This is a genomic window from Blautia hansenii DSM 20583, assembly GCF_002222595.2.
GTDB lineage: Bacteria > Bacillota > Clostridia > Lachnospirales > Lachnospiraceae > Blautia > Blautia hansenii.
Genome location: NZ_CP022413.2, coordinates 2905344 through 2963014 on the forward strand (window position 1 = coordinate 2905344; position 57671 = coordinate 2963014).

General features: G+C 39.3%; 48 protein-coding genes, 1 tRNA gene and 2 riboswitches (2 of these 51 cut by a window edge). Of the genes, 3 read left to right on the forward strand and 46 right to left on the reverse strand.

Annotated features, from left to right (window positions below):
* The 8 genes from CGC63_RS14575 to CGC63_RS14610 all read right to left on the reverse strand — a co-directional run.
* Nucleotides 1-463, reverse strand: partial view of a TatD family hydrolase gene (locus CGC63_RS14575; protein WP_003022167.1) — the 5' portion only. The gene continues 302 nt to the left of window position 1, outside the view; the window shows 463 of its 765 coding nt (coding positions 1-463); it begins with the start codon at nucleotides 461-463; its stop codon lies beyond the left edge, outside the window.
* Nucleotides 453-1592, reverse strand: a complete 1140-nt coding sequence (locus CGC63_RS14580; RefSeq protein WP_003022165.1) for an AI-2E family transporter — start codon at nucleotides 1590-1592, stop codon at nucleotides 453-455. The genes CGC63_RS14575 and CGC63_RS14580 overlap by 11 nt, the downstream gene beginning before the upstream one ends.
* A 20-nt stretch (nucleotides 1593-1612) precedes the next feature.
* Complete coding sequence (locus CGC63_RS14585; protein ID WP_003022163.1) at nucleotides 1613-4219, reverse strand: cation-translocating P-type ATPase; 2607 nt, start codon at nucleotides 4217-4219, stop codon at nucleotides 1613-1615.
* A gap of 240 nt (nucleotides 4220-4459) precedes the next feature.
* Nucleotides 4460-6445: a methionine--tRNA ligase gene (gene metG / locus CGC63_RS14590; protein WP_003022161.1), complete on the reverse strand. Its 1986-nt coding sequence runs from the start codon at nucleotides 6443-6445 to the stop codon at nucleotides 4460-4462.
* Between the two features lie 361 nt (nucleotides 6446-6806).
* Nucleotides 6807-8150, reverse strand: coding sequence for an alanine/glycine:cation symporter family protein (locus CGC63_RS14595; protein ID WP_052530458.1), 1344 nt, complete (start codon nucleotides 8148-8150; stop codon nucleotides 6807-6809).
* 160 nt (nucleotides 8151-8310) lie between these two features.
* Nucleotides 8311-8388, reverse strand: a riboswitch (glycine riboswitch).
* A gap of 2 nt (nucleotides 8389-8390) precedes the next feature.
* A riboswitch (glycine riboswitch) is annotated at nucleotides 8391-8477 on the reverse strand.
* Nucleotides 8478-8594: 117 nt separating this feature from the next.
* A complete protein-coding gene (locus tag CGC63_RS14600; RefSeq protein WP_003022152.1) occupies nucleotides 8595-10223 on the reverse strand; it encodes an Ig-like domain-containing protein in 1629 nt (542 codons plus the stop codon).
* 26 nt (nucleotides 10224-10249) lie between these two features.
* Nucleotides 10250-10936: a hypothetical protein gene (locus tag CGC63_RS14605; RefSeq protein ID WP_003022150.1), complete on the reverse strand. Its 687-nt coding sequence runs from the start codon at nucleotides 10934-10936 to the stop codon at nucleotides 10250-10252.
* On the reverse strand, nucleotides 10933-11712 hold the full coding sequence (locus tag CGC63_RS14610; RefSeq protein WP_003022148.1) for a histidine racemase CntK family protein: 780 nt from the start codon (nucleotides 11710-11712) through the stop codon (nucleotides 10933-10935). The genes CGC63_RS14605 and CGC63_RS14610 overlap by 4 nt, the downstream gene beginning before the upstream one ends.
* 149 nt (nucleotides 11713-11861) lie before the next feature.
* Between CGC63_RS14610 and CGC63_RS14615 the strand changes: the two genes are divergently transcribed.
* From CGC63_RS14615 to CGC63_RS14625, 3 genes are all read left to right on the forward strand, one after another.
* Nucleotides 11862-13226 (forward strand): MATE family efflux transporter, encoded by a 1365-nt coding sequence (locus CGC63_RS14615; protein ID WP_003022146.1) that lies wholly within the window; start codon nucleotides 11862-11864, stop codon nucleotides 13224-13226.
* A 23-nt stretch (nucleotides 13227-13249) separates the two neighbouring features.
* Complete coding sequence (locus tag CGC63_RS14620) at nucleotides 13250-15169, forward strand: beta-N-acetylhexosaminidase (protein WP_003022144.1); 1920 nt, start codon at nucleotides 13250-13252, stop codon at nucleotides 15167-15169.
* Between the two features lie 75 nt (nucleotides 15170-15244).
* Complete coding sequence (locus tag CGC63_RS14625; protein WP_003022142.1) at nucleotides 15245-15610, forward strand: ArsR/SmtB family transcription factor; 366 nt, start codon at nucleotides 15245-15247, stop codon at nucleotides 15608-15610.
* 163 nt (nucleotides 15611-15773) lie between these two features.
* Here the strand turns inward: CGC63_RS14625 and feoB are convergent, their stop codons facing one another.
* The 38 genes from feoB to CGC63_RS14810 all read right to left on the reverse strand — a co-directional run.
* Entirely contained in the window at nucleotides 15774-18104 is a 2331-nt protein-coding gene (gene feoB / locus CGC63_RS14630) for a ferrous iron transport protein B (RefSeq protein ID WP_003022140.1), read from the reverse strand.
* A 141-nt stretch (nucleotides 18105-18245) separates the two neighbouring features.
* Nucleotides 18246-20132, reverse strand: a complete 1887-nt coding sequence (locus tag CGC63_RS14635; protein ID WP_009246924.1) for a heavy metal translocating P-type ATPase — start codon at nucleotides 20130-20132, stop codon at nucleotides 18246-18248.
* 69 nt (nucleotides 20133-20201) lie between these two features.
* On the reverse strand, nucleotides 20202-20420 hold the full coding sequence (locus tag CGC63_RS14640) for a cation transporter (RefSeq protein ID WP_003022135.1): 219 nt from the start codon (nucleotides 20418-20420) through the stop codon (nucleotides 20202-20204).
* 219 nt (nucleotides 20421-20639) lie between these two features.
* Complete coding sequence (locus tag CGC63_RS14645) at nucleotides 20640-22832, reverse strand: YhgE/Pip domain-containing protein (protein WP_003022134.1); 2193 nt, start codon at nucleotides 22830-22832, stop codon at nucleotides 20640-20642.
* Nucleotides 22829-25372, reverse strand: coding sequence for a YhgE/Pip domain-containing protein (locus CGC63_RS14650; protein ID WP_003022132.1), 2544 nt, complete (start codon nucleotides 25370-25372; stop codon nucleotides 22829-22831). The genes CGC63_RS14645 and CGC63_RS14650 overlap by 4 nt, the downstream gene beginning before the upstream one ends.
* Before the next feature lie 218 nt (nucleotides 25373-25590).
* Nucleotides 25591-26955 carry an alpha-amylase family glycosyl hydrolase gene (locus CGC63_RS14655; RefSeq protein ID WP_089438716.1) on the reverse strand — a complete coding sequence of 455 codons (1365 nt, stop codon included), beginning with the start codon at nucleotides 26953-26955 and terminating at the stop codon, nucleotides 25591-25593.
* 58 nt (nucleotides 26956-27013) lie between these two features.
* The gene (locus CGC63_RS14660) at nucleotides 27014-27757 is read right to left on the reverse strand and encodes a M15 family metallopeptidase (protein ID WP_003022124.1); all 744 of its coding nucleotides are present in this window, start codon (nucleotides 27755-27757) and stop codon (nucleotides 27014-27016) included.
* A gap of 131 nt (nucleotides 27758-27888) precedes the next feature.
* The gene (locus CGC63_RS14665; RefSeq protein ID WP_003022121.1) at nucleotides 27889-28590 is read right to left on the reverse strand and encodes a hypothetical protein; all 702 of its coding nucleotides are present in this window, start codon (nucleotides 28588-28590) and stop codon (nucleotides 27889-27891) included.
* A complete protein-coding gene (locus CGC63_RS14670; protein WP_003022119.1) occupies nucleotides 28587-29984 on the reverse strand; it encodes a sensor histidine kinase in 1398 nt (465 codons plus the stop codon). The genes CGC63_RS14665 and CGC63_RS14670 overlap by 4 nt, the downstream gene beginning before the upstream one ends.
* Nucleotides 29981-30643, reverse strand: coding sequence for a response regulator transcription factor (locus tag CGC63_RS14675; RefSeq protein WP_003022116.1), 663 nt, complete (start codon nucleotides 30641-30643; stop codon nucleotides 29981-29983). The genes CGC63_RS14670 and CGC63_RS14675 overlap by 4 nt, the downstream gene beginning before the upstream one ends.
* 69 nt (nucleotides 30644-30712) lie before the next feature.
* A complete protein-coding gene (locus tag CGC63_RS14680) occupies nucleotides 30713-30994 on the reverse strand; it encodes an acylphosphatase (protein WP_003022115.1) in 282 nt (93 codons plus the stop codon).
* Between the two features lie 63 nt (nucleotides 30995-31057).
* Complete coding sequence (locus tag CGC63_RS14685) at nucleotides 31058-32143, reverse strand: SLC13 family permease (protein ID WP_003022113.1); 1086 nt, start codon at nucleotides 32141-32143, stop codon at nucleotides 31058-31060.
* A 23-nt stretch (nucleotides 32144-32166) separates the two neighbouring features.
* Nucleotides 32167-33297 carry a type II toxin-antitoxin system HipA family toxin gene (locus CGC63_RS14690; RefSeq protein ID WP_003022112.1) on the reverse strand — a complete coding sequence of 377 codons (1131 nt, stop codon included), beginning with the start codon at nucleotides 33295-33297 and terminating at the stop codon, nucleotides 32167-32169.
* Nucleotides 33284-33562, reverse strand: a complete 279-nt coding sequence (locus CGC63_RS14695) for a helix-turn-helix domain-containing protein (protein ID WP_003022110.1) — start codon at nucleotides 33560-33562, stop codon at nucleotides 33284-33286. Before CGC63_RS14695 ends, CGC63_RS14690 begins: the two co-directional genes overlap by 14 nt.
* A 321-nt stretch (nucleotides 33563-33883) precedes the next feature.
* Nucleotides 33884-35824, reverse strand: coding sequence for a lysine--tRNA ligase (gene lysS / locus CGC63_RS14700; protein WP_003022106.1), 1941 nt, complete (start codon nucleotides 35822-35824; stop codon nucleotides 33884-33886).
* Between the two features lie 20 nt (nucleotides 35825-35844).
* The gene (greA, locus tag CGC63_RS14705) at nucleotides 35845-36327 is read right to left on the reverse strand and encodes a transcription elongation factor GreA (protein ID WP_009246961.1); all 483 of its coding nucleotides are present in this window, start codon (nucleotides 36325-36327) and stop codon (nucleotides 35845-35847) included.
* Nucleotides 36328-36484: 157 nt separating this feature from the next.
* Nucleotides 36485-37441 (reverse strand): tRNA dihydrouridine synthase DusB, encoded by a 957-nt coding sequence (gene dusB, locus CGC63_RS14710; RefSeq protein WP_003022103.1) that lies wholly within the window; start codon nucleotides 37439-37441, stop codon nucleotides 36485-36487.
* Nucleotides 37431-37772, reverse strand: a complete 342-nt coding sequence (locus CGC63_RS14715; protein WP_003022100.1) for a DUF6145 family protein — start codon at nucleotides 37770-37772, stop codon at nucleotides 37431-37433. Before CGC63_RS14715 ends, dusB begins: the two co-directional genes overlap by 11 nt.
* 11 nt (nucleotides 37773-37783) lie before the next feature.
* Nucleotides 37784-38545 (reverse strand): biotin--[acetyl-CoA-carboxylase] ligase, encoded by a 762-nt coding sequence (locus tag CGC63_RS14720; RefSeq protein ID WP_003022098.1) that lies wholly within the window; start codon nucleotides 38543-38545, stop codon nucleotides 37784-37786.
* A gap of 1 nt (nucleotide 38546) precedes the next feature.
* Entirely contained in the window at nucleotides 38547-39545 is a 999-nt protein-coding gene (argF, locus tag CGC63_RS15760) for an ornithine carbamoyltransferase (RefSeq protein ID WP_003022096.1), read from the reverse strand.
* An 18-nt stretch (nucleotides 39546-39563) separates the two neighbouring features.
* Nucleotides 39564-40736 carry a patatin-like phospholipase family protein gene (locus CGC63_RS15765; protein WP_003022093.1) on the reverse strand — a complete coding sequence of 391 codons (1173 nt, stop codon included), beginning with the start codon at nucleotides 40734-40736 and terminating at the stop codon, nucleotides 39564-39566.
* A 63-nt stretch (nucleotides 40737-40799) separates the two neighbouring features.
* A complete protein-coding gene (locus CGC63_RS14730; RefSeq protein WP_003022091.1) occupies nucleotides 40800-41729 on the reverse strand; it encodes an SPFH domain-containing protein in 930 nt (309 codons plus the stop codon).
* A 1-nt stretch (nucleotide 41730) separates the two neighbouring features.
* A complete protein-coding gene (locus CGC63_RS14735) occupies nucleotides 41731-42204 on the reverse strand; it encodes an NfeD family protein (protein WP_003022088.1) in 474 nt (157 codons plus the stop codon).
* Nucleotides 42205-42390: 186 nt separating this feature from the next.
* Entirely contained in the window at nucleotides 42391-43140 is a 750-nt protein-coding gene (locus tag CGC63_RS14740) for a cell wall hydrolase (protein WP_003022084.1), read from the reverse strand.
* A gap of 199 nt (nucleotides 43141-43339) precedes the next feature.
* Nucleotides 43340-44149, reverse strand: coding sequence for a TrmH family RNA methyltransferase (locus CGC63_RS14745; RefSeq protein ID WP_003022080.1), 810 nt, complete (start codon nucleotides 44147-44149; stop codon nucleotides 43340-43342).
* A 4-nt stretch (nucleotides 44150-44153) separates the two neighbouring features.
* Nucleotides 44154-45155 carry a 6-phosphofructokinase gene (gene pfkA, locus CGC63_RS14750; RefSeq protein ID WP_022238974.1) on the reverse strand — a complete coding sequence of 334 codons (1002 nt, stop codon included), beginning with the start codon at nucleotides 45153-45155 and terminating at the stop codon, nucleotides 44154-44156.
* Nucleotides 45156-45231: 76 nt separating this feature from the next.
* A complete protein-coding gene (locus CGC63_RS14755; RefSeq protein ID WP_003022076.1) occupies nucleotides 45232-48702 on the reverse strand; it encodes a DNA polymerase III subunit alpha in 3471 nt (1156 codons plus the stop codon).
* A 12-nt stretch (nucleotides 48703-48714) separates the two neighbouring features.
* Nucleotides 48715-49308, reverse strand: coding sequence for a class I SAM-dependent methyltransferase (locus CGC63_RS14760; RefSeq protein ID WP_003022073.1), 594 nt, complete (start codon nucleotides 49306-49308; stop codon nucleotides 48715-48717).
* Between the two features lie 216 nt (nucleotides 49309-49524).
* Complete coding sequence (locus tag CGC63_RS14765; protein WP_003022070.1) at nucleotides 49525-50364, reverse strand: CvfB family protein; 840 nt, start codon at nucleotides 50362-50364, stop codon at nucleotides 49525-49527.
* 80 nt (nucleotides 50365-50444) lie between these two features.
* Nucleotides 50445-51155: an acyl-[acyl-carrier-protein] thioesterase gene (locus CGC63_RS14770; protein ID WP_009246969.1), complete on the reverse strand. Its 711-nt coding sequence runs from the start codon at nucleotides 51153-51155 to the stop codon at nucleotides 50445-50447.
* 69 nt (nucleotides 51156-51224) lie between these two features.
* Nucleotides 51225-51296 (reverse strand) — tRNA-Gln (locus CGC63_RS14775).
* A 252-nt stretch (nucleotides 51297-51548) separates the two neighbouring features.
* Nucleotides 51549-52115 (reverse strand): hypothetical protein, encoded by a 567-nt coding sequence (locus tag CGC63_RS14780; protein WP_003022065.1) that lies wholly within the window; start codon nucleotides 52113-52115, stop codon nucleotides 51549-51551.
* 615 nt (nucleotides 52116-52730) lie between these two features.
* The gene (locus CGC63_RS14785; protein WP_003022062.1) at nucleotides 52731-54086 is read right to left on the reverse strand and encodes an MATE family efflux transporter; all 1356 of its coding nucleotides are present in this window, start codon (nucleotides 54084-54086) and stop codon (nucleotides 52731-52733) included.
* Between the two features lie 254 nt (nucleotides 54087-54340).
* On the reverse strand, nucleotides 54341-55120 hold the full coding sequence (locus tag CGC63_RS14790; RefSeq protein ID WP_003022059.1) for an alpha-L-fucosidase: 780 nt from the start codon (nucleotides 55118-55120) through the stop codon (nucleotides 54341-54343).
* 78 nt (nucleotides 55121-55198) lie between these two features.
* Nucleotides 55199-56197, reverse strand: a complete 999-nt coding sequence (locus CGC63_RS14795) for a sensor histidine kinase (RefSeq protein WP_003022056.1) — start codon at nucleotides 56195-56197, stop codon at nucleotides 55199-55201.
* Nucleotides 56173-56700: a cache domain-containing protein gene (locus CGC63_RS14800; protein WP_003022050.1), complete on the reverse strand. Its 528-nt coding sequence runs from the start codon at nucleotides 56698-56700 to the stop codon at nucleotides 56173-56175. The genes CGC63_RS14795 and CGC63_RS14800 overlap by 25 nt, the downstream gene beginning before the upstream one ends.
* Nucleotides 56701-56741: 41 nt before the next feature.
* Nucleotides 56742-57059 carry a hypothetical protein gene (locus CGC63_RS14805; RefSeq protein WP_003022048.1) on the reverse strand — a complete coding sequence of 106 codons (318 nt, stop codon included), beginning with the start codon at nucleotides 57057-57059 and terminating at the stop codon, nucleotides 56742-56744.
* Nucleotides 57056-57671: the 3' portion of a helix-turn-helix domain-containing protein gene (locus CGC63_RS14810; protein ID WP_009246974.1), read on the reverse strand. The gene runs 149 nt beyond the window's last position; 616 of the gene's 765 nt are visible here — the last part of the coding sequence; its start codon lies off the right edge, out of view; the stop codon is at nucleotides 57056-57058. The genes CGC63_RS14805 and CGC63_RS14810 overlap by 4 nt, the downstream gene beginning before the upstream one ends.

The window sequence follows — 57671 nt, forward strand, 5'->3', positions numbered from 1 at the left end:
AGCAGTGAATAACTCCTGATAAATTCTCAGCCTTTTCTGCCTTCATAATATCTAAAGTATCTTTTGCAGCATCACGGCTGTGAACAATAATCGGCAGCTTTGTTTCCTTTGCCAAATCCATCTGCCTTACAAACCACTTTTTCTGTGTTTCATGGTCTTCCTTATTCCAATAATAGTCCAATCCGATTTCCCCTACGGCAACTGTTTTTTCTTCATCACACAGCTGTCTGAGTCTGCACATTTTTTCTTCATCCAGCTCGCCTACCTCATCCGGATGAATACCTACTGCCGCATAAACAAAAGGATATTTCTTTGCCAGTTCTACGGAGTCCTCTGCTCCTTTAAAAGAAGCGCCTACATTTATAATTTCGCTCACTCCGTTGGCATGTACATGCTCCAGCATTCGTCCTCTGTCTTTATCAAATGCCTTGTCGTCATAATGTGCATGGGTATCAAATATCATGAATTCCTCTCTCCTTTAATCTTTTATATACCATTTCCCGAAACAGCGCATACAGCACAGAACAAATCGGGATAAATACCAGCATACCTACAATTCCCATCAGACTTCCGCCCACTGTAACAGCAACCAGAACCCAGATAGACGGCAGTCCCACGGAACCTCCCACTACATGAGGATAAATCAAGTTTCCCTCAACCTGCTGCAATACCAGGAACAGAATAACAAAGGCAATCGCCTTCATAGGGTCTGCTACTAAAATCAGGAAAGTCCCTAAAAAGCATCCGATAAAAGCACCGAAAATCGGAATTAATGCAGTAAATGCAATTAAAACGCCTACTAAAAGTGCATAGGGAAATCTTAAAATACTCATGGAAATAAAAAACATTGTTCCTAAAATAACGGCTTCACAGCACTGTCCCGTAACAAAATTAGCAAAGGTCTTATAGCTTAAAGATGCAATGTCCAGCACCTTTGTTACTACCTTCTTAGAGAAAAAGGCATATAAAATCTTTCGGATTTGTACAGCAAGTTTCTCTTTTTGAAGGAGGATATAGCATGCAAACACAAAAGCAACACAAAAGTTCATAACAGAATTGATAACAGTCTTTGCCACAGTCATGGTGGAATTTAAAACATTTCCGGCTCCGTTTTTCAGAAATCCGAATGCGGTGTGAATAATTCCGTCCCAATCAAACTGCAAGCTGGCAATCCAAACTTCAATCTGCTTGTTATCTTCAAAAATGTCCATCGCCCATCTTTGAAGCTTTATAAGCGCCGCCTCTATATTTACACTTAAACTGGCAACCGTACTTGCTACCTCAGGAATAACCACCAAAAGTACAATCCATAAAATAGCAACTACAAATAAAATAGCCAGCACAAGGCAAATTGGTCGTTTCAGTTTTTTTGCCTTTCCCTTTGTTTTCGAAAATAGTCTTTTTTCCATAAAGCTCATGGGAACATTTAAAATAAATGCCATAGCTGCTCCCAGCAAAAACGGAAAAACAATACTAACCACAAAGGAAAATCCTGCCGCCACACTTTCTATCCGCTGTACTCCTACGTAGAATAAAACAGCAAATACAATCAGCAGCATAATATTTTTCATGTTTTTCTTGTTCAAATCCATACATATCCTCCAAAAATCTTTTATTTACCGATTTTTGTACGTATCCATTTAATAAACTGAATAATCGGAAGGTTTGCCAGTGACAGGCCAAACATAATCAGAAGCTGTGTCAGATTTAATGTCTGTACCTGGAAAATACTGTGCAGTGCAGGAATTAACATAACTGCTGTAATCAAAGCAAGCCCCAGTCCAAAAGCGCCGATTAAGTAGATATTGTTGAAAAATCTCTTAGTAAACAGTACCGGTTCAGAAGATTTACAGTTAAATCCATGTACCAGACGAGAAGTACATAAAGTTCCGAATGCCAGTGTAGAAGCTAAAAGCGGGCTTTCCTGATATCCAATATAGAAGGCAACCATTGTCATAATACCGATTACAAGACCTTCAATTCCAATTCTGGAAAGAAAATCTTTTGTTAAAATAGATTCGTTCATTGGTCTTGGCTTTTCGTTCATAACACTTTCTGTGTGTGGCTCAAGTCCAAGAGCAATGGCCGGCAAGCTGTCTGTAAGTAAGTTGATAAACAGAAGATGAACCGGTGCAAAAGGAACCGGAAGTCCTGCAATAGAAGCATACAATACTGCTAAAATTCCGGCAAAGTTACCTGATAACAGGAACTGGATTGCACTCTTAATGTTTCGATATACATTACGTCCATTTTCTACTGCTTTAACAATAGTCGCAAAATTATCATCTGTCAATATCATAGATGCAGCATCTTTGGATACTTCTGTTCCGGTAATACCCATAGCAACACCGATATCAGCCTGTTTTAAAGCAGGCGCATCATTTACACCGTCACCAGTCATGGAAACAATATTTCCTTTATCCTGCCATGCTTTGACAATTCTGATTTTATGCTCCGGTGAAACTCGTGCATATACGGAAATGCCTTCTACAAAATCTCTTAATTCTTCGTCAGACATGTTTTCAATAACAGCGCCTTCACATGCCTCTGACTCATCCTGCAAGATACCGATACGTTTTGCAATGGCAGCCGCAGTTACCTTATGGTCACCGGTAATCATAATCGGTTTAATGCCGGCTTTAATACACTCCTCAACAGCAGCCTTTGACTCCTCACGCGGCGGGTCCATCATGGCAATTAAGCCTAAGAAGGTCATGTCATTTTCATCTTCCACTGTAAGAGTTGTGCCTTCCGGCACACGCTTATATGCGAAAGCAAGAACACGAAGACCGCCCTGTGAGAACTTCTGGTTCTGTGCTTCGATTTCCTGAATATCCTCTTTTGTAATCGGCACAATTTCGCCGTTTTTCTGAATGTGTGTCACACGTCCCAAAAGAACATCCACAGCGCCCTTTGTCACCATAGTAGAACCTTCTTTTAAGGTATGAAGGGTTGACATCATCTTTCTGTCACTGTCAAAAGGAACTTCGCTGTATCTTGGATATTTCTGTCTTACTACTTCAGCAGGAGAACCGAGCTTATCGCCCTGATTGATAAGGGCTGTTTCTGTCGGGTCACCGATTTCTTCACCGTTTTTATTGGTAGAGTCATTACATAAAATACTATGACGAAGAAGCTGTTTCTGAGCCTTATCACCTAAGTCGATAGCTTCTGCCGGAATTTCTTTTCCTTCTACATAATAATATTCTACTGTCATTTTATTCTGTGTCAGAGTTCCTGTTTTATCAGAACAGATAATAGAAACACTTCCCAGACCTTCCACTGCCTGAAGCTTTCTTACAATGGCGTGCTCCTTCGCCATCTTCTGTGTACCAAAGGAAAGTACAATGGTAACAATAGAGCTTAACGCTTCCGGAATAGCGGCTACCGCAAGTGCAACTGCAAAGAGGAAGGCATCTCCGATGCTTTCTCCACGAAATACGCTGATACCAAATAAAATGGCACAAAATACAAGAATTAAAATGGATAATTTCTGACCGAAGTTATCTAAGTTCATCTGAAGCGGTGTTTTCTTTTCAGAAGTTGTTTTTAATAACTTGGCAATTTTTCCCACTTCTGTTTCCATACCAATTCCGGTTACAAGGAAGGAACCACGTCCGTAAGAAACAAAGCTTCCGGAATATACCATGTTGGTTCTGTCCCCTAAAGGAACTTCACCTTCAATTTTTTCTTCTTTTTTCTCTACGCCAAGGCTTTCACCGGTAAGTGCACTTTCGTCAACCTTTAAGCTGGCGTTTTCAAGAATACGTCCGTCAGCCGGAACGTAATCTCCTGCTTCCAGCATAACAATATCACCCACTGTTACCTGATCAGACGGAACTTTGATAACATCTCCGTTTCTGAAAACCTTTGCTTCCGGAGCTGACATAGCCTTTAAAGAGTCCAGTGACTGCTCTGCCTTAATGGTCTGAACAGTACCTAAAATCGCATTCATGGTAATTACCACCAGAATAACAATGGCGCTTTCTGTTTCTCCCAATAATCCTGATACGATTGCCGCTACAATCAGTATAATAACCAAAAAGTCTTTATACTGTTCCAAAAAAATCTGAAGAATGGACTTCTTCTTTTCTTCTACTAAAGCATTTGGTCCATACTTTTCCTGATTTTTCTTAATCTGTTCCTCGCTGAGAGGATGAGTACTGCCATTTACAGCTTTTTGAGCTTCTGTTCTTGACATTTGATAATACTCTTTCATGCTTTTTCCTCCTGATTTTTATTGTGCGTTGTAAAAGTCCCTCTTTCTTTCCTGTGAAACAGAAAAAGGCAAGACTCCTACTGCACTTTTTCATGCAATAAAAGTCTTGCCATTTCATCACGACACGGACGGAAATCTTTCCATCGAGATTGACGTTATCGTGAACACCCGTGGGTGCCAGCTACTCCCTTTTATTAAAGAGAACTATAAACGATATGCCTGACGCTGTCAACCCCTTTTTTAACAGATTTCTGCACCTGCGGGCATATCCTTGTCAGGAGTCATAAGAGCCAATTCGCCGTCAAGCCCTTCCGCACATAAAATCATACCCTCTGAAACAACACCGGCTAACTTGGCAGGTTTTAAGTTTACTAAAACCATAACCTTTTTGCCAACCATGTCTTCCGGTTTGTAGTTGGATTTAATTCCTGATACAATCTGTTTTACCTGACTTCCGATTTTCACCTGAGAGCAAAGAAGTTTTTTGGATTTTTTCACTTCTTCACAGGCAATAATTTCGCCCACCTGGAACTGCATTTTCATGAAATCATCAAAAGTAACTTCTTCTTTTGCTTCAATATCTACAACAGGAGCTTCTTCCTCTGCTGCTTCCTCTGTTTTTTCTTCTTCCTTCATAGCTTCTACTTTTTCCAGAACTTCTTTTACATCCAGACGTGCAAATAAAATTTCCGGTTTCTCTGTAACCTTGTTTCCGGAAGGATATAAGCCAAAAGTTTCTAATTCTTCGTATTCACGTTTTGGCGCATTTAACTGTGCCAGAATTTTTCCTGTTGTTTCAGGCATAAAGGACTCTAATAAGGAAGCGCCGATACAAATTCCCTCTACCAGATTGTAGAGAACAGTTGCAAGACGGTCTTTCTTATCCTCGTCTTTTGCCAGAGCCCATGGCATTGTTTCATCAATATATTTGTTGCAGCGTTTGAATAAAGTAAAGATTTCTGTAATAGCGTCTGCCACACGAAGCTCTTCCATCTTTGCTGCTACTTTTGCCTTTGTTCCCAGTACGACTGCCTTTAATTCTTCATCCACAGGCTCACATACATTGGTATTTTTCACTTCTCCGCCAAAATATTTATTGGACATGGAAATAGTTCTGTTTACCAGATTTCCTAAAGTATTTGCAAGTTCGGAATTTAAACGCTCTACCATCAGCTCCCATGTAATTACACCATCGTTTTCAAATGGCATTTCATGAAGAACAAAGTAACGCACTGCGTCTACGCCAAAGAAATCTACTAACTGGTCTGCATAAAGAACATTTCCTTTTGATTTACTCATTTTCCCATCACCCTGTAAAAGCCAAGGATGTCCGAAAATCTGTTTTGGCAAAGGCAAATCAAGAGCCATAAGGAAAATCGGCCAGTAAATTGTATGGAAACGGATAATATCTTTTCCAATTAAATGTAAGTCTGCAGGCCAGTCTTTCTTAAACTGTTCTGTGTTTTCTCCGTCACAATCATATCCAATACCTGTGATATAGTTTGTAAGAGCATCCAACCATACATATACTACGTGTTTTGGATCGAAGTCTACAGGAATTCCCCATTTAAAGGAAGTTCTGGATACACATAAATCCTGAAGTCCCGGAAGAAGGAAGTTGTTCATCATTTCATTCTTTCTTGATACAGGCTGAATAAACTCAGGATGTGTATTGATATGATCAATCAGTCTCTGCGCATATTTACTCATTCTAAAGAAATATGCTTCTTCCTTTGCAGGTGTTACAGGACGTCCGCAATCCGGACACTTGCCATCTACCAGCTGAGACTCTGTAAAGAAAGACTCACATGGTGTACAATACATACCTTCGTAATAGCCTTTGTAAATATCACCCTGATCATACAGTTTTTTGAAAATTTTCTGTACCTGTTTTTCATGATAATCATCTGTTGTACGGATAAATTTATCATAAGAAGTATTCATTAAATCCCAAATACTCTTAATTTCTCCTGCCACATTATCTACAAATTCTTTGCAGGTAACACCGGCTTCTGCTGCCTTTAATTCGATTTTCTGACCGTGTTCATCTGTTCCTGTCTGGAAAAACACGTCATATCCCTGCTGTCTTTTAAATCTGGCAATACTGTCTGCAAGAATTGCTTCGTAAGTATTTCCGATGTGTGGCTTGCCTGATGTATAGGCAATGGCTGTTGTAATATAATATTTTTTCTTATCCAATTTTCTTTCCTCCTTGTATACAGTCACGGAGCGTTTTTTATTTCATAGGACGTAATTTCCTATGAAACAAAAAAAGACTCACCTTCTATATTAAGAAGGCGAGCCTATAACCCACGTTACCACTTCTGTTTATCTGTACCTCGCAGTACAAACCTCAACGGGTATCTGTTTAATACCCTGCCGCTATAACAGGCGGACCCTGTCGCAGCCTTGGCAATTTTGCTTCGGTGCGCCTCTCAGGAGCCATTTTCCATATACCCTCATTCATTCCTCTCAGCCTATGGGAATTTCTCTGTAAAATGCAAAATATATGTACTCTCTCCGTCACTGTGTTTACATATATAAAATATGCTAACATATTCAGGAATATTTGTAAACACTCTTTTTTTTACATAAACTCATGCTCTTTACTGAGTTTTTTCACAATCTTAACAGATGCTAAAATTGCAATCAAGTTTGGAATTACCATAAGTCCGTTAAACATATCGGACATATTCCATACTAAATCAACCTTTAAAGTAGAACCTACTAAAACACAGACAACTACCAAAAAAGCATAAATTTTAACTGCTTTTTGACCCAAAAGGCTACGCACGTTTACTTCACCAAAATAATACCAACCAATAATCGTAGTAAATGCAAAGAACAACATACAAATAGCAATAAAAATCTTACCAAAAGAACCAAATGCTGAATCAAAGGCAACCTGCGCTAAAGCAGAACCTGTTTCTCCACTTGACAATGCTCCTGTAGAAAGAATTACAAGGGCTGTTAAAGTAAGAATTACAAAAGTATCAATAAATACACCCATCATAGCAATAATACCCTGATCTCCAGGATGTTTTACATCTGCTGTCGCATGTGCATGAGGTGTAGAACCCATACCTGCTTCATTGGAAAAAAGACCTCTTGCCACACCAAAACGCATAGCTTTCTGCACAGTTACACCAAGAGCACCTCCAAGTACTGCCTCCGGTGCAAATGCTGCTACAAAAATATCATGAAATGCAGTCCCTACACTGCTGCCATTCATAAATAAAATAACTAAGCATCCAATAATATAAATAAGTGCCATTAACGGAACAACTTTTTCTGTAACTCTGGCAATTCTTTTAATACCACCCAGAAAAATAAACGCTGCTACAATAGCCACTAAAATTCCGACATGAAATGGCTTAACACCAAAAGCATTATAAAAAGAACTTCCAATAGAATTGGACTGTACCATATTTCCCATAAATCCTAATGCCAAAATAATTGCAACTGAGAAAAATCCTGCAAGAAACTTACCAAATTTCCCTTTAAAAATATATTTAATATAATAAACAGGGCCTCCTACAATTACACCATTTTCTTTTACTCTGGTGTGCTGTGCCATAACTGCTTCTGCATAGATGGTCGCCATTCCAAAAAATGCGCTCACCCACATCCAAAAAATAGCACCTGGACCTCCTGCTGCAATAGCTGTAGCCGCACCGGCAATATTTCCTGTACCTACCTGAGCTGCAATAGCTGTAGCCAATGCCTGAAAAGAGCTTAATCCGTTTTCACTGCTTTTTCCATGAAGAGAAAATCCCCCGAACATCTTCTTCATTCCTACACCAAATTTTCGCACCTGAATAAATTTCAGCGTAAAAGTATAAAAAATACCTGTACCTAAAAGTAAGATTAAAAGTGCATAATCCCATAAAAATTTGTTTACCAGCTCCACAATAGACGCTATCATTTCCATTTCTCTGTCTCCTTTTCTTTTCATTCTATTTGCCTATTGTTGTCTGAAATAATAAAAAACCTGTGAGATTGCGAAAATCCCACAGGTTAAAGTTCTTTTCAAGCGCAACTGCGTTCAACCATAAACGTAGCACCTAAAGGCACTACCTTTACGAAAAACTTCACTGTCCTTTTGCCTGAGAGATTCACAGACACTGTCTGCTTACACCTTCGGCACCCTTTTCGGGATTCTCCAGAGAGCCATCCAGATGCAGTCCTGCTTTTTTCAAAGCCCCTGAGAGTATTACTCCTTCGGTGGGCAATATTGCCTCTTTCCTGCAGCCTTCTATTGGCACAATATGCAAATAACGATTTTATTATAGCACTGGTTTTTTATTTGTCAATCCCCTTTATGAGGACAAATGTGTTTTTCTCAAGAACATTTCATAAAAATATATTATATACTCTATTTAATACGCACAGGTTGTCTAAGCTCAGTTTTGTTTCCATTTATATCTGTTATTATTGCTACAATAGTTGCCGTTCCCGGTTTACCTGTCGTAATCTCTGATTTTGGATTTGTAAAAGTCAGCCTATTCTCCCAACTCCAAGTACTAATTGTACCTAAAAGGAAAGATTTACTAAGCCAAACGCTCCGTTTGTACCACGAATAATCTGGAGCACAGACTTCATCTTCAATCATGTACTCTACCTCATAAACTGCTTCAGCTGGATTAGTTTGCAAGGTGACATCATATTGCTTTCCGTTTCCGTCAAGAGTAATCTCAACATCAGGAGTACTCTTTCCATCAACTAGCAGAGTAGCCTCTTTCACAAAACCAATATTGGAAGAAGTGACGCGTACAAACAATTCTTCTCTAGCTGATACACTCTCTGCTGTAATTTTTGCCGTACCAGTAGCATGAGCAGTATAATTTCCGACATTGTCAACAGACAAAACAGAAGGATTACTACTTGTCCATGTAACACTTTCAGCAGCTGATGCTGGTGTAAAAATAAGCTCATATTTTCCTGTATCTCCTGGAGAAAGAGATCTATCTCCTTTCATATCTATACGCTGTAACGGAGGCGAATTCTCTGGCTTTTCCCAGCTCGCATCAACCAACACCCAATTTTCCAAACCATCAGCAGGAAAATCATAAGGTGTAGTCCATCTGTCAATAGCCCCTCTCTTAAACCCCTTGTCACTAATAGACACTGGCTCCATTGTTTTTCCATCGCGGCTCTGATTTCCGCATCTCCAACATTTCCAATATCCATCTCTATAAATTTCATCAGTTCCCGTATTATAAACCGGTTCTTCATAACGCCAATCATGTTCATGCTTTTTCATTTCACAGGATTCACAGATATAATATGCTGGTTTCAAAATCCATACATGTGTATGAAATGCACCACAACAATCATACCTATCGTTCCATTCCCAGTCTGATAAGTCCTGAGAGCAGCCATTACAGGCATGACCATCCTTTCTCTTCTCCCAATCTACCCATTTCCACTTATGGACGTGTCTGTCTGAAACCCACCTTCCATCTTTTCCTACATAACAATCCCCTATCCATGTATTGCTTGCCATAGTTCCATCATCATACAAGTAATACCATGATCCATCTATTTCCTGCCAGCCTGTCATCATATAGCCATTCCCGTCAAAATAGTACCAATATCCGTTTATCGACTCCCAGTTACTTGTCGTATAACTTCCATCTGCATGACAATACCACCAGCCATGAGCCGTATCTATCCACTGGGCTGTTCTCCAACTACCGTCTTCTCCTACATAATAGCCTTCTATCCACGTATTACTTGCCATAGATCCGTCGCTGTACAGGTAATACCACTTCCCACCTATTTCCTGCCAACCTGTTACCATATAGCCATTTCTGTCAAAATAATACCACTTTCCGTTGATATATTCCCATGCATTTGTTGTATAACTTCCATCTGTATGGCAATACCACCAGCCATGACTGTCTATATTCCATTGAGCTGCCTGTACTTCTGTATTGCTTACAACAACACTGCTTATAAAAAGAAATGCGGCTGTCAATAAGCCTGCTCCTTTGTTTCTCATACTGCTTACCTCTTACCCTTTTAATTTTATTTTCTCTTTTTAATATAGCAAATATTACTCACTAAAGAACAGCTATGCTTTTTCACATAGTTCTGATACTCGTAAAAATTAATATAATATTCCCTTCCCCATGAAGAAATACGTAGCCACTCACTTTCAAATCCTGTAACCACGACAAAATGAGCTGCTGTTTCTGCTATTTTTTCGTATCCCTCTTCTGTCTTATTATAAAAAGCCAGCTTATGTTTCCTTAAAGGAATAGGAAAGTTCGGGCCGATTGCCAAAATCACAGGTATATCGTGTGCCAGCATAGCTTTTATTCTGTTTGGTATATTTCGACTCCTTACCCCAAAGGCTGCCTTTAAAGGAATTCTGTTTTTAATAAAATAACGATTTACCTCTATTCCTAAAAGCCAACCGGGAATTCCCAGACCTGGAATGATAGGAAAGTATTTTTTACACATTGTTTCTACACATTTCTCATAAACCTCAGCATCTAAAATACCATTTCCTTTCTCTTCTTCCTGAAACTCCTTACCTTTACAGTAATCTTTATGTAAATCCAAATACAAAAGAATATCCGTTGCCGCAATCGTACCACAGCCATAACCTGACATACTTCTTCCCTTCCACCATTCCTGATTACCGCCATAAGACAGCTTCCCATCTTTCATAATTGCTATATAAGGTTCATTCAGCTTCCCTGCCTTCATTTTATGTCAACCTTCATTTCTTCTGATATTGTTACCGGTCCTCCCATTTTACAGGAAAATACCTTGCCATTCTCTTTTTTTACATAAGCTTCTATCATGCCTCCCGGCTGATGAAGCTCATATACAAATTCTCCGGTATCTGCATCTTTAGAAAGATACACAGCTGCTCCCATACTGCCACTTCCGCAGCTACTCTCCCAGACCATGGAAGTGGTACTCTCCACATATACCACGGGAGTCATCTTACTTTCCTCTAAAAACATAACACCATAAGCATCACAAGGGCAGACTCTTTTTGCCTCCTCAATAAGTTCATCTACAAACTCCTGAGCTTTTGGAGCGCTATTTACAATAATGTGACAAATCCCCTCAAATACAACCATCGAATATTTTTCCTCTTTTACGGAAACTTCTGTCATTTCCATTGGAAGAGACATTTCTGTCCTTGCAGTCCCCTTTTCCATATCCACTGTTACTTTCAGTTTCTTTTTAGAACCGCTGACATCCACCCACACATCTTCTGCCTTTTCTTCTGAAAGCATACTTAATAAATATCCAAAGCTTCTGGTTGCATTTCCACAAAATTCACCGCCCATCATCTGCATGTGAAAACTTCCATCCTGCATTTTCTCCACAAAACCCACCTGTTCTCCGTGAAGTTCTTCCATGCACAAAAGTTCTCTGGAAATTGCCGGATAATCTTCTCTTTTTGCCGGACTCATTACAAAAATTGTTACATTGCCTGCTGGATTTGCTACTCTAATTTTTAATTCCATATCTTCATACCTCCCAAATATTTTCGTTCCCCAATTTATTTTTAATCATATCACATTCCACATCAAAAAATAATAAAATTTATCGACATTTGTAAAAAGCTGTGATATATATTGAGTATAGAATTTAATAAAAAAGGGGGGGACTTTCATTGAAGACTAAAAAGAATTCTGTAAACCAGATTACAGAGGGTGTTATATGGAAACAGCTCTTGTTTTTCTTCTTTCCGATTATGCTGGGAACTCTGTTTCAGCAGCTCTACAATACTGCTGACGCAGTTGTAGTAGGTCGTTTTGTAGGAACGCAGGCGCTTGCTGCCGTAGGTGGCTCCACCGGACAAATGGTTAATCTGATTGTAGGATTTTTTGTAGGTCTTTCTTCCGGTGCCACAGTTATTATAGCTCGCTATTATGGAGCAAAAAACAAAAAAGAGCTCAACGATACTCTGCATACTGCTGCCGCTCTCTCTATTGTAGGAAGCGTTATTATCACCATTGCCGGTATTGCTTTAACACCTTTTATGTTAAAACTTATGAACACTCCAAAAGACGTTATTCAGGGTTCTTCTACTTATCTTAGAATTTATTTTGCAGGCATTATTTTTGTATTTATTTATAACGTAGGTTCTGCAATTTTAAGAGCTGTGGGCGACTCTACACGCCCTCTTTATTTCCTGATTGTATGCTGCTTTATTAACATCTTTCTGGATATTCTTCTGGTAGTGGGGTTTGATATGGGTGTTGCCGGTGCTGCTCTCGCCACGGTGATTTCTCAGGCAGCCAGCGCTATTTTAGTGATTTACGCCCTGATGAAATCCAAGGATATGTATCGTCTGAAGCCAAAGGAAATTCATTTTCACAAGTTCCTTTTGCTGTCCATTGTTACTATTGGGCTTCCTGCGGGTATTCAGTCTGTCATGTATAATGTTTCCAATATGATTATTCAGACTTCTCTTAATGATTTAGGGACAAGTACCATGGCAGCTTACACTGCTTTTGGAAAGATTGATGCCATTTACTGGATGATTTCCGGTGCTTTCAGCGTGGCAATTACAACCTTTATCGGGCAGAATTACGGTGCCGGAAAATATCACCGTATGAAAAAGAGTGTTGCAGTCTGTCTATTTATGGATTTCATTGCTTCTGTGCTGGTAAGTATTCTTTTACTTTCTCTGGGAGAGTATCTCCTGCGAATGTTTACCACTGACCCGGAGGTGATTAAAATCGGTATGAAAATCATTCATGTGATTGCGCCCTCTTACGTGCTGTTTATTTTTATTGAAATTTTATCCAGCGCCCTTCGAGGAGTGGGAAATGTATTAGTTCCCATGCTTATGACCTGTACCGGCGTATGCTTGCTTCGTATTATCTGGATTTTCCTTGTAATACCGGAAATACCAAGCATTTCTGACATTTTGCTGTGTTATCCTATCTCATGGGGATTGACAGCAGCCCTGTTTGTTATTTACTATTACTTTGACCAGAAAAAATTCTATAAAACACATATAGACCATTAAAACAATGAAAGGAAGCTATTATTATGACTTTTTCTTATTCCAACGCACCTTCCTCTCTGGAGCTTGCACTGATTGAGGAAAGCACACAGATACTTTTAAATGAATACAGCAAGCAGTGTGCAGACGCAGAACAGCTCTGTGTAAATGTCACTTTTACTTCATCCGGAAACACTTTAAGGGTTTCTAAAAAAGGAGAACAGTGCACCATTACCTGCCATGAACCAGCTCATTATTTCCGCTGTCTCAATTACCTTATTCATCACTTGGATGAGGATTTTGACTTTGAAGAAACAGGCTTTTTCGAAAAAAACGGTTTTATGCTGGACTGTTCCAGAAATGCCGTTTCTACTGTAAATACAGTAAAAAAATTAATTCGTATTATGGCAAAGCTGGGGCTTAATCAGTTACTTTTATATACAGAGGATACTTATGAGGTTCCGGGACTTCCTTACTTCGGCACTTACAGAGGCCGTTACTCACAGGAAGAGCTTCGCCAGTTAGACGACTATGCTTACCAATTCGGAGTTGAGCTGGTTCCCTGTATCCAGACACTCGCTCATTTAAGAAATGCCCTGAAATGGCCTATGGGACAGGACTTAAAGGACAGCGCCGATATTTTGCTGGTAGGTTCTGAAAAAGTCTACGATTTTATCAGACAGCTTTTAACCTCTGTAAAAAGCTGCTTCCGTTCTGAAAATATTCATATCGGTATGGATGAGGCTGTTATGCTGGGGCTTGGAAATTATCTGCACCAGAACGGCTACAAGAAAAGCTCTGAACTGATTTTAGAGCATACAGACCGTGTTCTGGAAATTTGCAGAGAATTAAACTTAAAGCCTATGATGTGGAGTGATATGTTTATTTCCTCCAACGCCGGAACATGGTATTATAATGTTGATGAAAATGTTGATACTACAAACTGGACAAAACCGGCAGATGATTTAGCTTTGGTATACTGGGATTACTATAATACAGACAGAAGCGTATATCGTAAAATGCTTCGTGTTCACCATGAAATTGCCAAAAAAACAGTCTTTGCAGGCGGTATCTGGAACTGGAATGGTATTGCACCAAACTATGGCAGAGCAATTAACTGTACCATCCCTGCTCTTTTAGAATGTCAGGCACAAAATGTACAGGAAGTATTTGCTACCGGCTGGATGGATAATGGCGCAGAAACCCCAATTGATGCTATTTATCCGGGACTTGTAGCATTTGCTACACTTTGCTTCCATTCTGATTTAGATGAAAATGTTTTAAAACAAAACTTTACAGACTGTGTGGATGCAAAATGGGAAGATTTTGAACTTTTAGACAGATTTGATTCTCTTTTCCAGGGAGACGGAAATAATATTTCCGCGGATAATCCTTCAAAATATTTGCTGTATCAAGATGCTATGTTGGGTATGTTTGACTACCACATTCAAGGAGTAGATACAAAATCCTATTATAAAGATTTAGCTGACAAGCTGGATAAATGCGTAGAAGAAAATACCTGCTATAAAACACTGTTTAATTTCTACAAATATTTTGCCCTTGTACTGTCTGAAAAAGCTGATTTGGGAATTCATTTAAAAGAAGCTTATGACAAAAAAGATTTGTCCACATTAGAAGAATTAAATACAAAAGTTATCCCCAATATTCTGGAGAATTTACAACTTATGCACCAATTCCGCGAGGAATTATGGATGAAGGATGCAAAGCCTTTTGGTTACGAGCTTATGGATATTAAACTGGGCGGAGTTTCTGCACGTTTAAAAGCTTGCCAGAGACGCATTGCCTCTTACCTTTCTAAGGAAGTGGATAAATTAGAAGAATTAGAGCAGGAACGCCTGTCTTACTGGACAGTGGAAAATAAATATCCACATGATATGAAGGTAGAACTTCGTGAAAATATCTGGAGCAGAATTGTCAGTGGATGTGATTTAATCGATACGATTTAAGAGATTTTAAAGGTTTCCTCTTTTATTTCCATCATTTTATGTTACACTATAGGAAATAAAGGAGGAAATACTTTTATGGAAGAACATACATTGCCCCATCAACACGGAGAATATGGGGAACATTTAATAGAACATATACCTGACACAGAAAAATTTCAAATTGTTGCTTCTATCTTCAAGCAGCTCAGTGACACCACACGTATTCGCATTTTTTGGATTTTATGCCACTGCGAAGAATGCGTAATCAATATCTCTGCCCTGATGGATATGAGCAGTCCGGCGGTGGCACATCACTTACGGCTTTTAAAGAGCAGCGGACTGGTAGAAACCCGCAGAGAAGGAAAAGAAACTTATTATAAAGCCAGTTCATCAGAAAAAGCACAGTCCCTTCATCACATGATTGAACAAATGATGGACATTTCTTGTCTATCTGAAAAATAAAGAGCTGTCACTTTTAGCATTCTTGCGAAATATTTATACACTTTTAGCGAATTTGTCGAGCACGCTTTGAGATTGCAAGCTCAAAGTAAGCACAGGCTGAGCATAAAATGTATAAATATTCCAAAGATGCAATAAAAGCGTCAGCTCCTTAATTTTTGTAAATTTAAAGTAAGATTGCAATATGGTAAACTGCAAATGCTGCAATCCATGCGATTACGCACTGTCCAACTACCATAGCTGTTGCCCATTTCCCACCCAACTCACGTTTTACAGAGGCGATTGCCGCCACACAAGGGGTATAAAGAAGGCAGAATACCAATAATGCCACTGCTCCCGGTATGTTTATGCTGCTCTGCAACGCAGCGGTGCTTCCAAATAATACTGTAAGAGAAGATACCACACTTTCCTTTGCCAAGAAACCGGAAATTAAGGCTGTCACAATTCTCCAATCCCCAAATCCCACAGGTACAAAAACAGGTGCAAGCCTACCGGCAACTAAAGCCAGAATACTGTTCTGTGAATTTGTCGTCATGTTCAGGCTTGTGTCAAAGTTCTGTAAGAACCAGATTACAATGGTTGCAATAAAGATAACAGTAAAAGCTCTCTGAAGGAAGTCCTTTGCCTTATCCCATAACAAATGCCCCACATTTTTCAACCCCGGCATACGGTAATTAGGAAGCTCCATAACAAAAGGAACCGCTTCCCCTTTAAACGCCGTCTTCTTAAAAATCAATGCCATGATAATTCCCATTACAATTCCGAAAACATACAGAGAAATCATTACAAGCGCTCCGTGTTTCGGGAAAAATGCCGCTGTAAAAAATGCATAAATCGGAAGCTTTGCAGTACAGCTCATAAATGGAGTAAGAAGAATTGTCATCTTTCTGTCTCGTTCAGAAGGAAGAGTACGGCTTGCCATAACGCCCGGAACTGTACATCCGAAACCAATCAGCATAGGCACAATACTTCTGCCGGAAAGCCCCAGCTTTCGAAGCAGCTTATCCATAATAAATGCCACACGAGCCATATAGCCGCTGTCCTCTAAAAGGGACAGAAAGAAAAACAAAGTTACGATAATCGGCAGAAAACTCAGTACACCGCCTACACCGTTAAAAATGCCGTCAATGATAAGAGAATGTAACACACCCGCCACATGGGCTTCCTGCATTGCCATATCTGCCAGCTCTGTAAGATAGGTAATACCGGACTCTAAAAGCCCCTGAAGAAAAGCTCCTATCACGCTGAAGGTAAGCCAGAATACAATTCCCATAATTCCGATAAACGCAGGAATTCCTGTATATTTTCCCGTAAGGAAACGGTCAAGACTTCTGCTTCGAATATGCTCTTTGCTTTCCTTTGGCTTTACCACTGCCTCACCACAGACATCTTCGATATACTGAAAACGCATCTGGGCAATTCCTGCTGCCCTGTCAAGACCTGTCTCCTCCTCTGTCTGTTTGGCAATCTGCTCTACAATATTCTGCTCATTTTCTGTAAGCTCCAACTGCTCTAAAAGTTTTCTGTCGCCTTCCATTACCTTGCTGGCTGCAAAACGTACCGGAATTCCGGTCTTCTGTGCATGGTCTTCAATGAGGTGCATGATTGCATGAATTCCTCTGTGAATTCCTTCTTCTTTTCGGCAAAAGTCTGTTTCCAGCGGTGTTTCCTGATATTTCGCCACATGAATGGCATGCTGAATAAGTTCTTCAATTCCCTCGCCTTTTGCTGCTGAAATTGGTACAACAGGAACACCAAGGGCTCCCTCCATCTCGTTTACTAAAACAGAACCTCCGTTTTCCCAAAGCTCATCCATCATATTCAAAGCAACTACCATAGGAAATCCCAACTCTAAAAGCTGCATGGTGAGATACATATTTCTCTCAATATTGGTAGCGTCTACAATGTTGATAATTCCCTTTGGTCTTTCACGGATAACAAATTCTCTTGTGACAATTTCCTCACTGCTGTAAGGTGACATAGAATAAATTCCCGGTAAATCCGTAATTAAGGTATTGCTGTGACCTTTAATCACACCGTCTTTACGGTCTACGGTAACGCCGGGGAAATTTCCCACATGCTGTTTCGAACCTGTAAGCTGATTGAATAAAGTTGTTTTTCCACAGTTCTGGTTCCCCACCAGAGCAAAGGTTAAGGTTTCACTGTCCGGTAATGGATTTTCACTCTTTCTGTCATGAAACTTTCCGCCCTCTCCATATCCGGGATGAAGCTTTTCCTGCCTGCTTTTTTTCTTTTCTCTGTCTTTTGGTTTATGTTCTTTACTGATTTCAATATTTTTTGCATCTTCTAAACGGATAGTCAATTCATATCCATGGATACGCAGTTCAATAGGATCTCCCATAGGCGCATATTTCACTACGGTTACCTCTGTTCCCTGTATTAAACCCATATCCAGAAAATGCTGACGCAAAGCACCGCTTCCCCCCACTGAAAGAATGGTGGCGGTACTTCCTATTTGTAACTCACTTAACTTCATCTTCTGCCTTCTTTCATATTAGCTTTGTCTAACTCATATTTTAAGAATTGGAGCTGTATGAAATAACAGCTCCTTAAATTCTTTTTCTCATATAGTATACGTTTTTATCCGCATAAAATCAACTGTTTCTTACAGGAACTTTTATAAATTATGCACTCTGAGCGTACGAATTGCATTTAAAACAGCAATAATCATAACGCCGACATCTGCAAAAATAGCAAACCACATGTTGGCAATTCCCACAGCGCCAAGCGCCAGACAGCCAAATTTAATCACTAAAGCCAAAATAATGTTCTGATATACAATACTAAGGCATTTTCCGGAAATTCTGATAGCTTTGGAAATCTTTAAAGGATCATCATCCATTAGAACCACATCTGCTGCCTCAATAGCTGCGTCTGAGCCCATAGCTCCCATAGCAATTCCGATATCTGCCCGTGTAAGAACCGGCGCATCGTTAATGCCATCACCTACAAATGCCAGTTTTTCCTTTTCAGACTTGGCTGCCAGCAGCTCCTCTACCTTTGTTACCTTATCTCCCGGAAGCAATTCTGCATAAACCTCATCAATTCCCAGCGACTGCGCAACCTGCTCCGCCACAGGCTGTGCGTCTCCGGTAAGCATAACAGTCTTCTTTACTCCCGCTTTTTTCAGTCGTGCAATCGCCTCTTTTGCATGTTCCTTTACAATGTCAGAAATCACAATATGTCCTTCATATTTTCCGTCTATTGCCACATGGATAATCGTTCCCACCTTATGACAATCCTGATATTTCACATTTAATTTCTTCATCAGCTTGCTGTTTCCTGCTGCAACTTCTCTTCCGTCTACTTTTGCAATTATTCCGTGACCGCTTATTTCCTGAATATCGGAAACTCTGCTTCTGTCAATTTCTTTACCGTAAGCTCTCTGAAGGCTCTTGCTGATTGGATGAGAAGAAGCACATTCTGCCAATGCCGCATATTCCAGTAGTTTCTTATTTTCCATCTCATTATGGTGCACACCACTGACTTCAAAGACACCTTGTGTCAAAGTACCTGTTTTGTCAAAGACCACATATTTTGCCTGAGACAAGGTTTCCATATAGTTAGAGCCTTTAATCAAGACACCTTCCTTACTTGCCCCGCCAATTCCTGCAAAAAAGCTAAGCGGAATACTAATTACCAAAGCACAAGGACAACTGATAACAAGGAATGTTAATGCACGATAAACCCAAACGCCCCACTGGGCTGTCTGTCCCAAGAACAGCACTTGTACCAACGACGGAAGGATTGCCAATGCTAAAGCGCCATAGCAAACTGCCGGTGTATATACTTTGGCAAATTTGGAAATAAAATTCTCGGATTTTGATTTTCTGGAACTGGAATTTTCCACAAGCTCCAAAATCTTTGATACCGTAGACTCTCCAAATTCTTTTGTTGTCTTTATTTTCAGAACGCCGTTTAAGTTGATACATCCGCTGATAATCTCGTCTCCCTGCTTTACATCACGAGGAAGGCTTTCACCTGTCAAAGCACTGGTATTTAGACTAGAGCTTCCCTCCATAACAATTCCGTCTAAAGGAATTTTTTCTCCCGGCTGAACTACAATCATGCTATCGATTTCCACTTCGTCCGGATCTACTTTTTCCAGCTTTCCGTCTCGCTCTACATTGGCATAGTCAGGACGAATATCCATCAATGCGCTGATATTTCTGCGACTTTTTCCAACTGCATAGCTCTGGAATAATTCACCTATCTGGTAAAACAACATAACTGCAATGGCTTCATTATAATCTCCGCTTTTGGAATAAATTGCCAACGCAAATGCTCCAACAGTAGCCACTGCCATTAAGAAATTTTCATCAAAAACACGTCTGTTCAGAATACCTTTTCCGGCTTTTTTCAAAATATCATATCCAATAATCAGATATGCCGCCAGATAAAGAGCTAATCTCAATATTCCTGTTGTAGGTATGAAATTCAAAACAATTACCATAACCGCTGCAATAATAATTCTGATTAGCATTTTCTTCTGCTTTTTATTCATAATTGCCTCCACCTTCTTACTAAGATAAATTTACACCCCTCTTGCAATTCGCATTCGGGGTGCAGGTTCTTAAAGTTCAATTTCACAGTCTGACTCTACTTTTTTGCAAGCCTTTAAAACATTTTTCATAACCTTTTTCGGATCCTGTCCTTCCTCAAATTCCACAATCATCTTCTGTGTCATGAAATTTACAGTTGCGGAAGCAACGCCCTCTGTCTTCTTTGTTGCATCTTCCATTAAATTTGCACAGTTTGCACAGTCTACTTCGATATTGTAAGTCTTCTTCATAATAAAATACCTCTCTTTTTAATACAATGTTTTTTTAACGATTAAGTATTCGTTTAATCGTTATGACTATACTATAATGCAAAGAGGTAAAAAAGTCAATAGAAAAATTAAATTTTGCGGAGCATTTCTATTTCACAGAACACAATTTCCTATGAAATAAAAGGTCCCGCTTATAGCGAAACCTTTTTCTACATTTTCTTTCGGAATTATCCCTTGATTTTACATCAATTTTGTTTCTTCCAATTTCTCCGTAAACATTTCATTTAACCGAATAACAGGCTTACGAAGTACCAATCCCAAGAACAGAGAAAAAATCAAAAACAGTCCCAACGTTCCTAATTCTCTTACATAAGCATTTTCGTACAAACCGGCTATTGCCTCCCTCATTGCTCCCATACTATGGGTAAAGGGCAGGAACTCATATACTTTTCGGAAGAATGCCGGCGCCATTTCTATTGGGAAAGTTCCGCCGGAACCTGCCACCTGAATAACCAGTAAAATAACACAGATTGCTTTTCCCACATCGCCGAAAGAAACTGTCAGGGTATAAATAATATTTACATACACGATACTGGTAAGCCAGCCTGACAATACAAATAAAAACGGATGCTCACATTGAATACCCAGAAAGAATAAATCTCCCAGACAGATTAAACCGCTTTGAATGAGCCCCATAATAAAAAACAGCAAATATCTGCCAAAGTAAATCTGATAATTTTTTACATGATGAAGTTTTTTCTTTCTCTCCTCTGACAGAGTTACTTTCATCATAGCAACTAATACGATACCACCAACCCAAATAGACAAGGTAGAATAAAACGGCGCCATAGCCGAACCGTAATTCTCTACCGGATATATACTTTTTGTTTCCATTTTCACTGGTGAAGCAAGAAAAGAACTCACTGTATCAGGGCCATTTCTCAGAACATCCTTTAATATTTCCAGATTTCCGTTCTCTGCCGCTTCTGAAAGTTTCTGTAAAACATCATTCATTCTACCAGAAGCTTCATCCAGCAAAGAAGCCGAAGTATCCAAAGCTGTTTTTAATTTTCCCAAATCAGAAGCTGCGGAGCCTGACAAATCTTCAATCCCCTGTGCTCCCTCATCTAATTTTGATAAAATCAAAGACACATCTTTATTGGTGTTACTGAGTGTCTGAAACAGCTGGTCTAAATTCCCCTTTACGTTCTTCTCATAATCTGTCTGCACATTCTGAATTTGCTGTGCACTTTGCTTTGCAAGCTCTTTTAATTCGCTCTGATAATTACCTGCATCTGAAACAGACTGAGAAATTTTATCCGCTGCCTCATTCAATTTATCTCTCACAGCTTCCTGCTGTGCAATAGAAGCGTTTAATTTTCCAATAACTGTGCCAAGCTGTTCCTTTATATGCGGAAAGACTTCCGGCAGGGAGTCGCTGATGCCTTGCAGGCTGTCACGAAAAGCAGCATATCGGTCAATAATTGTCTGTATCTGCCCTGCCAGCCCGTTTAAACTCTGTCCCGCTGCTGCAGCATCCTGTGACAAAGATGAAAATGTCTCATCCACCTGTTCCGACACTGCTTGATAAACATCACTGCCTGCCGCCAACACATCATTCACACTGTCCGTAGTACCTGATAAAGCATCTTTTAAGCTCTTAACGCTTTTTCCTGTATCTGTAAGAAGCGATAAATTGGTATCTGCATTACTTCCTGTCTGTTTTAAAAAAGAAGATGTGGATTCCAGTGTATTTCCCATAGAGTCTGTCATATTAGAAAAAGCCTTTATAGTACCTGACGCAGCTAAAAGACTATCTGCAATCTCTGTAATATTTTCATGTACTCTTCCAATCATTTCCTGAGAATCTTCCTTACTCATCATAGAAGAAAGGCTATCCATGAGCTGTAATCCCACCTGAGAAATTGTTTTTGTAAATAATTCTGCAATCTGCTTTCGTACAGCTCCTGCACCTTTATCTGTTACTTTCGGAGCAATAGCATTTTCCTTTTCATTTAAGTAATATAAAATATCAGAATGTTCTACATCATCAGAAAAAAGACTCATCATATCATTACTGAAAGTCTCCGGTATCACAATGGCTGCATAATATTTTCCGGATTTTACACCTTCCACTGCTTTTTGAGAATCTGTAAATACCCAATCCAGCTGATTATTCTCACGAAGTCCTGAAACTACCTGCTCACCCAGATTGATACTAATCGGAAGCAATTCACCCTCATATCCTGCATCTACGTTGGCAACTGCCACCTTCAGACTTCCTGTATTACTGTAAGGGTCCCAACTGGCAGCAATATTAAACCACGCATAAAGAGATGGAACAACGCTAAGTCCCAGAATAACAATCCATGCAATGGCATTTTTTTTGATTTTCTTCAGGTCTCCTATGAAGATTTTCCATATATTTCTCATTGTTCCCCTTCTCCTCTCTGGGTATTTTCTTTTACTTCTTTCAAAAGCACCTCATCCGACATCTCACTTAAACGTTTCTTTCTTTTTAAGCTTTCATGGATGTATTCCACAACAATCAAATATAAGGCGATTAGTATAATTGAGGCAATCCACAATACCAAAAATACCATTTTAGAATCAATACTAAACATAAGTATGAGAAAAATAATAGGAATGACAACAATTGCAAGAAATCCTACGCGTATCTTCTTACGATAACCAGACTGAAATTTTTCAATCTTATCATTTAAGGTTTTACGAAATTCATCCTGCCCGGCTAAAATTTTCACTGCTGTTGACAAACTGATTTTTTCTCTTTGCATCCCCTCTTCTTCACAAATCATCAAATCTGTTTCAGCCAGCTTACGGTCAAACAAATAGTTCAAGTTCAAAAGATGCGGTCTTAAAAGAAGACCTATTCCCAAAGCAATCGGTAAAAACACTGCCAGACAAAGAATATTTTTCCAGTAATGCATACCATAAATCCCTGCAATTGCTTCTCTCATAGCATTAATCCCGTATGTAAATGGCAAAAGAGGATGAACAAACTGAAAAAATGCCGGTGTCATTTCAATGGGATACGTGCCCGCAGAGCCCGGAATTTGGAGAATGACTAAAATAACACTCAAGGCTTTTCCAATATGTTTAAAAGTAATAGACAATGCATAAATCAAATTAACATATACAAAAGAAGCAAATAAACCTGCAAATATAAAGGCCGCCGGATTTTTACACTGTATTTTCAAAAGGTAGATATCTCCAAGACAAATAATAAGCGCCTGTATCAAACCTGTTGTTATGTATAAAATCCATCTTCCAAAATATCCTTGTGTTACTGTAAAGCTTTTAATCTTCTCATCTTTATCTACTTCCATCTTAAAAATAGCGATTAAAACAATACCGCCTACCCAGATTGCCAGATTTGTATAAAAAGGTGCCATAGCTGAACCATAATTTTCCACACGATAAAAGCTCTTCGTTTCCAACTGTACCGGAGAATGCATAAATTCAGCTACTTCTCCTGTATCTTTTTTTGTCAGCTCTTTTAAACTCAGGTAAATATCTGAGCTTTGTAGCGCCCCCAAATCTGTAATAGCAGTATTCAGTTTTTTCTGCACATCATCAAGAGCCTCTTTGGTACTCTCCATGGCTGTTTTTGTATCACTTAACGTCTGTTTCAAATCCCCCGTTACATTTTTAAGCTGTTCTGCGGAGGGCTCTACTCCGGCAAGAACTCCCGAAACCTTTCCTGAAAGCTGTGCAAAAGAATCTAAAGATTGATTTAAGGAAGGAAGCACATTTTTCTCAAAAGAAGCTCTGGAAGTCTGGAGATTTTTCTGTCCGTCCTGAATAACCGAAGCAATCTGATTTAATCCTTGAACAGATGTATTTACGGCATTCCCTATACTATTGTTCCCTGTCTGAAGATTTTTCAATATCTCTTTATGTCTCTGATTTTCTGTTTCCAGCTTTTCTATGATTTCAGACAACGGATTTCCTGGAACTTGATTATCAAGTTCTCTAAGAACTGTCAGAATTTCCTCGTTTTTTGAAATTAAATCCTGCATAGATGTAATGGTATTTCCAATCTTCTCATTTACATTCTGTACTTTCTCATTCAACTTTCCAAGGTCTGTTCCCACTGCACTGCTGATACCGGACAACGCATCTGCTCCCTGCGTAAGACCATCAGATAAACCGACGCTTAATGCACCTACGCTATTTCTCACGGAAGCTAAAATATCTGTTCCATTATTCATAGATTTTGCTCCCGATGCTACCGCACTTTTCAGAGCATCCAGCGTTTCCTGAGTTCCATTTATTAAATCATCACTTCCATCAATAGTTTTATTTAAATTTTCTAAAACCACCTGATATTCTTCCAGATTTTCCTCTGCTGTCTGCATTTTTGCAATCAGACTTTCCTGCACTGTGTCAACCTGTGTACCCATCTGCTCTGCTGTCTGTCCCAAAATTTTAGAAACAGAGCCTGCCGCTGCAGCAATAAATTCTTCATTTACCTGCTCTTGAATCGTAGACGCACCTGTACCTGTAACCTTAGGGGCAATGGCATTTTTCTTTTCATTTAAGTAATATTCAAACTGAGGCTGCTTCATATCACCGGAAAGAATACTCACAAAAGAAGAACTAAAATCCTCAGGTATCACAATAGCCGCATAATATTTTCCCGACTTTACCCCCTGCACCGCCTTCTTTTCATCTGTAAATTTCCAACCTAAACTATCATTTTTCTTTAAATTTTGGACAATTTCCTCCCCTACATTTAGTTCTCCTATCAACTCATTTTCCGTACCCTTATCTGCATTTGCCACTGCAATCTTAATGTTTCCTGTATTTGCATAAGGATCATAATTTGCTGCAATATTAAACCATGCGTATAGAGATGGTATCAGACATACACCAATGGTAACAATCATTGCTACCATATTATGGGATAATCGATTGACATCTCTTCTAAAAATTTCAAATGCCCTCTTCATGCTTTTCCCTCGCTTTTCTATAATCTTCTTATATAAGCATATTGTCTGCAATTCGTATATTTTATCACCAGAATTTGAGATGTCAATAATTTCGGAGAAAAAAATATGACCTTAAGTCAATTTTTTTATCAAATATCATTTCTAATCTGGATACAAGCTTAAAAATAAAGGTGAAAAGCTGATTTTACTCAACCTTTTCACCTATTATCATCATACTATTATTCTCTTATTTCTATAAAAGTGCTTCCTGCTGCTTTCATAGTAAGGCAAATCCTGCCGCCTTCCACAGGTATCTGTTCTTCTGTTTCCAGATTGATATACCTCTTATTCTCAAATGGAACCGGAATACTTATATTCACTTCCTGCTCATCATTATTTACTGCCACAACAAGCCCCTGCTCCTGAGTAAATCTGACAAAAGCATATTGCCTGTTTGTCAGCAGTAGTTCCCGATATCTTCCATAAGCAAGACAATCTGTATATTTCTTATGCAGATTTCCCAGCCATTTCACATGCTGCATAATCTTAGAATCTTTTTCCTTATTTAAAGCCTCTTCAATCTCTACTGCCGGACGCAGTGGATCGTCATTTCCACCCTCCTTGCGTCCTTCAATTCCCCATTCGGAGCCATAATAAATAGAAGGAATTCCGGGAAGTGTAAACAGCAGTGTATAAATAGGAAAAATGTGGTCTTTTACCTGAATTTTACTGATAATTCTGTCTACATCGTGATTGTCCACAAAGGAATATAACTTCATACCTTTATAAATCCCACCGTTTTCATCAAATTCTCGGCGAATTGTATGCGCAATCTCAAAATAATTGTGATCATTATGTCCTGAATAAAGCCCCTTATGCAATTCATAATTTGTAACACTGTGAAGCATTTTTTGCCCATCCTGAATATAACGGCTGTAATCTCCATGAATGACCTCGCCCATAAGCCAGAAATCTTCCTTTTTCTCACGGGTTCTCTTTCTCATCTCTTCCATGAAAGAAAATTCCAGGCAATCTGCACAGTCTAAACGAATACCGTCAATATCAAAAGTATCAATCCAGAAATCAATAACTCCAAGAAGATATTCCCGCACAGCCGGCTCCCATAAATTCAAATTCACCAGTTCAAAGCAATTTCTCCATGCCTCATAACCAAATCCGTCATTATAAGGACTATTCCAGCCAAAATTAACACCCTTGTACCAACTACAGTATGGTGACTGCTCTCTGTTTTTCTGTATATCCTGAAAGGCAAAAAATTCTCTTCCCGTGTGATTAAATACACCGTCTACTACAACCCGAATGCCTGCCTCGTGAGCCTTTCTGACAAAGCGTTTGAAATCCTCATTATCTCCTAATCTACGATCCACAACCTTATAATCCTTTGTATCATATCCATGGGTACTGGATTCAAACAACGGTCCTATATAAATAGCAGTGCAACCTAAATCTGCAATATGAGGAAGCCATTTGTCCAGTTCTTCAAACCTGTGTACTACCTCTTCTCCCTTATTTTCTCTAGGCGCACCTGTCATGCCAATAGGATAAATATGATAAAACACTGCCTCTTCATACCATGCCATAATCATTCCTCCTGCTTGTGAATAACTTTTACTCACATTATACCAATCGGTATAGAAAAAATCAATGGTGATAGCAATATTCCTCCAGTGTAATCTGATTACTGTAAATATATTTTGCTGCTTCCTTGCCCACATATCGATAGTGCCATGGTTCATAGACAATTCCCGTTATATCTGCCTTATCCTCAGGATAGCGCAGTATAAAACCATATTTCCAGCAATTTTTCATGAGCCATTGTTGTACAGGCTGTTCCTCCATTCCACTGACTATTTTTTGTTCCGCAATATCTGTTATATCTACAGCCAGCCCTAACTCATGTTCACTTGTCCCCGGAATTGCAACTGATTTTGCCGTTTTTTCTTCTGCCTCCTGTCTGTCCATCCCATCTTTCATATATATCTGAATTTGCTGGTTAAAAAGTTCCTGTTGTTTTTCATGAGTCCGATAGGAAGAACAAATAATTGGTGAATATCCCTGCGCACGGCAATCATCCATCATCTGCTGCAATTCAGGATAACATCTGGAATCAATACTCTGCCCGTTTCTAAGCTGTGTAAGAGATATATTTTCGGCATAAGATTGATCCAGCTTGTGCGAACTATTTACTAAAATTAAGTTCCACTTCGTGCCCGCATCTGTTGATGAATCATTTTTCAAATCATCATTATTCTGATTAATTTTTTTAGAATTGTTATGTTTATATAAAATTTTTCCCTCTGCCGAGACGCTTGTTCTGACAATTCCTGCTGCAACTATGACACAAATCACACATACCATAATTTCGCTCATCAATACACCTACCATCCTTCTTTTACGTGACATTCCCTTTCTTCGTCTTATTTTCCTCTTAATCACAAAACGCACCTCTCTTTCCTTTTTCTAAAGGATAGCGCGGTGCGTTTTCAAAATATATTCAGTTTGCCATCCATTTGGCATCATTCAAATGGTAATAATTCAGGTCCCTTATAATAAAAATATACAGACATCAAAATTTCATCTTTGTTTTTATCAACTAATTTGATTACGTCATAACTATCATCTTCCGGTTCTATACTAAATTCATAATACTCTTCTAAATATGAAATTAAATTAGCCTTAACATACTCGCTATTTTTATTATCAATACAATAAGCTGCTGAATTTCCGTCATCTGCTGTAACATTGTAACTCATCTGGACAACCTTTTTATTCTTATCATCCACGCACAGCACCAATTCATCACCTGTTAAGCATTTCGCTTTCACCGTCCATATTACAGCGGAAGTAGAGGAATCCTTTATAACCAGCAGGTTACATTTTGCATCCATACTTGATTTATCAATACTTATCTGCATATAACCCCATCCCTCTAATTGCAATCCCTGCAGGAAAGAGTTACAGACTTCTGCTAATTCTTCTCTTGATAAATTTGCCAGTTCTTCCTGATAATCAAACTCATAGTCTTTTTTATACACGACTCTCATAGCCTCTATAATACTATTGGAATGGGTAATTTCTATGGGATTTACCTTATATTTTTCCACCTGTTCCAGATTTTCATTTAAAACATTTGAAAAGACAATACGAGGAAAAAACAGTCCAAAACCAATGCATAAAATCATGATAAATACTCCAAATACCCATGAATACTTTTTCATATTCTGCCTCCCCGTATCTGCACTTTCACCACTGTTCCAACACCCACTTCACTTTCTATTGAAAGACTTCCGTTATGAATTTTTGCTATCCGATCACAAAGTGACAGCCCCAGTCCGGCACCTCCAAAGCTACGGCTTCTGGCTTTATCTATACGATAAAAGGCTTCTGTTATATGCACCAGTTTATCTTTTGGAATACCACATCCGGTGTCCTGAATGAGCAAATCGCAACCATCTTTTTTCATGGAAAGTACTATTTTGATAACACCACCATTTTCCATAGCACGTCTGGCATTTTCTAAGAGATTTACAACCAGAGAGACAAAAAGATCCGGTTCCAGCATACAATTACCAGCCTCACATTTTTTCTCTATCTCTATCCCATTTTCTTGAAAATATGGTACATAATGCTTCACCACATTTTCTATCAAATATGCCGGGTTTTGAATTGTCAGCTCCTGCTCTTTATTACCTGCGGCAATGAGTTCAAGAAGCTTTATAGACAGCCTCTCCAATCGTTTACTTTCAGAATATATATAGTTTGCAGCGTCTGTCTGCTCCTCCTGACTTAAATTCTGACGTCTCAACAAATCTGCATATCCAATCATAGATGTCATTGGCGTTTTCAGTTCATGTGTAAAATTTGCAATAAACTGATTCTGTCTGTCCACCGCCGCATTTAATTCCTCCATTTTGTCAACAAGCGTATCTGTCATACGGTCAAATTCTACTGAAAGTTCTTCTATCTCATCGTTTGTATGAATATCACTTCTCAAATCATAGTTCCCTTGTGTAATACTGGAAACGATTTTCTTCAGCCTGCTTATGGGTTTTGTTAAAAAATATGATAAAATATAAGAGAAAACTGCGCTGCAGGTCACTACAAAAAGAAAAACCGCTATATAAAGTTTCTGCAATTCCTCTCTTTGCTCGTATACTTTTGTGATGTCATATAAAGCATCTATATATAAGTCTGCATTTTCCACTTTAATCACTGAACAAAGCTGAATATAGTACTGATTTTCACTACGGATAATCTTATATGCTACATTTCTGTAATCTGCTTTATCACACATTTCTTCCATATCATTCACAAAATCACTACTTTTATATATAAGTTCTTTGTCTTTATGCAGACTTATAGCAACAAACAAATCATTTTGTTCCACAATCTTCCCAAAATCCTTAGAAATCTCACTTGCTGTCGTCCAAGTAGTTTCCTGACTAAGCAGAGAAAATGTATGAATAACCATGTCAAATGATTTTATTGCAGATATCTTTTCACGATTTATAGAGCTTTGAAAGGAACTGTATAAAAGAAATGTACCACCAATTCCAAAAATAAACGCAATCATGGAAATCATACACAAAGTCACTTTATATCGAAACTTCATGCCCTCATCTCCAATCGATATCCTACTTTATTAACTGCTTTTATCATGTCTTCCAGATGAGCTTTTCTTCGAAGTCTCTGTACATGCAAGTCCACTGTCTTACTGGTATATTCCAGGTTTCCTCCCCATACCCGCTCATATATAGTTTCTCTATATAATGCCACGTTTGGATTCTGTGCAAAAAGCACAAGCAAATCATATTCCTTTGGTGTCAGCGCTACTTCCTGTTCATCATATCGAACCACATGCTGTTTCAAATTAATTGTCAGCTTATCATTAATTTGGATAATATCCGAAGTCTTATGAAATCTTCTGAGTACCACCTCAACCCTTGCCAAAAGTTCTACAACCTCAAATGGTTTTACGATATAATCCTCTGCACCCATTTTTAAACCTTTTACTCTATCATCAATCGAATTCATTGCCGTGATAAAAATAACCGGGATATCAAAGGGTTTTATATATTCCAGCAATTCAAATCCGTCAATATATGGGATCATAATATCCAGAAGAATTAAATCATATCTGTTTTCCTCTATCATATCAGCCGCAGTCTCACCATCATACACACAAGAACAAAAATATCCCGCTCCTTTCAACGACAGTTTTATCAAATCAGAAATGGGCTTTTCATCCTCAACAATTAAAATATTTACCATAGCTTTCCCCCTGTCTATATCCTGCGGCTATTATATATCATAACGGCATCCTTTTGGCATCAAAAAATCCTATCTTACATGAAAGCCTTTTTCATGCTGCTCCTTAGGAAGTGGTTTTCTATCTATCCATGAAATCTGAATATACGGACTCTGATTAATCATCTTCAGAACCCTGTTAATCTGCTCTGCTGTCCCCTGTGCTTCCATCACAACACTGCCATCCCACTCATTTGTTACCCATCCGGTCACTCCCGAACTGTCTGCTGCATACTTTGCCCGATAGCGAAAGCCAACTCCCTGTACCCTTCCTGTAAATGTCAGACGTTCACGGATGATATTTTGTTCATTCATTTTATCGTTCCTCCTTCCCGTTATAAGAGGTAATTATCTTTTTTCCATATTTCTGTGCCATTATCATAAAAACATAAATGCAGCCAGAATAAACACCATCAAAAATAAAATATTTGCAATTGTAAAGTACAAAATATACTTTCCTTTTCGACTAGGTCCAGAGGCTACAATAAGCCGGTAAGAAATCAAACTCGCCATTGATGCAATCAATGTTCCAAGCCCTCCGATATTTGTTCCGACAATCAAAGCTTCCCATTTCTGTGTAAATCCGGACAATAACAGCGCAGCCGGAACATTGCTGATGACCTGTGAAGAAGCTACTGCTGTGAGTATTTCATTTCCACTGATGATTCCTTTTAAAAAATCACAAAAAGCCGGAATACGTCCCATATTTCCGATAAAAATAAAAAATCCCGCAAATGTAAGCAGCAAAGAATAGTCAATCACCTTTAACGTATCCCTATCTGTGAAAAATACAACAAAAACTGTCACAATAGTGACAAACCATGCGGGCAATATCTGTGCCACACAGAGCAGACACTGCACAAACAAAACCGCATAGATCACTTGCTTCCGATAGTTCTTGAAAGATACTTCCGAAGCAATCTGTAACGTGTGCAACGGCTGTTTTTTTCGAAGGACAATGGCCACGAAAAGTAACACCGCCGCAAGAACAGTATACGGAAGCATCAATGCAAGAAATTCTCCCATTTCCATTCCGGATTTAGAATACAGATAAAGATTTTGGGGATTTCCAATTGGGGTAAACATACTTCCAAGGTTCGCTGCTATTGTCTGTAACACAACCACCAAAATAATGCTCTCCCTCCGGTCAGACATCTCTAATACCTGAATTGCAAATGGCACAAATGTGATAAGCGCCACATCATTGGTAATCAGCATACTGGATATAAAACATAAAAAAACAAGTATCAACTCCAACTGGTGACTGTTTTTTACTTTTGTAAGTAATCTATCGGCTGCCTGCCGAAATATGCCGAGACGATTTGCGCCTGCCATCACTGCCATCAGGCAAAACAAAAGCCCAAGCGTATGAAAATCAATATAGCTTAAATATGCACTATCCGGCGGAACCGCAAGCGCAGATATAAGTGCAAGCACCCATGCAATAATCAATACAATATTCATTCTTTTCCTCTTTCCGTTCTTTTCTACAAATATTCCCCTAACCGCTCTTTTACGCTCGCTTCAATCTCTTTCATGATATCCAGACATTTTTCTTTATTCATTCCTGCTGCTATGCCTACTGCAAGAATTTCTTTTTCTCCCGGATTGCGGCCATTTCCATCCACTGCTGTCGTATGCTCCCCATAATACGTATTACTATAAGTAAGATCATAAGCAGGACTCAAACGCCAGCTATCATTTTCTTCATCATAAAGAAATGCAAAATTCTTCGAATGATCATCCCTGTTATGCGCAAATACATTAAAACACATTCGGCGAAACATATTTTCTAAATCCATCTCATTATTATTCGTCAATATTTTTGTCAACTTCATAAGGCCATGATAATCCATACTTGGCTGTTCAAAATCCAACTCCAAAAGTGCCGCAGCTGTAAGCATATGAATCTTTTTTTCTCCTCTTGTATCCACTGCCCTGTCAAAACGTTTCGTTCCAAAATATCCTTCACATTTTTCAGATGGAAATAATCTGGTCTCACTCATAATAATTCCACACTGTCTTGCGCAGCAAGAATAATCATACTCCATCTTTCCTGCATTTTCACCATCTACATGAGCAGGAAATTTAATAATCCATTGCTCTTCACCTATTGATGTCATAATCTTCGGTCTGGCTCCGCCACTTGTACCTCCTAACTGATAGAGTTCATCCAGATTATCCGAATATTCTGTATTTAATATTTTCTGACACTGTGCTGCCAATTCATCCAAATCTAAGTTATCCCTTTGTTTTGGAAACTCTCTTGCCGGCTGATACGTAAGTGCTCCCATTCCCGACCTTCCAACAATTGCCAAACGATCTAATACTGTCAAATTATCTGGATTTTGTTTATGCGAACGTAATAATCGGTTCAGCAGCAAGTTTCCCCAGCCATCCGGAAGACTATCCGCAAATACTCCAAAAAGTCCCTGAAAATAATCTTTTGTCGGAATAAACACCTGGTCTTTTAATGGAAGAGAAAAGGGGCTGATTGAAAATCCTTTTTCAATCCAACTTTTACTATACTGAAACGCAATTTTACGACCGGCTGTCATCGCCAGCGTCCCGACCAATCGTTCATTATAATATACTTGTAACGAATTATCTCGTTTCATTAATAACCTCCTGAATATCCTTATATGGTACATTTGTGAATATATCTCTAAGCTCACCAGCAATATCCAAAGCCATTGCAATCTTCGTCAGTGAGAGTAAGGATATCTTTCCTGTCATTTCAAATCTCTTGATCGAACCATAACTCACTCCACTCATAGAAGCCAGTTTTTCCTGTGAAATAGAACGCCTTTTTCTGATGTTGCGCACTCGCCGTGCAAGTTTCTGATCCAGTTCTTCTGCTGTTTCCCATACAAGCTGTCGCATTTCTTCACCTCTTTCTCTGATAATATATTATCTATTTTTTGTGATTTTCTGCTATTTTAGATAATATATTATCTATTTTTATTTTATCACATATTTCTTGTAATAACAATGATTTAACCATAAAACGATTACCTGTATCATTATAAAGAATGGCTTGTAATAGTGCTCTATAATATTAAAAAAGACGGTAAATATGAACTGTCCTTTTAGCTGAAATCTCTTTTCCCTTTTCAGCAGGTACACTTCTAATGTCTACTTTTCCATTCCTTGATTCTAAAAATGGGCAATCCCCCTTGGGACTGCCCATTTAATCACATTTTATTAATACAATTTCGCACCTGCCGGAATTCTATCATCAACCATAAGAAGATTTAATCCTTCACGACCGTCTTCCTCGTGTACCGCTGAAATCAGCATACCACAAGAGTCAATTCCCATCATTGGTCTTGGAGGCAGATTTGTGATAGCGATACAAGTCTTTCCAACCAGCTCTTCCGGTTCATAATACTCATGAATACCGCTTAAAATTACTCTTTTCTCCTCTGTACCGTCATCTAAAACAAATTTCAAAAGTTTCTTTGATTTCGGTACTGCTTCACATTCCAAAACTTTCACAGCTCTGAAATCAGATTTGCTGAATGTTTCAAAATCAACCATTTCTTCAAACAATGGCTCGATTTTTACATTGGAAAAATCAATTTTTTCTTCCACAACCGGAGTCGCTGCAACTGGTGCTGCTTTCTGTGTTGCATTGTTTGCTTCGTTCTTCGCAGCGCCCTGTGACTTCATTGTTGGGAACAGTAAAACGTCACGGATTGCAGCGCTGTCTGTCAACAGCATTACCATTCTGTCGATACCAAATCCGATACCACCTGTAGGTGCCATACCAATTTCCAAAGCATTCATAAAGTCTTCATCTGTTGTATTTGCTTCTTCATCACCCTGTGCCAGAAGTTCTTCCTGCGCTTTGAAACGCTCTCTCTGGTCAATCGGGTCATTTAACTCAGAATAAGCATTTGCCATTTCCCATCCATTCATGAAGAACTCAAAACGTTCTGTATATTCTGGATTTTCCGGTTTCTTCTTAGTCAGAGGAGAAATCTCAATTGGATGATCCATAACAAATGTAGGCTGAATTAAATGTTCTTCTGCAAATTCTTCAAAGAACAGTGAAAGGATATCACCTTTTTTATGTCTTTCTTCATACTCTACATGATGTTCTTTTGCAACTTCTCTTGCTTCTTTCAAAGTATGGATTTCATTAAAGTCAACACCAGCGTATTTTTTAACTGCATCTACCATAGTAATACGCTCGAATGGTTTTCCTAAATCCATCTCAATACCATTGTATACAATTTTTGTAGTTCCCAGAACTTCCTGCGCTACATGACGATACAGATTTTCTGTTAAATCCATCATGCCGTGATAATCTGTATATGCCTGATAAAGTTCCATTAATGTGAATTCCGGATTGTGTCTTGTGTCAAGACCTTCGTTACGGAATACACGACCGATTTCGTATACTTTTTCCATACCGCCTACAATAAGACGTTTCAGATAAAGTTCAAGAGAAATACGCAGTTTAAAATCTTCGTCTAAAGCATTAAAATGTGTTTCAAAAGGACGAGCAGCTGCACCACCGGCATTTGCAACCAGCATTGGTGTTTCCACTTCTAAAAATCCCTGACCATTTAAGTAATTACGGATACTTGCAATGATTTTAGAACGCTTAATAAAGGTATCCTTTACATCTGCATTCATAATCAAATCCACGTATCTCTGACGATAACGCAAATCTGTATTTGTTAAACCGTGGAACTTCTCCGGAAGTGGTTTTAAACTCTTAGATAACAGTGTTACTTCTGTGGCATGAATAGAAATTTCTCCTGTTTTTGTCTTAAACACTTCACCTTTGATACCTACAATATCACCGATATCCATTTTCTTAAAATCTTTATAATGGTCTTCGCCAATATTATCTCTTGCAACGTAAGACTGAATAGAACCCTGTACGTCCTGAATACTGCAGAAAGAAGCTTTTCCCATAACACGTTTGGACATCATACGTCCTGCAAGAGATACACTCTTTCCTTCTAATTCTTCAAAAGCATCCTTCACTTCCATGCTGTGATGAGTTACATCATATTTTGTAATCTGGAATGGATCTTTTCCATTTTCCTGTAACTCAGTCAATTTCTCACGACGCACCTTTAATAACTGGTTTAAATCCTGTTCCTGTGCTTTCTTCTGCTGTTCTGCCACCTTTTACACACTCCTTATCTTTAAATATTTCTCTCGATACCGAGAATTTTGTATTCCATTACACCTGCAGGCATTTCAACGGAAACAGTATCACCTTTTCTTGCTCCGATAAGAGCTTTTCCAACCGGTGATTCATTGGAAATTTTACCTTCCAAGCTGTTTGCTTCTGTTGAACCTACAATTTTAAATTCCATTTCTTCTTCAAACTCAACATCGTAAACTTTTACTTTACAGCCTACGCTGATTTTATCTAAATCTACTTCATCCTCTACAACAACTTCTGCATTTTTCAGGATTTTTTCAATTTCTTCAATTCTGGCTTCAATATCTCTCTGCTCATCTTTTGCTGCATCGTATTCTGCATTTTCAGACAAGTCGCCCTGTTCTCTGGCTTCCTTGATTTTCTCTGCCACTTCTTTTCTTTTGTTTACTTTTAAGTCGTGTAATTCTTCTTCCAGTTTTGTCAGTCCCGCATACGTAAGTAATGTTTTCTTTTCTTCCATTTTAATTCTACACCCTTTCTCAATATATTTATAATGGAAAACGAACCCAGAAGGCTCGTCCATACAAATATCACTTCTTAACAGTCATAATATTATAAATAATAGATATGCGGATGTCAAGCTTATTACTCCTCATAATCTAATATTTATGCTTTTTTTACAATCTATTCACCAGCTCTTCCAACTGTTCATAAGACTCTACTTCATTTACCATCCTTCTTACAGATGCGGAATGAGGCATACCGGAAGTATACCATGCCACATGCTTACGCATTTCTCTCATTCCCGTATAAGTTCCTTTATACTCTAACTGAAGTCTTGCATGGCGAAGCATCATTTCCTTAATCTCCTCCATAGATGGCTTTGGTTTTATCTTTCCGGTTTCCTGATAATACAAAATTTCAGAAAACAGCCACGGATTTCCCTGTACAGCGCGACCAATCATAATACCATCGCAACCTGTTTCTTTTACCAGTTTTTCTGCTTTTTCAGGAGACGTTACATCACCATTTCCAATAACAGGAATGGACACTGCCTCCTTTACTTGTCGGATAATATCCCAATCTGCCTGTCCGGAATAATACTGCTCTCTTGTTCTTCCATGTACAGCAACAGCTGCTGCCCCTGCATCTTCTAAAATTTTTGCAATTTCTACTGCATTGACACTGTCTTCTGTAAAACCTTTTCGAATTTTAACAGTAAGGGGTTTTTTAATTGCTCTTGATACCTTATAGACAATCTCATGTACCAGCTTTGGGTTTTTCATAAGAGCAGAACCTTCTCCGTTATTTACCACTTTAGGAACAGGACAGCCCATATTAATATCCAAAATATCAAAATTTCTATATTCAATCTGTTTCGCAATATCTGCCATTAAATCTGGCTCTGAGCCAAAAAGCTGTAAAGAAACAGGACGTTCTCTCTCATCAATCTCCATCAGACTTTCTGTATTCTTATTTTTAAAATGAATGGCTTTTGCGCTTACCATCTCCGTGCAGATAAGCCCTGCTCCCTGCTCCTTGCAAAGCAAACGAAATGGCAGGTCCGTTACCCCTGCCATAGGCGCCAATATTAAATTATTTTCCAGCGTCACATTTCCGATTTTAAGCTTCATCTTCTACCTCTTGTCCCAGAAAGAATACTTTATAATATAATTCCAAAGACTCTAAAAGCTCTTTTTTCTTCTGGCGTAAATCTTTAATACGCAGTACACTGCCGATTTCATCAAACATAGCATCTGCTTCCAGCGCCTCTACCTGAAACTGCAGGCTTCCGTCTTCATCAAATTCCAAAGTGAGGACTCCTCCGATTTCCTCTGTATACAATACGCACATAATGTGCAGCTCATCCTGTATAGACTGAGGAAGTGATGCAAAATCATCATTAAAATAATACTTCTGCTCGTATGCACTTGCACCGCACAAAACTACTTTATCCTTGTACATGCTTATCTCCTTTATACATAACTATATAATCCCCTGACAGAAACCTCGCCGGAAAAAACCTTTCTCACCTTTCCCTGTAAATCCTCTACAAGGAGCTCTCCTGTATCGGTAATTCCCCTTGCTGTACCAATGGTTTCTGTGCCTTTTTCCAAAATCCTCACCTGCTGATTTTTATTCAAAAGCCGTTTTTCATATTCTTCCTTCAATGCCTTTAAATTCTGTGTTTTCAAAAACAGCTCATAATTCTTCCAAAAGCATGCTGTAACCTTCGTTACCAGCTCTTCTCTTGACATTTCCTTTCCTGTTTCCAGAAAAACAGAAGTTGCCTTATTTCTAAGCTCTTCCTGAAATTCCTTTTGATTGACATTGATACCTACACCAATCATAATAAAATCCGGCTTCTGTTCTTTCATCTGCATTTCCGTTAAAATACCACAGATTTTCTTCTTGGAAAGAACAATATCATTTGGCCACTTAATTCCTGCATCTATTCCTGCCATTTCTTCAACAGCTTCTGCCACAGACAATCCCATTACCAGCGTTAGGGATGAGGCGTTTTCTGCTCTCACCTCAGGCTGCATCAGCAAAAGTGTCATATAGATATTTTCACCGGGGACAGAAGTCCACACTCTCCCCAGTCTTCCTTTTCCCGCCGTCTGCTCATTTGCTACAAATAAAGCTCCATCCAGCTCTTTTCCAACACTCTTTTTTGCTTCCTCTTTTGCCCATGTCAGGGTAGAGTCCACACTTTCTTTCCAAAATATTTTCTCCATTTTAACAGCCTTCTGCCCCTAAAGTAGCCGCCATAACTGCTTTGATGGTGTGCATTCTGTTTTCTGCTTCATCAAATACAACAGACTGCTCGCTTTCAAAAACTTCATCGGTAACTTCCATGTCTTCAATTCCAAATTTTTCATTCATTTCTCTGCCGATATCTGTCTGCAAATCATGGAATGCAGGTAAGCAATGAAGGAAAATTGCCTGCTCTCCCGCATTTCTCATAACATCCATAGTAACCTTGTATGGTGTCAGCTCTTTAATACGCTCCTCCCATACTTCTTCCGGCTCTCCCATGGAAACCCATACATCCGTATAGATAACGTCTGCGCCTTTTGTACCCTCCATGACATTTTCTGTTAAAGTAATGGTTCCTCCTGATTTCTCTGCAAATCCTTTACACTCCTCTACCAGTGCATCATTTGGAAAATACTTCTTTGGCGCACAGGCAACGAAGTGCATTCCCATTTTTGCGCATAAAATCATCAGAGAATTTCCCATATTATAGCGGGCGTCTCCCATATAAACCAATTTCACTCCCTCAACTCTGCCTAAATGCTCACGAATAGTGAGTAAATCTGCCAGCATCTGTGTAGGGTGATATTCGTTTGTAAGTCCGTTCCATACGGGAACACCTGCATATTTTGCCAACTCCTCTACTTTTTCCTGTCCAAATCCACGATACTCAATTCCATCGTAAACACGTCCTAAAACTCTTGCAGTGTCTTTAATGCTCTCCTTTTTTCCAATCTGAGAGCTTTTCGGGTCTAAATATGTGCTGCCCATTCCCAAATCATGTGCTGCCACCTCAAAAGAGCTTCTTGTTCTGGTGCTCGTTTTTTCAAAAATCAGCGCAACATTTTTTCCTTTTAATGTATCCACGGGAATTCCCTGTTTTTTCTTTCTTTTTAATTCCGCAGATAAGTCAACAAGATACTCGATTTCTTCCTTGGTAAAATCCTTCAATGTTAAAAAATGACGCCCTTTTAAATCCATTACAGTAATCCTCCGCTTCTATAAAAGTTTTTCTTTTGAAATAATCTGCACAAAAGCCGGTAACTCTTCGCCCTCAAGAGACGGCAACTTTTCTCTTACCCTGTCCTGCAGCTCCTGCAAAGTATAAATTTTATACTTTTGAATTCTGCATATCTTTGCCGTTGCTTCTAAGATAGAAAGATACAATTCTCTGTAACTCCATTCTTTAGAAAGCTTCATCTCCTCTGCGATTACCGGCAAAATAATTTCTGTAAGATTTCGAACTGCTCTGCTTTCCTGCACCTCCAATTTATATACATCTGCCAAATATACATAAATATCCTGACTTAATTCTGTCAACTGCCTTAAATAATAACATTCTTTTTCCTGTTCATCAATATAATATATTTTCCCCGCAAGTCCGTAAATCACACGCATGGTATCAAAATACCCACGTTTTAGATGTATTTTGCTTCTTTTAGGGTTAAAATCCAAAATACTTCCCAAGCTTACCGTAGGAGCAATGGTGTAAATCGTAGTATCTTCCGGAATTTTGACCTTTTTTTCTCTCCCAATGCCAAAAATCCGTACCACAAGAATATCCTTATACTCCTTCTCAATCAAAGTATCTATGGGAACATTGTTAATAGCCCCACCGTCAATATAGGTCTTTCCGTGGAGCTTCTCACTCTTAAAAATAGGAAAAATATAAGAGCTTGCCAGTAAAAAATCCTTAATAAGCTCCGGTTCAATTCCCTTTAAATCTACATTTAAGTCTCGCATTTCATCTATGCTGAAGGTGTGAATATACAAATCCATAGGAGAATTTTGAATTTTTTCTTCATCCACACATTCTGCAATCAGCTCTTTTAGGGGAGTAATGTCCACGCCGCCGGCAGAAATATAGTCCATCATATCCTTCAAAGCATCACGGCTGATTTTCTTCTGTTTAAAAATGTCTTCCATGACTTTATCATCTACCGACATAATCTGGGAATAAGAAATATTCTCCCACAGGCTTTCTGCCTTTTCCAAATCTCCCATACAGATTAAAGCTCCGTTTAATGCCCCTACGCTGGTTCCCGCAATTCCTTTTATACGAATACCTGCCTCTTTTAATGCTTTCCATGCGCCTATCTGATATGCGCCTTTTGCGCCGCCTCCCTCAAGTACCAGTCCATACTCCTTTTCAGTATCAAGTACCGGTTTCATGCTCCACCTCTCATTCCTATTTAGAAAGGGAGCCTTGCCTTCGCAAGCAGCCCCCTTTTTTACTTAATTTTCTTTTTTATTTGTAGCAATTTCTACTAAGGAAGATGCAAGACCTGCAATTCCCTGAATTTCTGACGGAATGATAATCTTGGTAGCTTTTCCGTCTGCTGCCTGTGCAAATGCCTCCAGACTCTTTAATGTAAGAACACTCTGGTCTGCACCGGCATCTTTAATAAAGCGGATACCGTCTGCCTTTGCCTGCTGCACCTTCAAAATAGCTTCTGCCTGACCTTCTGCCTCTTTAATCATCTTTTCCTTCTCAGCTTCCGCTCTCAAAATTGCTGCCTGCTTTTCAGCCTCTGCATCTAAAATCGCAGACTCTTTTTTACCTTCTGCCACAAGAATTGTAGATTTCTTCTCACCTTCTGCTTTCAGAATTGCTTCACGGCGTTCACGTTCTGCCTTCATCTGTTTCTCCATAGCTTCCTGAATAGCTGCCGGAGGAATGATATTTTTCAATTCTACACGGGTTACCTTAATACCCCACGGATCAGTAGCATCATCAAGAGACGCTCTCATTTTTGTATTGATAATCTCTCTGGAAGTCAGTGTAGCATCCAGTTCCATATCACCGATAATATTACGAAGTGTGGTGGCCGTCAGATTTTCAATCGCCATAATCGGATTGTCAATGCCGTAAGTAAATAATCTTGGGTCTGTAATCTGGAAGAATACAACCGTATCAATCCGCATGGTAACATTGTCTTTTGTAATAACCGGCTGCGGAGCAAAATCTACAACCTGTTCTTTTAAATTTACACGCTTTGCAACTCTTTCAATAAACGGCACTTTAAAATGAACACCGCTTCCCCATGTTGCCTTATATACCCCAAGACGTTCCAAAATATATGCCTGTGACTGAGGTACAATCTTTACACAGGATGCCGCAATAATTAAAATAATTACGAACAGAATAATAACTAACCACATCATATTACATGTCCTCCTCTACAATCAGCTTTACACCTTCTACTGCTGTAACCCTTACAACTTTTCCTTTTTCAATCGTATTGCCGTTTTTCGCTCTTGCAGTCCATTCCATTCCCTGAATGGTAACCTGACCTTCTGCTTTCAAATTGTCAATGGTAGCTGTTACAATTCCTTTTTGTCCCGGAATACTGTCTACATTGGTTTTCTGCACGTCCTTATTCAGGTATTTCACCGCCAGAGGTCTGGTAAATAAGAGAAGTACAACAGAAACCGCTATAAACAACAGCAGTTGCAGCCACAGCGGACCTCCTGCCAGAGAAACCAAAAAGGCAACTAATGCCCCACCTGCAAACCAGACAGTTGTAAGTCCCAGCGTCAAAAATTCAATGACAAGAAGAATTGCCAAAACTACAAGCCAGATAATGGATATTGTTCCTGCGTCCATAACCCCACCTTCTTTACTATAAATTCTCTGCATCAGTAAAGTTTCTACTGATTTGTCCTCTTATTATATTCTAGTTTTCTGAAAATATCAACGCTTTTTTCTTGTATTTCTTTTGTTTTTTATTAAAATCACTTAGTCGCATTTATCTCATAAAGAAAAACTCCAAAAACAACTTCTCGCTGCTTTCGGAGTTTTCAAAAATATAGTCAATCTTCTCTTTTAATAAAATGTCTGATTACCGATAGTCAGACCTCTGCCGCCTCCTGCATGGAAGAATAAACGGTCTCCAATAGTATTTGCTCCTGCAAACACATCTCTTGCAGCATCATAACATGCCTGACTTGCACCTCTGCTTAATACAGATGCAAGCTTACCTGACGCAGCCGGTGTAAACTGACCTTTCTGGTAAATAACTTCAGATAATGTATTTGGGAATTTGCTGCTGCGGATACGGTTCATAATTACCGCTCCTACACCAACTTTTCCTTCATAAGACTCCCCGCCTGCTTCACACTCAATAATTGCAGCCATCAAATCTAAATCTGCCTGAGATACAGATGTTGTCTGATTTGAAACTGCTGCCGTCTCAACTACGGCGTCTAACGGCTGTGCACCTGTAATCTCCCCATCGCCGTGCACGGACTCAAATAACTGCTGCGCTTCCTCTCCGGATACTAACAAGTCCTCTCTGATATATCCTTCAATCTCACCGGAAGAAACCTGAACCCATCCGTTTTCTTCACCTACCACAGTCACCACAGCTCCTGCCGGAAGCTTTCCGACTCTCTCTGTGCTGATGTCAGAGCCCTTACGAATGTTTGCGTATGTAGTCACATTCGCTGCTGCCTTATCTGACCAGTCAAAAGTTGCTTTATCTGTTGTATCTGCCAATGCCGGTACTGCCATTGCAACAGTCATGGCACCAACAGTTCCCACACAAGTTAAAAGTTTCATGAATTTTCTTCTCATTAAAATAACCTCCTGATAAGTCTGTTTCTTTTTTTAACATTTGTTACAGATTTATTAAGCTTTGTTACAAACTTATTCTAACAAGGTTACGTTTCTTTGTCAACCGGGTATTTTTTGTAACATTTTACAGTATTTCGGAGAGAAAAATAGAAAAAAGTGGCAAATATATAGAATATTCACCACTTTTCAAATTTTATATTCAATTTTTACGGCGCTGCCTGTATGCCTCGTACATCAAAATTCCCGATGCCATAGCAGCATTTAAGGACTCCACTTTTCCCTGCATTGGAATTTTAATCAGGGTATCTGCGCTCTCTGTGAGCTGCTCGGTAAGACCGTTTCCTTCATTTCCAATAAGAAATGCTGTGCCTTTCGTATAACACTCCTCATCGTAATCATTTCTTCCTTTTAAATGAGCAGCATAAGTCGTAATTCCCTTTTCTTTTAAAAGAGGAAGCACTTCCTCCTCAATGGAATTTACATAAATAATCGGCATCCTGTAAACAGAGCCCATAGTGGAACGGATAACCTTCGGATTAAACACATCTACGGAGGTTCTGCTCATAATTACGCCTGTCACTCCTGCCCCTTCTCCGGTTCGTAAAATTGTCCCCAGATTTCCCGGGTCCTGTAAATCTTCTAAAATCATCAGCAGGGGATTTTCTTCTCCGCTTAAAATTTCAGAAAGAGTATAATTCTCCATTTTCACCAGACAAAGCACTCCCTGAGGTGTTACGGTATCGGATAAATTTTTAAAAATCTTATCGTCCACAAGCTCCACATATTCTGTTTCTTCTATACTAATGCCTTTCTCCAGAAGGATTTTTTCACATTCCTCCTTCCGGGCAAAAGACTGGGATAAATACACCTTTTGCAGACGGGATTTTGGTACTTCACTGAACATCTTAATTCCCTCAACCGCAAAAACCTGTTCTTCCCTGCGTACCTTTGCTTTCTTCAATATCTGCTGTACTTTCTTTATCTGTACATTTGACGCACTTGTAATCATTTTCTTACTCGTTATTCTTGCTGTAATTATGAGACAGGGAATAGCTTACCTCGTACTGGTATTCGGAGATACCTTTCTTCATTGCCAGAGCTTCATTGATATCCATATCAATGTACTCACCGTCTCTGTAACAGATAACTCTCTTAGATTTACCTTCCAGAAGAATGTCTACTGCTTTTGCACCCATAATGGAAGCATATACTCTATCCTTACATGTCGGTGTACCGCCACGCTGCATGTGACCTAAGATAGTCGCTCTTGTTTCAATTCCTGTTGCAGCCTCGATACGTTTTGCCATAGCTTCGGAATGTCCGATACCTTCTGCATTAATGATAATATGATGTTTTTTACCTTTTTTACGGTTGTCGATGATGTTGTTGATAATTTTCTGTTCATCAAAATCGTATTTTTCAGGAAGCAAAATATCCTCTGCACCATTGGCAATACCGCACCATAAAGCAAGATATCCTGCATTTCTTCCCATTACCTCAATAATACTTACACGTTCATGAGAAGTAGAAGTATCACGTACCTTATCAATGGCTTCCATAGCTGTATTTACCGCTGTATCAAAACCGATTGTATACTCTGTACAAGCGATATCAAGGTCAATTGTTCCCGGAACGCCTACTGCGTTAATTCCCAGATTAGCCAGCTTCTGTGCACCGGCAAAAGAACCGTCACCACCGATAACTACCAGACCGTCAATGCCGTGTTTTTTACATACCTCGGCAGCTCTCTTCTGTCCTTCCGGTGTACGCATTTCTGTACAACGGGCAGTATACAGGATTGTACCACCTTTTTGAATTGTATCTGAAACGTCTACGGCAGTCATGTCAATGATTTCTTCATTCATCAGACCGCTGTAACCTTTTAAAATTCCCTTCATATTAATACCACGGCTTAATCCTCTTCTGACTACTGCACGAATTGCAGCATTCATTCCCGGCGCATCTCCACCGCTTGTTAATACACCAATTGTTTTAATTTCTTTATTTGTAGTCATTTTCTTCCTCCATACTGTTGGCAGACTCTTGTTTCTTATTTTGTACATTCAGTCGTTTTTTATTCTAATCTATTTTCTACTGTTTTTCAATACTCTTTTCGACAACTTTTACATTATCTTTTCCGTACTTTTCGTACAGCCTTGCCAATAAATCCTGACTGATACGAATACTTTTGGATGCCCCCAGCCTTTTTATGGCTTTTGGCGACTTGATGTAAATCACCACACTGTCTTTTCCGTCTGCTTCTTTTAAATCCTCGTACAGTTCCCTCTCGCAGGAAAGAAAACTTTCCTTTGTCTCAAACTGCAGCCACAGCTCTCTTGGCGCATCCTCAAAAGAATACATACTTTCACAGATTACCTTACTTGCTCTTTCCTCTTCCACGGAAACGCGACCTTTGATAAACACCTTTTCATCAATTTCCATAAGTCTTACATTCTTTTCATAATCACGAGGGAAAACCACAATCTCCACAGTCCCCAGCAAATCCTCCAAGGTAAGAAATGCCATTACTTTATTAGTCTTCGTATACTTAATGGTCTTTTCCGTAATCATACCGCCTACAATTACCTGCTGCCCATCACGCACCTTCGGCTGTCCGCTTTCCTCATCAGGCATAAAATCCGTGGTGACCGCTGATATATTTTTCCTCCAGCAGGTCTCATATTCTTCCAATGGATGACCGCTGATATAAATTCCCAGCACTTCCTTTTCAAAGGCAAGCTTTGCCTCTTTCGGATATTCCTCCACATCCGGCATATGAATTTCATAGGCCGTTTTTTCTTCCTCTGACACAAAATCAAATAAACTCATTTGCCCTGCCATCATATTCTTCTTTTCCTGCACGATGGCGTCTAAAATCTGAGCGTATACCATCATTTTCTGACGGCGGTTTCCGGGTAGTTCGTCAAAAGCTCCTGCCTTAATAAAGTTTTCAATCGCCTTTTTGTTGACATCCTTTCCCGTCATTCTCTCAATGAAATCTCGAAGGCTTGTAAAATCTCCTCTCTGATTTCTCTCCGCCACGATGGATTCAATCACCGGCTTTCCAATGCTTTTAATCGCTGATAATCCATATCGTATTCCCCCTCCATCTACGGAAAAGGTACTGTCTCCCTTGTTAATATCGGGAGGCAGAATAGCAATTCCCATTCTGCGACAGGATAAAATATAATCGGCAACCTTTGGTGGATTATCAATGACAGACGTCATCAAAGCAGCCATAAATTCTACAGGGAAATGGCACTTCAAATATGCGGTTTGATATGCCACCACTGCATAAGCTGCCGCATGTGATTTATTAAAGGCATACTTTGCAAAATCCATCATCTGCTCATAGATTTTATTTGCAATCTCCTCGGAAATCCCTCTGTTCACACAGCCGGGAACGCCTTCTTCTTCATTTCCGTAAACGAAATTTTGACGCTCCTTCTCCATTACCGCAGCCTTTTTCTTACTCATGGCACGGCGCACCAAATCGCTTCGTCCCAAAGTATATCCGCCCAGAGAGCGCACAATCTGCATAACCTGCTCCTGATACACAATACAGCCGTAAGTTGCGCTCAAAATCGGCTCAAGCTGTGGACAAAGGAAATGAATACTGTCAGGATTATTTTTCCCTTCAATATATTGAGGAATGAAGTCCATTGGGCCGGGACGATACAGCGATATTCCCGCAATAACATCCTCCAAACTCTCCGGCTTCAATTCCTTCATAAAGCTTGTCATTCCTGCACTTTCCAGCTGGAAAACGCCCTCTGTCTTACCTGCTCCCAGCATATCGTAGACCGCTTTATCATTGTAATCCACATGGTCCATGTCAAGAGAAATCCCTTTGTTTTTCTCAATCAGCTTCACTGCCTTTTGAATAACTGTAAGAGTACGAAGTCCCAAAAAGTCCATTTTCAGAAGCCCCAGTTCTTCTAAAGTGGTCATGGTAAACTGTGTAACAATAGAACCGTCTGAAGCCCTTGCAAGGGGAACATATTCGTCTACGGACTTCTGACTGATTACCACACCTGCTGCGTGCATGGAAGTATGGCGGGGCAAGCCTTCCAGACGGCGGCTCATATCAATAAGCTTTTTCACCATTTCATCCGTAGTATACAAATTTTTCAATTCCGGGTTCATTTTTAAAGCCTTATCGATGGTGATATTTAATTCCTCCGGTATCATCTTGGCAATGGCATCACACTGCGCATAGGGCAAGTCCATAACCCTTCCCACATCACGTATTACACCTCGTGCTGCCATTGTACCAAAGGTAACAATCTGAACCACCCTGTCTTTTCCGTATTTTTCCACTACATAATCAATAACCTCCTGCCTTCTCTCAAAGCAGAAATCCACGTCAATATCCGGCATGGAAACACGTTCTGGATTTAGAAAACGCTCAAACAGAAGATTGTATTTAATAGGGTCCAACTTCGTAATTCCCAACGTATAGGAAACAAGGCTTCCCGCCGCAGAACCACGTCCCGGTCCTACCATAATGTCATGGTCTCTGGCAAATCGGATAAAGTCCCATACAATCAGGAAATAATCCACATAGCCCATGGTTTTAATAACGCCCAACTCGTATTCCAGACGTTTTTCCAATTCTGTCAAATCTCCGCTGTATCGCTCCTTCAAGCCGTCATAGCACAGCTTGTTTAAATATTCCCATGAGGTATAAGGAGCAGGCACATCAAATTTCGGCAGCTTTGTCACCCCAAACTCAATCTCCACCTCACAGCGGTCTGCAATTTTCTGGGTATTTTCCAACGCTTCAGGAATATAAGGAAATAGCTCTGCCATTTCCTCCGGAGATTTTACATAATATTGTCCTCCCTCATAGCGCATGCGGTTTTCATCACTTAAAAGCTTTCTGGTCTGTACGCACAGCAAAATATCATGGGCTTCCGCATCTGTGTCATATGTGTAATGCACATCATTGGTGGCAACCAGTGCAATGCCCGTTTCCTGACTCATTCGCAAAAGCTGCTGATTGACTCTTTGCTGCTGAGGAATTCCGTGGTCCTGAAGCTCTAAAAAGAAATTTCCCTTCCCGAAAATTTTCTCATATCGCAAAGCAGCGCTTTTCGCTTCTTCGTACATGCCTCTTGTAATATTTTTTGCAACTTCTCCTGCAAGGCAGGCGCTCAATGCAATAATTCCTTCATGATATTCCTGCAAAAGGTCCATATCCACACGTGGCTTATAATAAAAGCCGTCCACAAAAGCCTTTGACACAATTTTCATAAGGTTTTCATAGCCATGATTGTTCTCAGCCAGAAGAACCAGATGGTAATATCTGTCCTCTGCCTGTCCTATTTCTCTGTCAAAGCGAGAACCGGGGGCAACATATACCTCACAGCCCAAAATCGGCTTAATTCCCGCTGCTTTTGCTGCCCTATAAAAATCAATGCAGCCAAACATGACTCCATGGTCTGTTATGGCCGCACTGTTCATTCCCAGTTCTTTTACTCTGGCTACATATTCATTTATCTTGTTTGAACCGTCTAAAAGACTGTACTCTGTATGTACATGTAAATGAGCAAAATTCACTGTATCTCTCCTTTATTCGTCTTGCTTTTCCTTGCGAAGCAGAACATTAAACCAACGATTGCTCTTGTCTGTTCTGACATCACTGGTTTTCCATATGTCCAATACTTTTACATTTGAAAAAGAGTCCAAAAGGTCATTAAGAGCCTCTCTGTCATAATCATAGAAATATCTGCCATTGTAGTTACCGTTTCTGTCTCCCTTTTGAACGGAAAAATACAAAATCCCATCATCCTTCAATGCCCGCAGGATTTTCGCCATAATGTCCTTCACTCTGTCCGGTGAAAAATGCCCTAAAATAGCACAGGCCCAAATCCCATGAAAAACATCTTCAAATTCCATATCCTCCGCTCTAAGATGCAGCACTTCTTTTCCTGTGTGAATACTTGCCAGCTCACACATTTTCTCAGAACCATCCATGGCAGTAACGACACAGCCTTCTTCTTCAAGGCATACTGTATCTCTGCCCGATCCACAGCCTAAATCAAGAACATCTGCACTTTCCGGAAGCAATTCAACAAAACGTTTGATTTGCTCCTCCATGCCAAATTCTACTGTTTCTTCATAATAAGGTACTGCGTACCGGTCATAATAATCTATCGAGTCCACTTATTTTCCTCCTTCTGGACATTTACAATTATACTTTACTTAAACATTTTACAATTATACCACGTGCGCAGAAAAGGAAGCGCCCGATAGGGTATTTACTTTTCAAGCCGTGGCTTGCCGGTATAATCCGACGCCTCGTGGCGGCAAGCCGATTTCATCGGCTTGGTTTGCACATCGTGCAAACATTATACCATAATCTTTTCTCTTGGAAAAGTCTTACCGTATAGAAATTTTTCCATTTTTTATTTCGATTTTATTTTCTTTTAACAGATGCCCCACTGCACGCTTAAAAGCATTTTTACTGAGTCCGAACTCTCTTTGAATAATCTTCGGGTCTGCCTTATCGTCAAAAGGCAGCTCTCCGTCAAACTCCTGAATGATTTCATAAACACTTTCTGCATCTTCATAAATCTGCATATATGCTTTTTTCTTGGCGCTCAGTGTCAATTTTCCGTCCTCACGGACCGCTGTCACACGACAGGTCAGCTCATCTCCCGGTTTATAATTCCCCTGTGCCTCCTGTCTTGGTATCATGGCAGAATATTTATCATCCACAGCCACAAAGACACCAAAATTATCGCTGATTTCATAAACAACACCGGTTACTGTATCGCCTTCTCCATAAGGTGAGTCTGTTCTTAAATAATGATACACCTTCATGGTCGCACAAAGACGGCTACTCTTATCAATATACAATGCTACCAGAACTTCTTCGTTTTCATGAAGCTTTTTTGTCTGCTGTTTATATGGAAGGAAAAGGTCTTTTTCCAAGCCCCAGTCTAAAAATGCTCCTATTCTTGTTACCTGTGCTACGCGGAGCACTGCAATTTCTCCCAAAGTAATTTTCGGCTCTCTCACAGTGGCAATCAAACGGTCTGATGAGTCCTTGTAAATAAATACAGAAATCTTATCGCCCTTCTGTGTTTCTTCCGGAACCTGTTTTTTCGGCAGAAGAACAGTTTCCTTCTCCCCTGCATTTTCTGTTTCACCTAAATAAACACCGAAATCTACCAGCTTTGCAACTGTCAGCTCCTGTTTTTTTCCTAATTCTATCATAAATTCTCCTCTATATTTCTCTTAACTGATTACTGTGTTTCAAGCATATCATAGAACATTTCTTTTCACAATAAATTTATCTATCGAAACTCCACAATCGCATAAGTTTCTCCATCAGGACTGTCCAGACTCACTGTGTAAATTCCGTTTTCTTCGTCTTCATGCACCTTCGGTATTATCACACTGTCCAAAACTGCCTGACTTTTATATTCTGCCCGCATTTGTTTTACTGCAAAATCTGCCGGAATATATTCCTGCGCCATCAGCACATATTGTCCGTTGTTTACATGATGATTGGTGTCCAAATGATGTACTTTCACCTGAAATGAAGGAAATTCTTTGTAATCCTTTGGCATCCTTATCTTTCTGGGGGCATATTCCATATCCAGCTTTTCCTCTAACACATAAGCCTTAATCTGAGTTTCATCCACATTCACCGGATGACCTGTATTCAAATCCAGAAGTGTCCATAGAGCATTCGCATAGGCTACTTTATTGCCATTTTCATCCTCCATGGCAAAATTTCTTTTTCCCAGAAAATGCTTAAACTCATAAGGCCACGTAGATATTGTAACTTTTTCACAAAGCTTAGGATAACGTTCCACCACAATCTGCCATGCGGAAAGCACCCATACCTGATGTCTCTCTTCCAGAAATTTCATACCAACGCCGATATCCTCTGATTGAAATGTACTGCAATCCTGAAAATAATTGATAATTCCATTTAAGGTAAGACATTTATTCTCCCCTGTCTCGCTGAAACGTATTCTGCTGTCAAAAGAATATTTCATAATCATTATCCCCCTATTCTTTTCTATAAAGCAAAAAAATATCCCAGACGCTTTGTCTGGGATTGAAAGCTGGGCTACAAGGATTCGAACCTTGAAATGACGGAGTCAGAGTCCGTTGCCTTACCGTTTGGCGATAGCCCAATGTTTTGTGTTGTGCCTCACAACAAAATGTATTATATATCATTGTTTTTAAAAATGCAAGTACTTTTTTAAAATTTTTTTATTTTTTTTAAAATTATTTTTTAGAGCATATTTTAGGGGGATTTTAAAATAGAATTCCTCTGCTTTTCCTGAAATTTTACCTGAAATGGTATTGAAATGTTTTGATTACCTGCAAACCCCATAAGCACTAAAGATTTGCAGGTATTTCAGATTTGATTTTACTTCTAAATATTACATCTTAGAAATGAATTCATCCAGTGATTGAGCCGTTAATGCTGTCTGCATCCAAGCTTTAAGCCTTTCTATATCCTGTTGCTGATGCAGAGTTTCCAGAAGACTATTGGGTAATCGTCCAAGTCTGCTTAAAGTCATCTCAAGCATCTCCTTTGCCATTTTTAGTTGTCCTTCTTCTTCCCCCTGTTTTTGTCCTTCTCTACATTCATCTTCCAGCAATAGTTCTAAAAGCATAAATCTTTCCTCCATTTCTCTGCTCTCCCTGATATGGGTGACTGATTTCTGCACTTGCCTTACATAATCATCTTGAAAATCCTTCTGACTTTCTTTTAAGTCTGCATGTACAAATTTCAGAAAAGAAACCAATTCCTTTGGTACGTCTTTTGAATTCTCTCCACGAGTATTTAAAAACACAATGCAACGTCCATCCTTTAGAATTTCCACATGGTCAACTTTTATAGGAAGAACACGTTCCAAAAAGCCTTTGCAGTTTTCTTCATCTGACATCACTGCTGCAAACATAAAATTATTTTTAATTGTAAGGTTCTTTAATAATGTATCCATACTTTTTCCTCCATCTTACAGAGGAATTCTATAACATATAGTATAGCAAAGAAAAAAACAAGTTTCCAGACATTTTCCTTCTTGGACAGGGCATAAAAAGTTCTCTATTTATTTCCCCTTTCTTCACAGAATGTTCATTGACTTTTTAATCGCAAAAAGAGTAAACTATTAGCTACATACTCTATATTTCATCCCAACACATCCATTCTCCTATTCTTGTCCTTTACTTACAAAACACTAATCCTTATCTGCATTTCATCACATAACATACTTTAAAATCCGCAATCATCAGCCTAATATCTCTTACAGCTCCCTCTTTAATTCCTTTCAGCTTTATTTCTTCCATTAACGTATAGCTATCTTCTCAGATACACACTCAGTATTCCAACAGCAAATGATTAGTCCTATTTTCGCAGTTTTTCGAGTATAGTGATGTTTTGAAAGCCATGTTTGAGTGCATCTGCACGAGTTTGGCTAAAAAAACATCTATATACGACGGAGAAAAACAAGAAAATTGACTTATTTGCTGTGGAATAGCTGAGACCGTATCTGCATAAGATACAAAAAAAGCCACAATACCGCTCCCCACAGCATCATGGCTTTCTGACTTTTTCTCTATCTGTTTTCTTTTTTCTTCATAATCCAGAAGTAATATGGTATCAGTGGTATCAGCGCTGCAATCCATGCCGCCGGATCTGCCATACATACTCCTGCAAAGCTGGTATTTCCCGCTACCAGAAAAACAATTCCGGCTCTGGCAACCAACTCAAACACGCCTCCCATCATAGGCACAAGTCCATATCCCATACCCTGCAATGCGTTTCGGTAAAGGAAAATACTTCCCAGAAATGGGTATGCCCACACCACCGTATTAAAGTAAATTCCCGCTGCCTTCAATACTTCTGTCTCCGATGCTTTCACGAAAATCAACATCAGATACTCTCCAAAGAAATGAACCAGCACCATCATAATCAAGCTGGTAACTAAAATCATTGCCTGTGTGAGATATACACCCTTTCTCACTCTGTCCATCTTGCCTGCGCCACGGTTCTGCCCTACATAAGTAGCAATGGTAGCACCAAAGGACACGAATACGGTACAAATGATATTCTGAATTTTTCCTGCTGCGGAAAATCCCGCCATGCTCACTGCACCGTATACGTTAATAGCTCCCTGCACAATAATGGTTCCGATAGCAGTAATGGAAAACTGCAATGCCATAGGAATTCCAAGTCCAAGCAGCTTGTTGATTGTGCTCATGGAAAAATGAAAATCTTCCTTTTTTAACTTCAAAACATCGAATTTTTTAAGAATATACAGGAAACACAAAAGCGCAGATATTCCCTGTGCAATTACCGTAGCATAACCGCAGCCTTCCACACCCATGTGGAACACCACAATAAATACAATGTCAAGCACTACATTAATCACCGCAGATATAATCAAAAAATACAAGGGTGACTTACTGTCTCCCAACGCTCTTAGCACACCGGCAAGGGCATTGTAAGCACAGGTAACTGCCAGACCGGCGTAAATAATTGCCATATAGCTGCTGATATCTCCCATAAGATGCTCCGGTGAATTCATCAGGCGCAAAATCGGCTCATTGGCAATTAAAAGCCCTCCTGTCATCACTACAACAAAGCCCACACAGATGTAGACGGACATAGCGATATAATGTCTCATTCTATCCAGCTTTCCGGCTCCAAACCATTGGGCAACCCATATAGAAAATCCACTGGTAAGCCCGTTTAACCAGCCTGTAACCAAAAAGATTAAAGAACCGGTACTTCCAATAGCTGCAAGAGCATCTACGCCCAAAAACTGTCCTGCAATAATGGAGTCCGCAATATTATAAAACTGCTGAAAAATATTTCCTAAACACATTGGAATCATAAATCTGATAATCAGCTTTATGGGACTTCCCGATGTCATGTCATTTGTCATCCTTCTTCCCCTTTCCTTCTTCATTCTTATTTCACGATTTTTTATTTTATCACGCTTTTTTTTATAATTCCAGAGATGTTTTTCACATATTTTCCCTTTATTTACATATCCTATTGTTAAGATTGAAAAGTATTTTTATGTATCGGAGGTGTTTTTATGCTTTTTTTATTATTCCTTCTCCTTATTCTTTTTACTCTTTGTATCCTTTGCCTCCCCATGGCAAAGACAAGCTTTGACAAAGAGCTTTCAGACAAGGAGCAAGAAGCATTTCTTCAAGCTTACAAAGACAAGAACTCCAAGCCTTCTTCCTGAAGAGTAATCTCCACACAGTAATTGGTTTCTTTCCATAAATCTTTTGGCAAATGAATGACAATCGTAGATATTTCCTCACAGTTTAACGTATTTTGCGGTTCTAAAGCTCTGTCATTCTTTAAAACTTTAGCACTTACAGAATGATTGGCAATGTTTGGAAGCTCAATATATTCTCTTTTCTTCAATACGTGCACATAGAGCTTATGCTCCTTTCTGGTAAGCTCTGCCCAGTCCAGCTCATAAGGGTAATATGGCATTGCCTTTGTTCCGAAAATCCTTTCGCCGTTTTCCTTTACGTATTTACCCACTTCATTTAAAACGTCCAGACTTCCCTTTGGCACTGCTCCTGTTCCGTCAGGACCGATATTCAGCAAATAATTTCCCCCTCTGCTTACTACTTTTAAGAGCAGACGGATAACCTCATCCGGACTTTTAAAGTTTTCGTCTCCTATTTTATACCCCCATGTATCGTTTAAGGTAGCGGGAAGCTCCCAATCTCCTTCATAGGAAAGACGTGGCAGGAAGTTATCACTGGTTGTCATATATTCTCCTAAATCATTTCCTATTCTTCCGCTTACAATACAATCCGGCTGAAGGGATTTTACCGTATCAAACAATTCACGGCTGTAAACACTGTAAAGAAAATCAAATATGGTGTAATAAACATCCATCCACTTCTGTTTTCCTTCTTTTGTGCTACGGAGGTTTTCACTTTTACTGCTGAATTCTTTTTCATAAAATTCCACCTCTCACTTCTTTTCTGATATCTTTATTTTATCTTGTGAAGCTTAGAATTTATATAGGTGGTTTTTTATATCCATTGGTTATTTTTGTTTTTCTTTTAAATTTCCGTTCTCGTCTACGTCCTCTTTGGTAATCACAGGAATTTTTACAACGACCAGCGTTCCCATGCCCTTTTTGCTGTATATGGACACAGCATCCTCAATACCAAAGTAAAGACGAATACGCATCTGGGCGCTGTGAAGTCCAATTCCCGTACTTCTGGGCGCTTTTTCCTCTGTGTTTTTTCTTCCCTCTTTAATCTGACTGCGTACCTGCTCCAAACGCTCTTTTTCCATTCCACAGCCGTTATCTATGACTCTTATCCAAACCCATCCGTCTCTTTTACGGATAGAAAGGCGAACGGTCATCGGTCTTTCCAAGCCTTCTGTTCCGTATAAGAAAGAATTTTCCACAATGGGCTGAAGAAGAATTTTCAGGGAATGCAACTCGTGAACCTGTGCCATATCTGTCTGCAATTCAAATTCTACACTGTCTCCATAGCGGTTTTTCTGGATTTTCACATACGCCATGAGATGTTCTATTTCATGCTCCATAGGCACGATAACCTGTCCTCCGCTTATGGAAAGGCGATACATTCTGCCAAGGCTTGCCGCCATTCTGCCAATATCGGGACGGCCCGCTTCATTGGACTTCCACACAATATTTTCCAATGTATTATACAGGAAATGAGGATTTATCTGGCTCATCAACACCTCGAGCTCCAGCTCCTTCTTTTTCCTGTCCGCCTTTAATCCTTCAATGATATGAGTATTAATCCTCTTCAACATGGAATTATAATAAACCATCATATCATAGATTTCATTTCTTCTGAGGTATTCTTTTAATTCCACATAAGCGTCTAAGTTTCCGTTATAAACCTCTTTCATGGAAATATTCAGCTTGTTAATGGGCTCCATAAAGCTTCTGTAAAGATAAGTAATCAACAAAGCACTGGTGCCCACAGATACTAAAAGAATAATAAAAAATTTCAGATACAAAGTATCCACAGAAGCCGTCACTTGTGTCTCAGGAACAACCATAATAGTTCTCCAGTCATTGATTTCTGATTTTTTATATCCACCAAATAACTCTTTTTGTTTCTACCGATTTCAAGGACTTTTGTCGAGCTGTCCTGCACTTTTTCAAATAAACGTTCTGGAATTTTTCCTTCTTTTAGAATTTCTTCGTCACTGCTGGAAATAACATTTCCTTCTCCGTCTATAGTATAAATTTCTCCTCTTAATGCTTTTGCCTTATCTTTATATAAATCATAAAAAACCCCTTCATTCAGAGCAAAAATCTGTACATATTCATAACGGTTATGCTCACGGGAAAATACACGTCTGGAAGCAAAAACTGCCATTTTCTCATGAATATCCTTTGGCTTGTCACTGAGCAAAAAGTTTTCCCTTGCCGGATACCATATAAGCTGCATTAAATTTGCCGGATCATTTACCTGCATTTTTTCCAGCTCATGCTTTGTTTCCTCTGTATCCTGATTGGGATCTCTGAAATTTAAAAGCTCCCCTCTCCAAGTATACATGGCGCTGAGCTTTTCACGGCGGTTCAGCCTGTCCAATGGCTCTAATATCTGCTCATGAATACGGACAATCGCTCTTTTTTATAAGAACTGCTCCTTTTGCTGTAAATGGTTTCCGCATAATCCTCGAACTCATCTGTCCCTGCATACACATCGGACATGGCATACACTTCATCTACCTTCTCATCAACATTTCGGCTCACTTCTCTTAAATCATGATGGGCAGTGCGAATATACTCCTCTTTTAAAGCAGACCTTGTCTGCCAGAATAAAAGAGTCACCACGCCCAGCACCGGAATTAAAATCAACAGCATGCCAAAGAGCATTTTCCGCTTTAACGCTCCTGTTTTTTTCTTTTTCATTCCCTTCCTGACCTCGCACCTTCTACAAAGTTTCTGTATTCATTGGGGCTCATGCCACAGCTCTTTTTAAACACTTTAATGTAATTTGATACGTCTGCCCAGCCAAGAGCTTCCGCAATCTCATAGATTTTCAGGGATGGGTCAGACAAAAGCTCCTTGCTCTTCTCCACTCGCTTTTGTGTTACATATTCACTAAAGTTACATTCAAATTCACTTTTAAAGATTTTGGAAATATAGGCAGTATTTTTATGCACCTTTCCCGCAATATATTCCAGAGAAATTTTATTGGAGGTAAATTCCAAATCTACGACTTCCCGAATAGCAGATGCCAGACTGCTGCGCTTCTTATTCTCTCCCCTCATCTCTTTGCAGGCTTTGGAAGACTCTGACAGCACCAGATACAGAAAATCTCTTTTTTCCTTCAACGTATCCTTTTTATAAATATCCGAATATCTGCATCCCTGCTCTTTCATAACCTTTTCCATCTGCACACTGCATCGCAGAAGCTTTCTGGAAATGTGAAACAGCAATTCCAGACACAGACGGTTAATATAGCCATAATCGGAAATCACCCTGTCGTAAAAAACAGAAAAGGTTCTGTCCAAGGCTTCC

Coding starts and splice junctions, on each gene's coding strand:
- CGC63_RS14580 (WP_003022165.1), bottom strand. CDS start 1,592: ATGGATTTGAACAAGAAAAACATGAAAAATATTATGCTGCTGATTGTA.
- CGC63_RS14585 (WP_003022163.1), bottom strand. CDS start 4,219: ATGAAAGAGTATTATCAAATGTCAAGAACAGAAGCTCAAAAAGCTGTA.
- CGC63_RS14595 (WP_052530458.1), bottom strand. CDS start 8,150: ATGGAAATGATAGCGTCTATTGTGGAGCTGGTAAACAAATTTTTATGG.
- CGC63_RS14600 (WP_003022152.1), bottom strand. CDS start 10,223: ATGAGAAACAAAGGAGCAGGCTTATTGACAGCCGCATTTCTTTTTATA.
- CGC63_RS14605 (WP_003022150.1), bottom strand. CDS start 10,936: ATGAAGGCAGGGAAGCTGAATGAACCTTATATAGCAATTATGAAAGAT.
- CGC63_RS14610 (WP_003022148.1), bottom strand. CDS start 11,712: ATGGAATTAAAAATTAGAGTAGCAAATCCAGCAGGCAATGTAACAATT.
- CGC63_RS14620 (WP_003022144.1), top strand. CDS start 13,250: ATGACTTTTTCTTATTCCAACGCACCTTCCTCTCTGGAGCTTGCACTG.
- CGC63_RS14625 (WP_003022142.1), top strand. CDS start 15,245: ATGGAAGAACATACATTGCCCCATCAACACGGAGAATATGGGGAACAT.
- feoB (WP_003022140.1), bottom strand. CDS start 18,104: ATGAAGTTAAGTGAGTTACAAATAGGAAGTACCGCCACCATTCTTTCA.
- CGC63_RS14635 (WP_009246924.1), bottom strand. CDS start 20,132: ATGAATAAAAAGCAGAAGAAAATGCTAATCAGAATTATTATTGCAGCG.
- CGC63_RS14640 (WP_003022135.1), bottom strand. CDS start 20,420: ATGAAGAAGACTTACAATATCGAAGTAGACTGTGCAAACTGTGCAAAT.
- CGC63_RS14645 (WP_003022134.1), bottom strand. CDS start 22,832: ATGAGAAATATATGGAAAATCTTCATAGGAGACCTGAAGAAAATCAAA.
- CGC63_RS14650 (WP_003022132.1), bottom strand. CDS start 25,372: ATGAAGAGGGCATTTGAAATTTTTAGAAGAGATGTCAATCGATTATCC.
- CGC63_RS14660 (WP_003022124.1), bottom strand. CDS start 27,757: ATGGTAGGTGTATTGATGAGCGAAATTATGGTATGTGTGATTTGTGTC.
- CGC63_RS14665 (WP_003022121.1), bottom strand. CDS start 28,590: ATGAAAAAGTATTCATGGGTATTTGGAGTATTTATCATGATTTTATGC.
- CGC63_RS14670 (WP_003022119.1), bottom strand. CDS start 29,984: ATGAAGTTTCGATATAAAGTGACTTTGTGTATGATTTCCATGATTGCG.
- CGC63_RS14675 (WP_003022116.1), bottom strand. CDS start 30,643: ATGGTAAATATTTTAATTGTTGAGGATGAAAAGCCCATTTCTGATTTG.
- CGC63_RS14680 (WP_003022115.1), bottom strand. CDS start 30,994: ATGAATGAACAAAATATCATCCGTGAACGTCTGACATTTACAGGAAGG.
- CGC63_RS14685 (WP_003022113.1), bottom strand. CDS start 32,143: ATGAATATTGTATTGATTATTGCATGGGTGCTTGCACTTATATCTGCG.
- CGC63_RS14690 (WP_003022112.1), bottom strand. CDS start 33,297: ATGAAACGAGATAATTCGTTACAAGTATATTATAATGAACGATTGGTC.
- CGC63_RS14695 (WP_003022110.1), bottom strand. CDS start 33,562: ATGCGACAGCTTGTATGGGAAACAGCAGAAGAACTGGATCAGAAACTT.
- greA (WP_009246961.1), bottom strand. CDS start 36,327: ATGGAAGAAAAGAAAACATTACTTACGTATGCGGGACTGACAAAACTG.
- dusB (WP_003022103.1), bottom strand. CDS start 37,441: ATGAAGCTTAAAATCGGAAATGTGACGCTGGAAAATAATTTAATATTG.
- CGC63_RS14715 (WP_003022100.1), bottom strand. CDS start 37,772: ATGTACAAGGATAAAGTAGTTTTGTGCGGTGCAAGTGCATACGAGCAG.
- CGC63_RS14720 (WP_003022098.1), bottom strand. CDS start 38,545: ATGGAGAAAATATTTTGGAAAGAAAGTGTGGACTCTACCCTGACATGG.
- argF (WP_003022096.1), bottom strand. CDS start 39,545: ATGGATTTAAAAGGGCGTCATTTTTTAACATTGAAGGATTTTACCAAG.
- CGC63_RS15765 (WP_003022093.1), bottom strand. CDS start 40,736: ATGAAACCGGTACTTGATACTGAAAAGGAGTATGGACTGGTACTTGAG.
- CGC63_RS14730 (WP_003022091.1), bottom strand. CDS start 41,729: ATGATGTGGTTAGTTATTATTCTGTTCGTAATTATTTTAATTATTGCG.
- CGC63_RS14735 (WP_003022088.1), bottom strand. CDS start 42,204: ATGCAGAGAATTTATAGTAAAGAAGGTGGGGTTATGGACGCAGGAACA.
- CGC63_RS14740 (WP_003022084.1), bottom strand. CDS start 43,140: ATGAGAAGAAAATTCATGAAACTTTTAACTTGTGTGGGAACTGTTGGT.
- CGC63_RS14745 (WP_003022080.1), bottom strand. CDS start 44,149: ATGATTACAAGTGCGTCAAATGTACAGATAAAGAAAGTACAGCAGATA.
- pfkA (WP_022238974.1), bottom strand. CDS start 45,155: ATGACTACAAATAAAGAAATTAAAACAATTGGTGTATTAACAAGCGGT.
- CGC63_RS14765 (WP_003022070.1), bottom strand. CDS start 50,364: ATGATAGAATTAGGAAAAAAACAGGAGCTGACAGTTGCAAAGCTGGTA.
- CGC63_RS14770 (WP_009246969.1), bottom strand. CDS start 51,155: ATGAAATATTCTTTTGACAGCAGAATACGTTTCAGCGAGACAGGGGAG.
- CGC63_RS14780 (WP_003022065.1), bottom strand. CDS start 52,115: ATGGATACATTATTAAAGAACCTTACAATTAAAAATAATTTTATGTTT.
- CGC63_RS14785 (WP_003022062.1), bottom strand. CDS start 54,086: ATGAAGAAGGAAAGGGGAAGAAGGATGACAAATGACATGACATCGGGA.
- CGC63_RS14795 (WP_003022056.1), bottom strand. CDS start 56,197: ATGGTTGTTCCTGAGACACAAGTGACGGCTTCTGTGGATACTTTGTAT.
- CGC63_RS14800 (WP_003022050.1), bottom strand. CDS start 56,700: ATGTATACTTGGAGAGGGGAGCTTTTAAATTTCAGAGATCCCAATCAG.
- CGC63_RS14805 (WP_003022048.1), bottom strand. CDS start 57,059: ATGAAAAAGAAAAAAACAGGAGCGTTAAAGCGGAAAATGCTCTTTGGC.